This window comes from Eisenbergiella porci (assembly GCF_009696275.1).
Taxonomy (GTDB): Bacteria; Bacillota; Clostridia; order Lachnospirales; family Lachnospiraceae; genus Eisenbergiella; species Eisenbergiella porci.
Map to the genome: position 1 here is coordinate 56,646 of NZ_VUMI01000015.1, position 53,590 is coordinate 110,235.

General features: G+C 48.0%; 53 protein-coding genes, 1 tRNA gene, 1 other RNA gene and 1 pseudogene. 38 read left to right on the forward strand and 18 right to left on the reverse strand.

Going from position 1 to position 53,590, the window contains the following annotated elements; translation table 11 throughout:
• The first annotated feature begins 674 nt into the window (after nucleotides 1-674).
• The 3 genes from FYJ45_RS11060 to FYJ45_RS11070 all read left to right on the forward strand — a co-directional run bounded on the left by FYJ45_RS11060 (nucleotide 675) and on the right by FYJ45_RS11070 (nucleotide 2,674).
• A tRNA-Leu gene (locus tag FYJ45_RS11060) sits at nucleotides 675-758 on the forward strand.
• 199 nt (nucleotides 759-957) lie between these two features.
• Complete coding sequence (locus FYJ45_RS11065; protein WP_154464623.1) at nucleotides 958-1,830, forward strand: alpha/beta hydrolase; 873 nt, start codon at nucleotides 958-960, stop codon at nucleotides 1,828-1,830.
• 289 nt (nucleotides 1,831-2,119) lie between these two features.
• On the forward strand, nucleotides 2,120-2,674 hold the full coding sequence (locus tag FYJ45_RS11070; protein ID WP_154464624.1) for a GerMN domain-containing protein: 555 nt from the start codon (nucleotides 2,120-2,122) through the stop codon (nucleotides 2,672-2,674).
• A 49-nt stretch (nucleotides 2,675-2,723) separates the two neighbouring features.
• Here the strand turns inward: FYJ45_RS11070 and FYJ45_RS11075 are convergent, their stop codons facing one another.
• The 8 genes from FYJ45_RS11075 to FYJ45_RS11110 all read right to left on the reverse strand — a co-directional run bounded on the left by FYJ45_RS11075 (nucleotide 2,724) and on the right by FYJ45_RS11110 (nucleotide 11,498).
• Nucleotides 2,724-3,428 (reverse strand): DUF6320 domain-containing protein, encoded by a 705-nt coding sequence (locus FYJ45_RS11075; RefSeq protein ID WP_154464625.1) that lies wholly within the window; start codon nucleotides 3,426-3,428, stop codon nucleotides 2,724-2,726.
• Between the two features lie 126 nt (nucleotides 3,429-3,554).
• Nucleotides 3,555-4,895: an alcohol acetyltransferase gene (locus tag FYJ45_RS11080; protein WP_235930759.1), complete on the reverse strand. Its 1,341-nt coding sequence runs from the start codon at nucleotides 4,893-4,895 to the stop codon at nucleotides 3,555-3,557.
• 337 nt (nucleotides 4,896-5,232) lie between these two features.
• A complete protein-coding gene (locus FYJ45_RS11085; protein WP_330588637.1) occupies nucleotides 5,233-6,876 on the reverse strand; it encodes a recombinase family protein in 1,644 nt (547 codons plus the stop codon).
• Between the two features lie 80 nt (nucleotides 6,877-6,956).
• Nucleotides 6,957-7,259 (reverse strand): hypothetical protein, encoded by a 303-nt coding sequence (locus tag FYJ45_RS11090; RefSeq protein ID WP_154464627.1) that lies wholly within the window; start codon nucleotides 7,257-7,259, stop codon nucleotides 6,957-6,959.
• Nucleotides 7,260-7,276: 17 nt separating this feature from the next.
• Nucleotides 7,277-8,566 carry a plasmid recombination protein gene (locus FYJ45_RS11095; protein ID WP_154464628.1) on the reverse strand — a complete coding sequence of 430 codons (1,290 nt, stop codon included), beginning with the start codon at nucleotides 8,564-8,566 and terminating at the stop codon, nucleotides 7,277-7,279.
• A gap of 348 nt (nucleotides 8,567-8,914) precedes the next feature.
• Nucleotides 8,915-9,130 carry an LLM class flavin-dependent oxidoreductase gene (locus tag FYJ45_RS11100; RefSeq protein ID WP_117803036.1) on the reverse strand — a complete coding sequence of 72 codons (216 nt, stop codon included), beginning with the start codon at nucleotides 9,128-9,130 and terminating at the stop codon, nucleotides 8,915-8,917.
• Between the two features lie 399 nt (nucleotides 9,131-9,529).
• A complete protein-coding gene (locus FYJ45_RS11105; RefSeq protein ID WP_154464669.1) occupies nucleotides 9,530-10,876 on the reverse strand; it encodes a DNA primase family protein in 1,347 nt (448 codons plus the stop codon).
• Nucleotide 10,877: 1 nt separating this feature from the next.
• Entirely contained in the window at nucleotides 10,878-11,498 is a 621-nt protein-coding gene (locus tag FYJ45_RS11110) for a CHC2 zinc finger domain-containing protein (RefSeq protein ID WP_154464629.1), read from the reverse strand.
• 221 nt (nucleotides 11,499-11,719) lie between these two features.
• Here FYJ45_RS11110 and FYJ45_RS11115 point away from each other — a divergent pair, with 221 nt between their 5' ends.
• From FYJ45_RS11115 to FYJ45_RS11125, 3 genes are all read left to right on the forward strand, one after another.
• Complete coding sequence (locus FYJ45_RS11115; protein ID WP_154464630.1) at nucleotides 11,720-12,823, forward strand: DUF6076 domain-containing protein; 1,104 nt, start codon at nucleotides 11,720-11,722, stop codon at nucleotides 12,821-12,823.
• 23 nt (nucleotides 12,824-12,846) lie between these two features.
• Nucleotides 12,847-13,077 (forward strand): hypothetical protein, encoded by a 231-nt coding sequence (locus FYJ45_RS11120; RefSeq protein ID WP_154464631.1) that lies wholly within the window; start codon nucleotides 12,847-12,849, stop codon nucleotides 13,075-13,077.
• A gap of 84 nt (nucleotides 13,078-13,161) precedes the next feature.
• The gene (locus FYJ45_RS11125) at nucleotides 13,162-14,337 is read left to right on the forward strand and encodes a sigma-70 family RNA polymerase sigma factor (protein WP_154464632.1); all 1,176 of its coding nucleotides are present in this window, start codon (nucleotides 13,162-13,164) and stop codon (nucleotides 14,335-14,337) included.
• A 155-nt stretch (nucleotides 14,338-14,492) separates the two neighbouring features.
• On the opposite strand, the gene FYJ45_RS11130 is transcribed toward FYJ45_RS11125, so the two are convergent.
• Nucleotides 14,493-15,065, reverse strand: a complete 573-nt coding sequence (locus FYJ45_RS11130; protein ID WP_154464633.1) for a hypothetical protein — start codon at nucleotides 15,063-15,065, stop codon at nucleotides 14,493-14,495.
• A 601-nt stretch (nucleotides 15,066-15,666) separates the two neighbouring features.
• Here FYJ45_RS11130 and FYJ45_RS11135 point away from each other — a divergent pair.
• Together FYJ45_RS11135 and FYJ45_RS11140 are read left to right on the forward strand one after the other, a co-directional pair.
• Nucleotides 15,667-16,506 (forward strand): C39 family peptidase, encoded by an 840-nt coding sequence (locus FYJ45_RS11135; RefSeq protein WP_195841781.1) that lies wholly within the window; start codon nucleotides 15,667-15,669, stop codon nucleotides 16,504-16,506.
• Between the two features lie 127 nt (nucleotides 16,507-16,633).
• The gene (locus tag FYJ45_RS11140) at nucleotides 16,634-17,755 is read left to right on the forward strand and encodes a linear amide C-N hydrolase (protein WP_154464635.1); all 1,122 of its coding nucleotides are present in this window, start codon (nucleotides 16,634-16,636) and stop codon (nucleotides 17,753-17,755) included.
• A 143-nt stretch (nucleotides 17,756-17,898) separates the two neighbouring features.
• Here FYJ45_RS11140 and FYJ45_RS11145 read toward each other — a convergent pair whose 3' ends face one another.
• The 5 genes from FYJ45_RS11145 to FYJ45_RS11160 form a co-directional block, all read right to left on the reverse strand.
• A complete protein-coding gene (locus FYJ45_RS11145) occupies nucleotides 17,899-18,150 on the reverse strand; it encodes a DUF1273 domain-containing protein (RefSeq protein WP_235930760.1) in 252 nt (83 codons plus the stop codon).
• A gap of 286 nt (nucleotides 18,151-18,436) precedes the next feature.
• Nucleotides 18,437-19,627 (reverse strand): IS256 family transposase, encoded by a 1,191-nt coding sequence (locus tag FYJ45_RS11150; protein ID WP_154464636.1) that lies wholly within the window; start codon nucleotides 19,625-19,627, stop codon nucleotides 18,437-18,439.
• Between the two features lie 105 nt (nucleotides 19,628-19,732).
• Entirely contained in the window at nucleotides 19,733-20,416 is a 684-nt protein-coding gene (locus FYJ45_RS11155; protein ID WP_235930761.1) for a DDE-type integrase/transposase/recombinase, read from the reverse strand.
• The gene (locus tag FYJ45_RS30620; protein ID WP_235930762.1) at nucleotides 20,413-20,637 is read right to left on the reverse strand and encodes a helix-turn-helix domain-containing protein; all 225 of its coding nucleotides are present in this window, start codon (nucleotides 20,635-20,637) and stop codon (nucleotides 20,413-20,415) included. The genes FYJ45_RS11155 and FYJ45_RS30620 overlap by 4 nt, the downstream gene beginning before the upstream one ends.
• Before the next feature lie 295 nt (nucleotides 20,638-20,932).
• The gene (locus FYJ45_RS11160) at nucleotides 20,933-21,178 is read right to left on the reverse strand and encodes a DUF6061 family protein (RefSeq protein WP_154464637.1); all 246 of its coding nucleotides are present in this window, start codon (nucleotides 21,176-21,178) and stop codon (nucleotides 20,933-20,935) included.
• A 237-nt stretch (nucleotides 21,179-21,415) separates the two neighbouring features.
• Between FYJ45_RS11160 and FYJ45_RS11165 the strand changes: the two genes are divergently transcribed.
• From FYJ45_RS11165 to FYJ45_RS11215, 11 genes are all read left to right on the forward strand, one after another.
• Nucleotides 21,416-22,348 carry an alpha/beta hydrolase gene (locus FYJ45_RS11165; protein WP_154464638.1) on the forward strand — a complete coding sequence of 311 codons (933 nt, stop codon included), beginning with the start codon at nucleotides 21,416-21,418 and terminating at the stop codon, nucleotides 22,346-22,348.
• A 72-nt stretch (nucleotides 22,349-22,420) separates the two neighbouring features.
• Entirely contained in the window at nucleotides 22,421-22,927 is a 507-nt protein-coding gene (locus tag FYJ45_RS11170; protein ID WP_154464639.1) for a GNAT family N-acetyltransferase, read from the forward strand.
• 35 nt (nucleotides 22,928-22,962) lie between these two features.
• A complete protein-coding gene (locus FYJ45_RS11175) occupies nucleotides 22,963-24,372 on the forward strand; it encodes a radical SAM/SPASM domain-containing protein (protein ID WP_154464640.1) in 1,410 nt (469 codons plus the stop codon).
• Between the two features lie 2 nt (nucleotides 24,373-24,374).
• The gene (locus tag FYJ45_RS11180) at nucleotides 24,375-25,337 is read left to right on the forward strand and encodes a hypothetical protein (protein ID WP_154464641.1); all 963 of its coding nucleotides are present in this window, start codon (nucleotides 24,375-24,377) and stop codon (nucleotides 25,335-25,337) included.
• Between the two features lie 20 nt (nucleotides 25,338-25,357).
• Nucleotides 25,358-26,281, forward strand: coding sequence for a phosphotransferase family protein (locus FYJ45_RS11185; RefSeq protein WP_154464642.1), 924 nt, complete (start codon nucleotides 25,358-25,360; stop codon nucleotides 26,279-26,281).
• Nucleotides 26,282-26,357: 76 nt separating this feature from the next.
• Complete coding sequence (locus FYJ45_RS11190; RefSeq protein ID WP_154464643.1) at nucleotides 26,358-27,155, forward strand: alpha/beta fold hydrolase; 798 nt, start codon at nucleotides 26,358-26,360, stop codon at nucleotides 27,153-27,155.
• A 45-nt stretch (nucleotides 27,156-27,200) separates the two neighbouring features.
• Nucleotides 27,201-27,965 carry an alpha/beta fold hydrolase gene (locus FYJ45_RS11195; protein WP_207708417.1) on the forward strand — a complete coding sequence of 255 codons (765 nt, stop codon included), beginning with the start codon at nucleotides 27,201-27,203 and terminating at the stop codon, nucleotides 27,963-27,965.
• Complete coding sequence (locus tag FYJ45_RS11200) at nucleotides 27,934-28,464, forward strand: GNAT family N-acetyltransferase (RefSeq protein WP_235930763.1); 531 nt, start codon at nucleotides 27,934-27,936, stop codon at nucleotides 28,462-28,464. Before FYJ45_RS11195 ends, FYJ45_RS11200 begins: the two co-directional genes overlap by 32 nt.
• A 37-nt stretch (nucleotides 28,465-28,501) precedes the next feature.
• Nucleotides 28,502-29,377 carry an NAD-dependent epimerase/dehydratase family protein gene (locus FYJ45_RS11205; protein WP_154464644.1) on the forward strand — a complete coding sequence of 292 codons (876 nt, stop codon included), beginning with the start codon at nucleotides 28,502-28,504 and terminating at the stop codon, nucleotides 29,375-29,377.
• Nucleotides 29,378-29,648: 271 nt separating this feature from the next.
• Complete coding sequence (locus FYJ45_RS11210; protein WP_154464645.1) at nucleotides 29,649-30,368, forward strand: class I SAM-dependent methyltransferase; 720 nt, start codon at nucleotides 29,649-29,651, stop codon at nucleotides 30,366-30,368.
• Nucleotides 30,361-30,783, forward strand: a complete 423-nt coding sequence (locus FYJ45_RS11215; RefSeq protein WP_154464646.1) for a hypothetical protein — start codon at nucleotides 30,361-30,363, stop codon at nucleotides 30,781-30,783. Before FYJ45_RS11210 ends, FYJ45_RS11215 begins: the two co-directional genes overlap by 8 nt.
• An 83-nt stretch (nucleotides 30,784-30,866) precedes the next feature.
• Here the strand turns inward: FYJ45_RS11215 and FYJ45_RS11220 are convergent, their stop codons facing one another.
• Both FYJ45_RS11220 and FYJ45_RS11225 read right to left on the reverse strand, forming a co-directional pair.
• Entirely contained in the window at nucleotides 30,867-31,520 is a 654-nt protein-coding gene (locus FYJ45_RS11220; protein WP_154464647.1) for a hypothetical protein, read from the reverse strand.
• Nucleotides 31,521-31,593: 73 nt separating this feature from the next.
• Nucleotides 31,594-32,403: a LytTR family transcriptional regulator gene (locus FYJ45_RS11225; protein WP_154464648.1), complete on the reverse strand. Its 810-nt coding sequence runs from the start codon at nucleotides 32,401-32,403 to the stop codon at nucleotides 31,594-31,596.
• Between the two features lie 443 nt (nucleotides 32,404-32,846).
• On the opposite strand from FYJ45_RS11225, the gene FYJ45_RS11230 reads away from it, so the two are divergent.
• From FYJ45_RS11230 to FYJ45_RS11290, 13 genes and pseudogenes are all read left to right on the forward strand, one after another.
• The gene (locus tag FYJ45_RS11230) at nucleotides 32,847-33,068 is read left to right on the forward strand and encodes an NUDIX hydrolase (protein WP_207708418.1); all 222 of its coding nucleotides are present in this window, start codon (nucleotides 32,847-32,849) and stop codon (nucleotides 33,066-33,068) included.
• Nucleotides 33,065-34,126, forward strand: coding sequence for a helix-turn-helix transcriptional regulator (locus FYJ45_RS11235; protein ID WP_154464649.1), 1,062 nt, complete (start codon nucleotides 33,065-33,067; stop codon nucleotides 34,124-34,126). Before FYJ45_RS11230 ends, FYJ45_RS11235 begins: the two co-directional genes overlap by 4 nt.
• Nucleotides 34,127-34,450: 324 nt before the next feature.
• Nucleotides 34,451-35,656 (forward strand): MFS transporter, encoded by a 1,206-nt coding sequence (locus tag FYJ45_RS11240; RefSeq protein ID WP_154464650.1) that lies wholly within the window; start codon nucleotides 34,451-34,453, stop codon nucleotides 35,654-35,656.
• Nucleotides 35,657-35,896: 240 nt separating this feature from the next.
• Nucleotides 35,897-36,907: a deoxyguanosinetriphosphate triphosphohydrolase gene (locus tag FYJ45_RS11245; protein ID WP_154464651.1), complete on the forward strand. Its 1,011-nt coding sequence runs from the start codon at nucleotides 35,897-35,899 to the stop codon at nucleotides 36,905-36,907.
• Between the two features lie 58 nt (nucleotides 36,908-36,965).
• Complete coding sequence (gene dnaG / locus FYJ45_RS11250) at nucleotides 36,966-38,738, forward strand: DNA primase (protein WP_154464673.1); 1,773 nt, start codon at nucleotides 36,966-36,968, stop codon at nucleotides 38,736-38,738.
• Nucleotides 38,739-38,778: 40 nt separating this feature from the next.
• On the forward strand, nucleotides 38,779-39,972 hold the full coding sequence (rpoD, locus tag FYJ45_RS11255) for an RNA polymerase sigma factor RpoD (RefSeq protein ID WP_025491372.1): 1,194 nt from the start codon (nucleotides 38,779-38,781) through the stop codon (nucleotides 39,970-39,972).
• Between the two features lie 12 nt (nucleotides 39,973-39,984).
• Entirely contained in the window at nucleotides 39,985-40,800 is an 816-nt protein-coding gene (locus tag FYJ45_RS11260; protein ID WP_154464652.1) for a tRNA (adenine(22)-N(1))-methyltransferase, read from the forward strand.
• A gap of 61 nt (nucleotides 40,801-40,861) precedes the next feature.
• Nucleotides 40,862-41,644, forward strand: a complete 783-nt coding sequence (locus tag FYJ45_RS11265) for a Nif3-like dinuclear metal center hexameric protein (RefSeq protein WP_021639831.1) — start codon at nucleotides 40,862-40,864, stop codon at nucleotides 41,642-41,644.
• A gap of 9 nt (nucleotides 41,645-41,653) precedes the next feature.
• Complete coding sequence (locus FYJ45_RS11270) at nucleotides 41,654-43,348, forward strand: nucleoside kinase (protein WP_154464653.1); 1,695 nt, start codon at nucleotides 41,654-41,656, stop codon at nucleotides 43,346-43,348.
• A 57-nt stretch (nucleotides 43,349-43,405) separates the two neighbouring features.
• Nucleotides 43,406-44,290, forward strand: a complete 885-nt coding sequence (locus tag FYJ45_RS11275; RefSeq protein WP_154464654.1) for an SPL family radical SAM protein — start codon at nucleotides 43,406-43,408, stop codon at nucleotides 44,288-44,290.
• Nucleotides 44,291-44,488: 198 nt separating this feature from the next.
• Nucleotides 44,489-45,250 (forward strand): WGR domain-containing protein, encoded by a 762-nt coding sequence (locus FYJ45_RS11280; protein WP_154464655.1) that lies wholly within the window; start codon nucleotides 44,489-44,491, stop codon nucleotides 45,248-45,250.
• A gap of 334 nt (nucleotides 45,251-45,584) precedes the next feature.
• The gene (locus FYJ45_RS11285; RefSeq protein WP_154464656.1) at nucleotides 45,585-46,436 is read left to right on the forward strand and encodes a tyrosine-type recombinase/integrase; all 852 of its coding nucleotides are present in this window, start codon (nucleotides 45,585-45,587) and stop codon (nucleotides 46,434-46,436) included.
• Nucleotides 46,429-47,494: pseudogene (locus tag FYJ45_RS11290) on the forward strand (IS91 family transposase). The gene FYJ45_RS11285 and the pseudogene FYJ45_RS11290 overlap by 8 nt, the downstream one beginning before the upstream one ends.
• A 291-nt stretch (nucleotides 47,495-47,785) precedes the next feature.
• On the opposite strand, the gene FYJ45_RS11295 reads toward FYJ45_RS11290, so the two are convergent.
• Nucleotides 47,786-48,472 carry a Dph6-related ATP pyrophosphatase gene (locus FYJ45_RS11295; protein WP_154464657.1) on the reverse strand — a complete coding sequence of 229 codons (687 nt, stop codon included), beginning with the start codon at nucleotides 48,470-48,472 and terminating at the stop codon, nucleotides 47,786-47,788.
• 229 nt (nucleotides 48,473-48,701) lie between these two features.
• Between FYJ45_RS11295 and FYJ45_RS11300 the strand changes: the two genes are divergently transcribed.
• The 4 genes from FYJ45_RS11300 to FYJ45_RS11315 all read left to right on the forward strand — a co-directional run bounded on the left by FYJ45_RS11300 (nucleotide 48,702) and on the right by FYJ45_RS11315 (nucleotide 51,160).
• Entirely contained in the window at nucleotides 48,702-49,253 is a 552-nt protein-coding gene (locus FYJ45_RS11300) for a TetR/AcrR family transcriptional regulator (RefSeq protein WP_154464658.1), read from the forward strand.
• The gene (locus tag FYJ45_RS11305) at nucleotides 49,243-49,527 is read left to right on the forward strand and encodes a hypothetical protein (RefSeq protein WP_154464659.1); all 285 of its coding nucleotides are present in this window, start codon (nucleotides 49,243-49,245) and stop codon (nucleotides 49,525-49,527) included. Before FYJ45_RS11300 ends, FYJ45_RS11305 begins: the two co-directional genes overlap by 11 nt.
• Complete coding sequence (locus FYJ45_RS11310; RefSeq protein ID WP_195841784.1) at nucleotides 49,514-50,734, forward strand: condensation domain-containing protein; 1,221 nt, start codon at nucleotides 49,514-49,516, stop codon at nucleotides 50,732-50,734. Before FYJ45_RS11305 ends, FYJ45_RS11310 begins: the two co-directional genes overlap by 14 nt.
• A gap of 156 nt (nucleotides 50,735-50,890) precedes the next feature.
• Entirely contained in the window at nucleotides 50,891-51,160 is a 270-nt protein-coding gene (locus FYJ45_RS11315; protein ID WP_408609493.1) for a DUF7010 family protein, read from the forward strand.
• A gap of 225 nt (nucleotides 51,161-51,385) precedes the next feature.
• Here the strand turns inward: FYJ45_RS11315 and FYJ45_RS11320 are convergent, their stop codons facing one another.
• The gene (locus FYJ45_RS11320) at nucleotides 51,386-52,087 is read right to left on the reverse strand and encodes a gamma-glutamyl-gamma-aminobutyrate hydrolase family protein (RefSeq protein WP_154464662.1); all 702 of its coding nucleotides are present in this window, start codon (nucleotides 52,085-52,087) and stop codon (nucleotides 51,386-51,388) included.
• 187 nt (nucleotides 52,088-52,274) lie between these two features.
• Here FYJ45_RS11320 and rnpB point away from each other — a divergent pair.
• Together rnpB and FYJ45_RS11330 are read left to right on the forward strand one after the other, a co-directional pair.
• Nucleotides 52,275-52,663: RNase P RNA component class A (gene rnpB, locus FYJ45_RS11325), an RNA gene on the forward strand.
• A gap of 94 nt (nucleotides 52,664-52,757) precedes the next feature.
• The gene (locus FYJ45_RS11330) at nucleotides 52,758-53,219 is read left to right on the forward strand and encodes a GNAT family N-acetyltransferase (protein WP_154464663.1); all 462 of its coding nucleotides are present in this window, start codon (nucleotides 52,758-52,760) and stop codon (nucleotides 53,217-53,219) included.
• The last annotated feature ends 371 nt before the right edge of the window (nucleotides 53,220-53,590 follow it).

Genomic DNA, 53,590 nt, shown 5'->3' on the forward strand with positions numbered 1-53,590 from the left:
GTTGAAACCTCTTTTTCAACTATATGTGAAATCATTTTATCAATGTTGTATTTATTTGCTAAAGCTGCTTTATATTCCAATAAAAGATTATTCATGTAAATTCATAACTTAATTATGTGGTTGCCAAAGCAGCTATAGCACTGGCAAAAACGGTAGCAATACAAGCGGAAAAGTATGGGTTTATGAATAAAAAAGACATTTAGGGATTTTGGTGAAAAACTGTTCGGCCCAAGAAAACAATACAGGCATGAAATAATGTTTATGGAGGTTAAGCAAAGTGGACAACAAACCATACTATTATGCATACGAAAACAGATATCAGAAAGTATTTGAAGCAGGCGTTGAACATTGGGGGCATACTCTTATGAAATCCTTTTTGCTGCCCTGAAGCAACAGAAATGGATGTAAACGAACACTGTCCGTATTCAGCGAGTATTTTTGTAAGAAAGCCCTGACTGTAGCCGCGGGCATTTTAAAAAACACCATATTCGCAGTCACACAGCCAGTTTATACGGGCTGGGCAAGGAGGAGCAAAGTGCCGTTGATTATCAGAGTTCCTTTTGTAATATTTTCAGAATAAAAATACCGTAAAAAATTAAAATAATTTTTATGCAAAAAAATTATTTTAATGTATTGACATTTTATCTCAAATCATATAAAATACATTTTGTCGCGCAGGAATGGCGGAATTGGCAGACGCGCACGGTTCAGGTCCGTGTGGTAGTAATACCATGAGAGTTCAAGTCTCTTTTCCTGCACTGAATGATTGAACGGAAGGTTTGAAGAAGACTTTCCGTTTTTTCTTTGTCTAAAAACTCCTGCCAGATAAGTTGTACATCGGTGCGTCGGCATTATTATGGCTGCATTACAGCAATACTGTATCAACACTTCTGAAGCGGCAATACATGCTTTTATCGAGGATATATTAAATTGATTGAAATACCAAGAGGAAAAGCAATGGCGAATCAGCAGTATCAGAAATTGAAGATAGAATATGATGATCTGGAATGGCTTTATGTGCCTGACGAGGTATATGCGGATTACGACGGCTGCAAACGCTGTCTGCAGCTTTTTATACCCTATCGACAGAAGCTGGCGGCGGAAGAAACCTTTCCGCTGGTTTTATTCATACCCGGTTTCGCGTGGTACCGTCAGGAAGTATATAACAGCCTGCCTGCTTATTCCAGGCTGGCGGAAAGAGGCATAGTTACGGCTATACTCCAGTTTCGGGAGTCAACGATTGCCCCTTTTCCCGCCCAGGTGGAGGACGCGAAGGCGGCGCTCCGGTTTCTGGCGGCAAGGGCAGAGGGCTACAATATAGATACGGAACGAATTTTTATTGCAGGGAATTCTTCAGGCGGCCATATTGCCCTGATGACGGCTTTTACGGAAGCGCAGGGGATATTTGATACGCCCATGTACCAGGAGGTGCCCTGCCGGATAAAGGGTGTGATTGCGCAGTCAGCGCCTTCGGATATCATGAAATGCGCCAAAGAGCCTCTGCCGCCCGGATTCCCGGAAAGTTTCAGGCCTACCAGGGATCTGCTGGGAGTGAAGGAGGTCCTGGAAAGCCTGGAGCTGGCGGAAGCGGCTTCCTGCGGGAAATATATTTCCGAAGCTGCCAAACTGCCGCCGGTGCTGTTATTTCATGGAATTGATGACGTGCATGTTTCTGTGGAACACAGCCGGGAGCTGTTTGCGCTGCTTAAAGGAGCCGGGAAGGATGCGGCCTATTATGAAATTGAGGGCGGCGGCCATGGAGGAGCGGTCTTCTGGACAGATCGGATACTTGATATTATGGAGACATTTATAAAAGAGAGACGTTTATAATACAAAGGCGTTTATAAAAGAGATACATTTATAAAACAGCGTCATATATAAAAGCGCGGCGGCTGACAGGAAAAGTATTTGACAGCGGGAAGGGAATAAAGTACAATCGACTAAGGTTAGGGGCTGTTTCTTGCTTTTAATCGGCGGCAGGAAGGAAGCGTGGTTTTTATATACCGGCTGTACGAAAGAGCGGACTTTCGGGGAGGAAGACTGTAATCAGAGGAGCATAGGGCATCAGGGAAGGTTTCTGCGGAAACACGATAAGCCATATGCGCAGAAGGGAGCAGGCATGAAAAAGAGCAGCATTACGATATTAGGAGGAATACTCTGTATGGCTGCCGTTTTTGCGGCATGCGGAGGAACTGCGGAAACCGGAAACTACACTGCTTTGGAAATCACCTCTTCGGGCAGCGCGGAAACGGTGGAAGAGCTGGAGGCAGAATCGGTTACGGCAACCGGTGAGCCGGAGATAGTGACGATATATTATGGTTCAAGCGTGGGTAAGGAGCTGAGCACCGAGGAGGTGGAGGTTCTGCGGAAAACGCCGGAGACAATCATTGGCGAGCTGCGCAAGAAGAATATTGTGTCGGTTGATACCAAGGTAAATGATTTTACAATATCAGAGGATAAGGAAAAGCTTACGCTGGATCTTTCCGCAGGCTTCAGAGACTATCTGAAGACTATGGAGGAAGGAAGTGAAGCCGTTATTATGGCAGCGCTGACGAATTCCTTCCTGGCGGCATATGACGCGCAGGAAATGGTGGTCACGATCAACGGCCAGCGCCTGGAGACGAAGAACCGGGTTTATGAGGAAGGCCTCCGGTTTGTAGATATGCTGGATTAATAATTTCCATTAAAATGTAATATGGACAAAAAAGGCTGCATTTCTGAATTCAGAAATGCAGCCTTCTTCTTACTGCGCCGCGCAGCCGTTTTCTGGAAAGCATGGTTATCAGCGCCACAATAATGATTGCACAGGCGGTGAGGACGACGGCGGACCAGGTGAGCAGAAACGGCCTGGAAAGGAACCGGCGGATCAGCAGTTCAATGGAAATACATAGTACCGCGATTTCCGAGAACACATAGAGCGCCGATGCCAGGAAGGAAGAGGAAACCTTTCTGCACAGGGCGGCCAGCAGGATGGCCAGCACCGTGACCACCGCAGTGATGGGCAGGGCCAGCTGGTAGAACCAGCGGGAGCTGGGAGTGTTAAAGGTGATCAGGTATTCGTAAAGTCCGATGGAAAGCCCGTCAAACAGCAGGGAAACATAGATGGGAAGCTCGGTATAGATAAAAACAGGAATGGCCACTACCCAGAGGATAATGCATATCCCAATCACATACAAAGACCAGGCGCTGCTGTTGAACACCAGCAGGTTCAGAAGCCCGCAGGCGGCTCCGGCAGCAATGAGCACCAGAGAGTAGAGAATGGCCACATCCTTGTTTTTTACCGTTTCCACCTGACCGTTTTCCTTTGGAAAAGGGGGCACGGAGTGGGTATAGGTTATTTCATTCGGATTGATTACCGGCGTATTGCAGAGCGGACAGCGTTCCAGGGTATCGTCCAGTTTTACGCCGCAGTTTACACAATATGACATATTAAACTCCATTCCGCTGTAAGGATACAGCTTTTTTGTTGTGGAAAATGATATCTGCCGGAAGGACCTGCCGGAGGTGCCGGCTGTTTGCGGCTCCGGCTTTTCTTTTTATAAAGGGAGGAAAAATTATTCATCGTCAAAGGTACGGTTGCTTTCGATTTTTACATGGATGCCGTCCTCTACCAGCTTACGGAAAAAATGGCGTTCCACGTCGGCCTCCATGATACAGCTGGCAAAGTTGATAGTCAGCGTATCGTCAAAGCTGATGATGGCGCAGTTGGTGCGGGAGGAAAAGGGCTGGCCCATGTAAATGTCAAACCGGTCGATGTAAGGCTTCATGTCCTCGGGAACCTTCATGGCTCCCATATTGGTCAGGCCGGCCGAGGAATTTTTATCCTGCACCTTCCTGTAAAAGGTCCTGACCACAATGTCCTTCAGGAAGAGGGGCACCACGCGGATAAAAGGGTTGCGGGTGGTGGCGGCGTTTGTGGTGATGTCGCCGCGAAGGAATTTTTCGTTGATATAATAGCGCATGTAATTGTGCACCTGGGCAACGATTTCTTCAAAGGTGTAATTACCCAGCCTGGGATCAATGGAGGGGTAAACCATGGTGATAAAGTTACGCAGCGTCTTGGAAGGAAAAAAACGCCTCAGGTTCACCGGCATGGCGATTCTCACCGGATACAGCTTGAGATGAAAATCCATGTTCTGCTTGTTGAGCAGGGCGTACAGCAGCACGGAATTCAGATATTCGGTTATGGTGGCGTTGTACCTTGCGGCTACGGCGGCTACCTCCTTTACGGACATAATGCCGTCAATGATGTTGAAGGTATGGAACGGTTCCTTGGTTCCGCGCACCCGGTAAGTCTTCTCCGCGGGCCTGGGCGGACAGTAAAGAGCGTTTGCATAGCGCATGTAGGCGTCCTCCAGCTCTTCGGGATCGGGGGCTTCGTTTACATTCAGCACAAAATAGCCGTTGGATATTTCAGCGCCCAGGAGCCGCAGATATACGGCGGTAATTGTCTGCAGCACGCACATGCCTCCGGTACCGTCGCCGAGGCAGTGGTGACATTCCAGGGAAATCCTTTTCCCATAATAATAAACGCGCAGCAGATAACGGCCGCCTGATTTAAAGTGCATGGGCATACAGGGGTTGTGGATATCCGGCCTGACAAAAGGGCCGGGGCGGTTGTTCGGCTCCAGATAACGCCAGAAAAGTCCCTTGTGGATACATACCTTATAGGTGGGGAAGCGTTTCAGCGCGATATCCACCGCCTGCTGAAGCACTTCCGGCCGGATATCCTCCTTGAGGAGGACGGACAGCCTGTATACGGACGAAAAATCCCGTCTCTGCAGAGTGGGATATACGATGGCGGACAGATCCAGCCGGTACCAGTCCCTGGGGCTGCTGACGGCCGGTTTGACGCCATCCTTTTTTATATGGAAACGAGATGTCATCGGTTTCATTCCTTTCCCGGTTCTGATTGGCATAAAGTCAGTAAAGAATGTCTGTTGTAACTGTGAGGGATACTGAACAGCTACTGTTTGTTTTTATTTATAACGGAGAAGTGTTTCCCTTCCTACAGTCCGTGCGGTTGGACATGGGCGGCATAATGCGGATTTCCCATGCAGAAGACCCTGCCGAAACGCGGCCGCTTTCTAAATACTATTATAGAATCATTCCCGTCTTTATGCAAGAAATACACATTTTTTGCAGCGGCGGGGAATAAGAAAACCTGTGCCGTAAAGGCTTAATAGGGATAAGTAACTATTTAAGTTGCAGAAGAACGGTGTGACCGAAAGGTCACGCCGTTTTTCTGTTTTTCGTAGGTCTTTCATAGATAATGGGTTCAAATACAGTGGGAATCTCCACTTCATCAAGGAAGTTAAAGAAGATGCGGACACGCTGCTGACGCTTTCCACTGGACTTGTCCGGTGCGTAAACGAGAATCTTCTTGATGAACTCGTTTACAATCGTCGGTGTCAGTTCTCGGACATCCACATACTTTTCTGTCAGAGCAAGGAAAGCATCCAGATTGTCCTCCAGTTCCATCTGCTGGTCAACCCATTCTTCTGTTACTTCAATCTCAAGCTTCAGACGCTCCTGTTCTTCCTCGTAGCTCTGCGACATCTTCTGATACCGCTCCTGACTGAGATTTCCCAGAACAGCGTCCTCATAAATACGTGTAATCAGAACATCCAGGTCAGCAAGACGCTTCTTTGCTTTGGCAATTTTCCGCTGATCCTCCAGAATGCTTTTCTCCTGATCTGTACGACGGCATTGCAGCCATTCTTCCTGAAAACCATCTACATCACTGCGAATATAATCGCAGACAGCCCGGATGCGTTCCAGAACAAGATCACGGAGCGTTTCTTCCCGTATATAGTGTGCAGTACAGGTGCCACGATTGCTCTTGTAGCTGGAGCAAACATAGTGATCCTGCTTGCCCTCAAAACTCTTACAGGTTGCGAAGTGCAGCTTGTTTCCACAATCCGGGCAGAACAGCAGTCCAGAGAATAACCCCTGCCGATCTGCTTTTGTAGGTCGGCGTTTATTTTTTCGCAGTTCCTGTACTCGATCAAACTGAGCCTGCGTGATGATAGCTTCCTGCGTATTCGGGAAAATTGCCATATTTTCCGGATCATTCGCTATCCGCTTTTTCAGCTTGTAGGACTTGGAATAAGTCTTGAAGTTACAGGTACATCCGGTGTACTCGATTCTTTCCAGAATACCGACAACAGAATTTTCATTCCAGCGATACGGTTTATCCGGAAGTGGTTTGCCTTTCTGCTTGGCATACAGCGCCTTGGTTGTAAGCACCTGCTCCTGTTCCAGAATTCTTGCGATTTTGGTCGGTCCCTTGCCATCAATGGTCAAATCGAAAATCCTCCTGATAACAGGAGCTGCTTCTTCATCGATGAGCCAGTGATGCTTGTCCTCCGGATCGTTGCGGTATCCGTAGGGCGGGCTGCCCAGATGCTTTCCGCTGTTACCTTTCGCTCGCATGACAGAGCGCACTTTTTTACTGGTATCTTTGGCATAGAAGTCATTGAACAGATTACGGAAAGGTGTGAAATCATTGTCACCCTTGGCACTGTCCACACCATCATGAATGGCGATAAAACGAACATCATAGCTTGGGAAAACCAGCTCCGTGTACTGTCCGACTTGTAAATAGTCTCGACCGAAGCGGCTCATATCCTTGACGATGAAATTTTCGACCAATCCCTGCTCCACAAGGGAAAGTGCTTCCTGGATGCCGGGACGATTGAAGTTCGTCCCGGTATAACCATCATCCACGAAAATCCGGATGTTGATGAACCCGTGTTCCTTTGCGTATTTCGTTAAGATTGCTTTCTGATTTGCGATACTGTTGCTTTCTCCATCCAGCGCATCTTCATTAGAAAGACGGCAGTAGAGAACAGTTATTTTCTGCTGATCCAACATTGTTTCCTCCTTCGGTGGTTGGTCAGCTGACAGTACCGTAGTGCATGGTTTTATATTAACATAACTTTGTGTCTCTGTCATTAACAAGCCACCCCCTTATCAGAAAAAATGAGCCGTTTTACCTTATCGGCAAGCGGCTCACTTCCAATACATTCTGTTTCAACGATATACCATGTGTTGCCGATCTTCCGTTCAATGGTAGTGTGAAACGGAGACTGCGCTGCTTCCTGACGTTTACGGCATTCTTCCAGAAAATCCAGCGGCGGCTCAAATATCGGATCAAAGCAGGCTTCTATATCAATCACGGAACAGGCGTCAATGACATCCCACAGTGGCGCACCTTCGAGCATCACGTTATTAACTTTACTTACAATATCAATCATAGGCAGTAATTCCTTTCTTAGATTTCCATATTCTGACCACGCCTGCGGTCAGGCTGTCTGTGTTCCTGTTTTTCCTGTCCTCTGGCGAGGATGGCGTTAAGAAAAGCCCGAACCTTTTCGGATGCAATTTCCAGTGCATCCAGATAGGGTTGGGCTTTCTTTTTGAGTTCCTGATATTTTTCGTTCAGCGCATCGTACCGCTGCTTCCAGATGGAAACTGTCTTTTCAGCGGAAGCCAGTTTCTCCTTCAACCGCTTGTTGTCGGCATTGGTAATAATGCCATTAACCGCATAGCGTTTGAGCGTATCACACTGATCTGGTGTGAGCGAAATATTTCCGGTGATGGCATTTTTCTTGCCCATCGCATCAATATCCTGCACCGTCAACGCAATGGTCTTTGCCGCCTTGGTTTCCCTTTGTAGAGCTTCCAGTCTCTTTTTCTGCTTCTCCGTGGCAGATTTGGCATCCTCCAAACTCTGCTCGGCCTGTGCCACCTGTCCGGTTACAACTTCCAAACGCTGCTGTTCAGCCTGTACCTTAAACTGTGTCACGGTCAGATGTTCCTCTGTACTGCCACGCTCTCCACGCTCCACATCATCATATCCGGCAGCTCGCATGAAATGAAAAAAGTCATCCTGCAATACACTGTAGGACGACTTTAAAATCTTTTTCCCTTTTGCGTTCAGCATTGGATTTCCCTCAGCATCCAAAACGGGCTTGGACTCCCATTTCTTACTGCGGCTGACCTGTGTGATCGTTTCCTTTACCGTTCCCCGGAGGGATTCATCCTTGCATCGCTTCGACCACAGGATTTGTTTCTCCACCACCGGGATATAAACCACATGAAGGTGATAGTGGTACACATCCTCACCCAGAGCTTCCGACATTGCCCGGTTGCGCTCGTCGGCATGCATTACAGCGGAGAGGATATACTGCTCACCGCCCACGATCTCCACAGCGGCTTTATAGGCATCGGCATAAAACTGTTTTGCAAACTCATAGCCGCCGTGGTTATAAAAATATGCGGAGTTCACATCGAAGATCAGCTCACCGTATTTGACGGCATCCGGTTTCAGACCTCTTGTGGAGATTACAACGTCCTGTTCCATCTGCTCAAACATTTTTACATAATCGTCCGTGGGGGCTTTGAAGTGGACATTCAGCGCAGTGCGTTCCGGCACGATGTCCTGATTGCTGTAGCTGTCCTTTTCACGTTCATTGTGTTCCTGTACCTTCGCCACATCATCCGGTGTTTTCAAGTCTTGATTTCGGGCTACGGTACGATCTATTCCATCATTTCTTGCCATAGATTTTTTGTCCTTTCTTTGGGATTTGCAGACAGCGGAGGGCTGGGGAACGGCACTTTTTCAAAGTGTAATAACCCACTATTACACTTTCATCCATATTGGCTGCAAAGTGCCGTGGGCTCTCCGAGGGCTCCTCCGGAGGGGGTATGCGGTCACTGCGGTGACCTCTGCTGACCAAGGCAAAATGTCTGCGCCTTTTCCCATGGTCAACCCGTCTGCATGAAGCTGTTCTGCAGAACATTTCTTACAGACGGCGGCAGCGAAAACCGTATCTTTCACTGCCATCCATAGGCAGCACTGCGGTGCGCCTATGGGGACGGGAGATGCGAGGGGGCTGTTGCCGGGGCATTACTTCTCCCGTCTTTGCTGCCATACGATGTCGTATCCCAGCGCAGCGGCAAGCTCCAATACTTCCTTGTATCGGATACTTTCCCGCTGTAATTTTGCGGACAGGTTGGAAACGCTGTCGCTCCAACCGTATTCGTCTGAGAGCAGGTCAACTACTTCCTGCATGGTCATTCCGGCACGGATGATCTGTGCCTTTATTTCGTTGCGTACATTCATATTGAAAAATCCTCCATAATTCTGTTTGTGGTTCGGTGCAACCTCTGCACTCCAAAACGGAGCAGATACACCGAATAGCGAAAAATCTGCAATCTCTGAAATTCATTCAGAATTTCTTCCGTGATGTCCTGTCCATATATGACCATATCCCGCTTTTCTGTTTCGTGCGGTTTGGTCTGGAATAGTGAAAACACCCATTGTTCCGTGAACAGGGTACACGGTTCAGAGAAGCACGATTTCGTGAAATGGTTTCGTCCTGCGATCAAAAACTTTGCTGTTTCCATTACCATTGATTTTCAATGCCCGAAAACAGGTTAGTTCTGACCTCTGGTTGTTCCCATAAATAGAGAACAACGTGTAAAATGCTGCGTACATACGTACAGAGCATGACTGGCAAAATCAATCCCGCCAGTCCTCCGGTACGTACGTACACGGCGAAACATCGTAAAACCCGTTTATATGAGGTCTTGCCACAGCTTCCACGCCCATAAAGCCCCACACCCGCCGTCCGGCAGAGTTGGTGATGTTGTTGCAATGCTCGAGATTGAATCTCCCGGCATTGGCAATCATGGCGTCGCTGAAGCTACGGGCTTTCAGCGGAGCAAGGGAATTTTCCTCGCACCACATCCGGTAGATTTCATAGAAATCTTTGGAGCTGATGGACGCATCCGCTTTCAGTCGGATGTATCCCTCCGACTCCATGAAATCGAAAATGTTGTTATTGTCACGCTTGACCGCTTCCCGGTTTTCACGGATACGGTCACTCGCTGTAAACTTAAAGTTGTTGGCAACAAGCCGCTGCAAGCCCTCCAATGCCCACAGGAAGATGCCCTCGGCTTCGGCTTTCATCTTCTCCGCAAGGTCAGGATCGTCAGCTCTGTCCACCGGCTTTTCCTTAGTGGTCAGCACAAGCTGTCTGCGGTAAAAACCGTCGCTGCGGTCATACAGGGCTTGCAGATCGCCGTTGCTGAATGCAAGCAGCCGGGCAAACATCCATCCCTGGTAGCTCTGCTTGCCCTTGCGTTCCAAATCCATCTTGCCCTGTGCCGTCACGATGGATTTTACATAGTTGGTCTGGCGCAGGGCTTCCATCCGCATATCATCATCTACGCACAACAGGATGTGTTCCAGATCGGCACGAGCGAAACGGTTTTCAGAAATCTTACCAATACTGCCATCTTTCATATTCGTACCGAAGATAGCAGAAAGCACCGCACCGATTTGGGATTTACCCTCGCCGCCGTTGCCCTTAATGACCATCATGCGCTGACCTTTGTTGGAGGGAATCAGACAGTAACCGATGAACTCCTGCAAGGTGGGGATGTCCTCCGCATGGAGCAGCTCATCCAGAAAGGTCAGCCAGATCACAGGTGCGGGGGCATCGGGATTGTAGGCAACAGGAAGACGGCTCCGCACGATAGTCGGTCTGCCCTCGGTAAATGTGCCGTTCAGCAGCAGCGTACCGTTGGACACATGGATGCGATCCTGCTCCGGTGGAAAGTCAGGCACTTGCGCTTCCAGTTTCAGCACTTCAAGAATGTTGGTGATCTTCCGGGGGATGTTGTTCACGGCACAGAATTTCAGCTTGTCGTAAATCTCCCCACGCAGAGGAAGATCGTCCGTCACTCGACCATCGGGCGTGAAAAAAGCTCCGTTTGCAAAGATGATCCTGCGCTCATGCAGAAATTCCTCACAAAACAGAGCTTCGTTGATGTTCTGTCCATCAAACCAGACAGGCAGGTTCATATCAGGCGTTTTCCGGTTCTTCGCCACGGTGCGCCACCTCCTTTTTCTTTCGTGCGGTGTACTCCTTCAGAAAAGTGATTTTGCCGCTTTTCATCAGCTCGTCCACCACAGCAACCCGCTCTTCTAAATCACCGACTGTCAAAATATCTGCCAGATATTCGATATGGCAGAGCATCTGACAGGCTTCCACAAAACGGTCATCCAGTGCATCGTCCGGTGTTTTCGGTGCATACCGCACTTTCCAATCTTCCAGCAGATGCAGATAGTCGGTCAGCACCCGGAAGCACATCATTTCGTCCTCCCGGAACTGACGGATATAGGGATGTTTCGGCTTGACCATAGCTGCGGCAGTGGGCGGTTTCGGGTCAAGCCCAAAATCCGAAGACAGCTTTTGTGCTGCTTCATAACTGCTCAGATCGAAGAACCTTGCCACGAAGTCGATCACATCCCCCTTGGCTCCGCAGCCAAAGCAGAAGAAATATTCCTCGTTCAGCTTCAAGCTCGGATACCTGTCGTTGTGGAACGGGCAGCAAGCCATGCCGTTGCGGCTCACTTTCAGCCCGTAGTGTTTGGCGGCTTGTTTTACGCTGATTGCCGCCTTGATGGTTTCATAGATTGTCATAGAAAAACCTCCGTTCATAGTATTCAGAAAGCACGAAACACCCGCCGTGATTGGCAGGTGTTTCGCTCTTTCTACTATGGTTATGACAGATTTTTCAAAAAACAGGCTAATCGGAGGACAACCCCATTTCAAAAAACAGGACAACTTTCCGCGGGATGTAGATTTCTTCATATTTGCATGGTATAATGAAAGAAATGAAAAAACAGGACAGGAGGGCGAGTATGAATCAAGAACTGATGACATTGGATTTTTGGCAGGATACGGTCATATATGAGGGCAAAACATTTCCTGTCGGCACTCTTGCCTGTGATGCGCTGAATGTTTCGGCAGATACTCTTGCCCAGATGAACGAGCAATGCCAAAAAATCAATCTGCTGCTTGGTATGCTGAACGCAGGACAGGATGTTTCTGCGCTCTTTCCTATGGCAAGGGATGCTGCTCTGGCAATGCTGGGTATTCTCAGTAAAACACCGCCGTTCTCCTATATGAACATATCACAGCACCGGGAACGAATAGAAAAAGTCTTTACTGCCGACAATACGCTGAAATATGTGGAGTTTGCTATAAAAGCCGCAACCAACTCATTGCAGTTTGAAGAAGTTCCGAAATATGCGGATGCGATGATGCTCCAACGCTATACCGCTGTATTCGGGCATCTGGCATACTCCCTTGGAGAATACCAAACCGCAATGCTTGATTTTGCAGCAAAATCAGACGGCAACGAAGCAGACCGTACCGCAGAGGGCTTTGCAAAAATGTTCGGAAGCTATTTCCCTCCGGAGTTTTCTATCACAGAGGGCAATGCCTGGATGTCTGTTGCGAACAACTCTGTTCAGTATGTGGCAACCATCCGTCCCGGCGAGGATATGGCAAAGCTGGTCAAACGGATGCACTATGTATCCTTTGTGGGGATGTTCCGGTCTGATCTCTTTGAGGGTTTATGTGTCGGTCATGCCCCGAAGAAATGCAAAATCTGCGGCAAATGGTTCCTCACCACCAACGCAAGGCACACCAAATACTGCGGTGGCTATGCGCCGGGAGATAAGCTGCACCGCACTTGCCGACAGATCGGCAACCTGAAAGGCAGAGAACAGCGGGAACTTGCGGACGATCATCCGCTGAAACAGATTTATGAGAAACGGCTGAACACCATAAACCGCTACGTGAAGCGTGGCACGCTGGACGCTAATCTTGCGGAGGTTATGAAGAAACTGGCGAAGGATAAAATGCAGAAGGCGATCAGCAATGTCGCTTACGCCAAGGGCGATTATGAGAAAGAAATGGAACAGGCGGCCTTGAATAAAGAAGCTATGAGAAAACTTTGAATTTGACAAAGGAGTGTGATTGTATGAAAAAGCTGAACAATATCTTAAATATCATTATTGGTTCTTTTGTTGGTGTATTCATTGGGCATGGGTTTTATGTTCTTTGGGACTTCAAAACTCGCCCTGAACTGTATGCTATGCAATCAGCACCTTGGTACACAAGCATTTTGGTTTATGGAGCATTTACCCTTGTTATGTTGCTGATATGCTTTGTAATAAAAGCAATCATCAAACACAAGCAGAAAAAGAAGTAAGCCCATTCCAATTTGTAGGGAACAGAAAATTTCAGCTTTCTGAATGTTCGCAAATATTATATTAAATCGGGAGGGAGGTGCGCTATGCTGAATGATTTTACATGGAATATGACCGGATACATACCAAAACACGCTGTAAATCCGCACGGTGACGGCATCATTCCCTATGTGGCAGAGCGCATCTTCCAACTGGAACCGGAACCGCCAGCGGTAGGCAGCCTGAATGAATACATCCTGTCTGCCTTGCAGGAAAAGAATTTGCTATATTTTTCGTTCTTCCTGCACCACTACGAGCCGCAGCTTAACAAGCGCATCAAAACCTTTCTCGGTGTGGATGGCGGCGATCTGTACGACACAGACCGTTTTCTGGATATAAAACTCTCCTGTCGGGAGCAAATGCTCCAAAAGCTGATGGACTATGATCCTGCCAAGGGTGCGGAGTATGCTACATACATTTTTCAGTTCATCCGGGACACTATGCTCCGTTTCCGCATGGGCGAAGAAAAATGGTCGGTATCCTCTCTGACCAATTATAAAATGGTGCGGTCAATGGCATGGCTGTACCTTAACACCAAGGATGCTGTAAGCGAGTTTTCCAAGAAGTATAACTGTGACCTTGCTCTTGCGGAAGAATATCTGAAAGTTGTCCGTGGCATCCGCAATCAGCAGCCTTTCTATGTGACAGACGAGGACGGTGAGGAAACAGGCGAGGATGTTGCCCTTGATGATACTTGGAACTATACCGACATCCTCTGGAACGGCATACAGGCAGAAAAGGTGCAACGGGCTTTCGAGAAGCTGAACTACCGGGAACAGACCTTGCTTGAAAAGCGGCTGGCGGTCTGCATGGCCTGTGGACGTGTTGGTTCATGGAAGAACCGCCCCACCTTTGAAGAACTGGCAGTTATGTTTGAGGGCAGCACAGCCAGCGGTGCGGAGCGAGCCTACCGGAAAGCGGTGGACAAGCTGACGGAGCGTCTGGTTGCCGAAGGTGCGCTCCATGCTGTCCGGCTGAAACAGAAATCCAAAACTAAGCGCAAAAAGAAAATCGCCACCGCAATCTACGAATATCAAGCAGACTGCGACGGCGAATGGGGCGAGATTTCGTTGGATTTTGAGAACGGCACAGCGGAGATCGCCCGGCTTGCCGATTGGGATACCATGAAAACAAACCGCTTTGCAAACAAGGCGATAACGTATCTTCTAAGCTGCGAGAATGAGAAGCCGCCAAAGGAAACGATGGTTGCCTTTAATCTGTAAGTTCCAACGAAGAGCATCTTCTCCTACCGGAAACCCACAACTGAGGAAGTACCCGCTGAATAGCCATATTTCCAATACTATAGGTAAACAAGCGCAAAGTACAAGAATTAAGTGTTAATCGTTCTAACTTCCACCCTTTGCGCTTATTTATTCGGTTAATTGGACAGATGTGAATAGTCAGTTATCGGGAGGAAATCGTTGATTGGAGTCAGGCTATCCAAGAAAGAATATAACTCATCAAAGGAGGAGCACTCCTCTGTACTCATAAGTTCCCCTGACCACACCAACTTATTGTTCACCATCGAATATAATGAGACGTTCTCAATTCGCATGTTCCCCATACCGCCATCATGGATTGCAATTCCGTTTCCTTCATACTCATACAAACACTCATCATAAGACCAATAACACACATCGCTTGAAATAACATCCGTTCCGTTAAAAGAGTAAATATAATACTTCGACCTATCCTCCTTCACTATAAGTTCAGGAATTCCGTTTTTGTCTACATCATAGAGCGTATATTCAGTATCAATATAAATTGTGTTGGAACCCCAAGAAAACGGGGTAAATTCAGGATGTTGTAGCAATATTGCCTTATATCGTTCAATGTAAGAATTGCTATTGGTAGCATTTACTTGGGCATACATATGTATTAAACACAAGCATAACCCTGTCAGCATCGCTGAGTTTCTGCAGTGCACCGGTTTGTTCAATAATGTCCGCATTATCAATCATCCTGATTCCACTCCTTCTTAATACCTTTTTCTTTTGATGAGGTAAGTATAATATGCAGAGAGTTTAAAAATGTCTCTCTGCATGCAACAAAAGAAATTATTCATTAAAGTTTTTGAGTTCTTTTTCTCATCTTCAAAATTCACCATGATCATCGACTGTATTTCCTTTTGCCAAACGCCCCATTCTTCCTTTTACCAAATTATAGTTTTTCTGGTTCAGACAGCTGAACACAACCTCCAAGTCATATGAAGGGTGAGCACTGATCCATGCGTTTACCACAGTGACAGCAGTTTCTGTAAGATTGAGTTCAGGAAGCATAAACTCAGGGAGCATAAACTCATTTCCCTAATCAATTTCATAAATGCCCCTTGTTTCATTGGGGAAATGGAATTGATTGGAGCGTAAAACACATCAAATGAATTTACAGCAATTACAGAATGTACTTGCTATGCGATTGCAGTCATATTTCACCGCAATTGTGGTAAATATGAAGAGAAAAGACCTATGATTTTTTCTGTACCACTTGACACAGCAAAGCAAAAGCAGGATAATATAAATAAGTGTTTGCTTTGTAATCGGAGGAATTTCAAAATGAAAGCAATCAAGAAGATTATCCCTGTGCTTTTAATTCTTTTATTTGTTGTGTCTTTGTTTATGATAATTACAGCAAACAAAGAACCGAAATCTGAAGGTATTGCCAATCAGATGAAGGAGTATTACTTGAACGATACTGAACCGGAAGGAAATACATTTTATGATTATAATGTTTCATCAACGTCGTTGCCTGAAACGGATGAAAAAGGAATATGTAAACTTATAAAATTACCGTTATATAGACAAAGTCATAATTTTACCTGTGGAGTGGCTTGCGTTGCATCTGTTTTACGCTATGCGGGATACGATTTTGACACCAGAGAAGATCGATTACTTTGGGAGCTTGAAGCAACTCCGGAAAATGGGACTAACTATATGAATATAGCAGAATATTTAGAATCCGTTCGTACAGAAGGTTTTCCGAATACACCGGTGATTGCAACAGAGGTTGTGTGTGTAGATTATGCTTCAAATGAATACGATTCGGATCATACGGATAGCTTGCTAATACAATTAAGGACAGCTCTTGATGATGATTCTCCTGTTATTTGTGCGATTCAGGCATGGAAAGATGACGGTGATTATAAGACTGAAACAGAAGACGATGGTCATTATGTTGTGTTAATCGGATATAAGAAGGATGCGAAAAAAGATACATATATCTATTATTTTATGGATCCATCGACTTCCGGTAGTTACACATATCTTACAGAAGAAGAATTTATCTTGCGTTGGCACGATAGTTTAGAGGGAAAATCAAAGCGTATTGGAATTAAGGTTTCGTATTTAAATTCAAAACAGGAAGTACCCATTAATATTGCATATCATATAGATTAACGAATAAAAGGATAGCACAAATAAAAACGCTCAAAGAAACCCTTGAACTCTTTATTCTGTAATAGAACCCGAAAGCAAGGTCGGGTTCTATTACAGAATAATACCGAACCAAAAAGGAGAATAAGACATGAATAAAGTAAAGAAGCGTAGTTTGATCGTTTCGCTGGCGATTCTGGCGGTCGTTGTATTCGCCTTGCTTGCGTTTTTAGGACTGTATTTCACCAGGATCCAGACCATCGGCAGCATTGAGCGGCTTACGGATTACGCGGATGGATACAATCTCTATCGCATGGATGTCAAATACGATTACAATCTTGACAATATTATCGATTACGGCATTCAGGACGATCAGACGATGATCGATGCGATTCTGAAAGAGGCGTTGCCGCTGCTGCCTGTAAAGATCAAAGCGCCCAATTTCGGCTGTACGGTGTTTTGTCTGACCGATACGGACGGCGACGTTCATATGGGACGTAATTACGATTTTAGTAAAGATACATCTGCTATGTTGGTTTACTGTGCTCCAAAGGACGGATATAAGTCTATTGCCTTTGCCGCTCTTGACAATGTTTCAGCAAATGTGCCTGATGAGAATATCAAAAAAGAGCTAGCAAGTCTAACAGCTCCATTTATCTGCCTTGATGGTATGAATGAGAAGGGCGTGTCTATCGCTGTGTTGACACTTGATAGTGAGCCTGTACGTCAAAGCACAGGCAAGCCTGTCATTTCAACTACTCTTGCGATACGACTTGTTCTTGACAGGGCAGCGACCACAGAGGAAGCAGTGGAGCTTTTGCGCAGCTATGATATGTTCGCATCATCCGGTAGAGATTATCATTTCTACATAACCGATGCATCAGGCGATGGCAGAGTAATAGAGTATGACATTAACGGCGAACCAAGAGAGCTGATAGATACTCCATCAGAGGTGGTTACTAATTTCTTTATTCGTCATAAGGATGAGGTGCTTCCAAATCAGAAAAACGGTATCTACGGTCACGGCAGGGAACGCTATGACGCTGTGCTGGAGGTGCTGGAAACGGAAAAAGGCAATTACACCGACGATACCGTGTGGAACGCAATGAAAGCGGCGGCACAAGACCCAAACCCCGATAACATCACAAGCAACACACAATGGTCTATTTCCTATAACAATACTGACCTTTCTGCTGATATTGCCATCCGCCGCCATTGGAGTGATGTAACACATTGCGAGCTGGAAACCAAGGTGACGACGCCGTTAAAATGAGTGGTACAGGGCAGTAAAATGAAGGGAAAGGCAAAAGCCCCTCGCTTCCAAGGTGCCGGTACATTCGTTGTTAATCCAACCAAGCTTGATAATGCGTATGATGAATTCGTTAAGCTTGGTTTGGATGTAACCTATTCCCAAGGCTATAAAAAATGCAAAGACATTATGAAGTCGTGAAAACGATTGCAGGAAATCTCAACATTTAACACCAAAGAAGATAAAGCAAAAGGGGTATTTAGTTGTTCATAGCTGAGTTCCAGTGTAATGCCAGGATAACTTTTTTTCAAGTCAAGAACGATTTCTGCGGCATACATATCAATGCCGATTGCCATGCCGGAAATAAAATGGGTGACATTTTCCTTCTCAATGAGATAATTGTCTTTGATGACCAGCACATCATAGATAATAGCCGTAATATTTCCTACTTGTTAGGCCAGCTAAAGAAAGACCCCAACTTCCCCGCATGGTGGGAAGCCCACAAAGCCGAGTGGGAGCAGTAAAACAGAATAGAACCGCAATCCCCACGGGAAATCACTCCCGTGGGGCTTTTTCTACCTGTTTCCGCCGAACCATCTATGGATATGACGGACTGCCAATATCAACGCAAAGAGAGGACGAAGCTGCTCCGGTAATGTCAAGAGTTATGCGCAAAATAGTTTGCAGAGTCTGGAGAGAATGAAGTCAACCAGCAACAGAGGCGTCCTCCATAGCAGCCTCCAAATGCTTCATGTTCATATACCTCTTGTTGCCCCATTGAGTACCGGCCACATGGCGAAGGCGGGCGCAGACCAGCATGAGGGCTGAGTTGCCATCGGGGAAAGCGCCCACTACGCGAGTCCGACGACGGATTTCCCGGTTGAGCCGCTCGATCACATTGTTGGTGCGGATCCGTGTCCAGTGTTCAGAAGGGAAATCACAGTAGGTTAGCGTTTCTTCAACGCCATCTTCCACCTTCTTGGCGGCCTCCGTTAACTTCATAGCGCGCAGTTCCGCCACCACAGCCTTTGCTTTCTCTCTGGATGCCTTTTTGCTCTCCTGCGCATGAATGGCCTTCAGCATTTTGGCCACCAGCTTCACCTTGGAGCGAGGGGTAACAGAGAATACATTGCGGTAGAAATGGACGGTACAGCGCTGGTATTTGGCCTCTGGAAACACTTCTCCTACAGCTTCCAGCATTCCCAGACACTTATCGCCCACGATGAGTTGCACCCCGTCCAGACCACGGCCGCGAAGCCATTGGAAGAAGCTTACCCAACTGACCTTGTCCTCTTTCATACCCTCGGCAGCGCCCAGAACCTCACGGTATCCATCCTCATTCACCGCGATCGCCACCAGAATGGCTACATTTTCATATTCACCGCCCCAGTTGCGGCGCAGGTAAAAGCCGTCCACATAGACGTACGGATAGCGGCCGCCCTGCAGCGGGCGGTTCCGCCATTCCTCGATGTGGACGTAGGCCTTCTTGTTCAGCTCACTGATGGTGGAGGGGGATACCTTGCTGCCCCACAGGGCCTCTGTGATGTCCTCCACCCGGCGCACAGAGACGCCGGCCAGGTACATCTCTATGAGCGCCTCCTCGACGCTGCTCTCACGACGGCGGTACCGCTCAATGATGGCTGTCTCAAACGAGATTCCCTTGAGGCGCGGCACCTTGAGCGTGACATCTCCCGAAGTGGTGGTGAGGTTCCGGCTGTAGTGGCCGCTGCGGTAACCCTGTCGCTGCTCGCTGCGCTCGTACCGGGCTGCTTGAGTCAGTTTCTCCGCCTCGGCTTCCAGCAACTCATTCAGGGTTTCTTCCACGCTCCCCCTCACTAATTCTTTGATCTGCCCCTTGATTACTTCCTCATTCAGCTGTACAATCTTCTCAGACATGGTTTGCTTTCTCCTTTCAGAATGGTGTGTCGTGACTTCATTCTACCAGAGATCTGCAAACCGTGTCTCTTTTTTCCCTTTTTAATTTGCGCAATTTATTGTACCTTATCGCTGCTCCCGTTCTTCCTGAAATACTTCCGCCGGGATCTTCCTGGTGGTTCCGTGGATTTTGGCGTTGCCCGTCCGTTCCAGCCACTCCACACAGCTTCGATTCAGAATCTCATCGTCCACATAAAGACGGTTATTGAGGAAATTGCCTTTTATGAATTTGACGGTATTTTCAATCTTACCCTTGCTTTCGGGGTCTGCTCCCCGGCAGAGGTAGATCTCCACCTTGCAGTTCTGGCGGAACTTCTCAAATTCGTAGGTGTAGACGATATCGCCGCTGTTCTCGCTGACACAGACGATGCTGTCCTGGTCAAATACCATCTCCCGGGGCATCCCGCCCCAGTAACGGAAACAGTTATGGCAGGCAGCCACCAAATCTGCCGCCGTAAAGGGCCTGCTCTGGCACTGAGCGTATTTGTATCTGGAATGGGAAAGCAGGAAGGCGGCTACATGCACCGTCGTCCAGCCTCCTTCCACATTCTTGAGCGTGGTCTGACCGAAGTCTACCTGCATCTGCTGCCCCATGGGAAGCTCCGCCACGGTCTCATAGCTTCGTGGATTCGGATGCCGGGGAAGGCGGTATTCCTCCCGGAGTTCTTTCACATACCGGGACACCGTTCTCTCAGCGTGAGCTTCTTCGTAATGCTCTTTCAGCCAGTCACAGACCTGGGCTGCTGTCAAAGAAGGATACTCCCGGAGCCAGGTAACGATCTATCCCGGCGGGAATCCAGATTGCGGATGCGAACGATCTTCCGGGCGTTATGCTCATACTCGTCCACATCCATATCCCAATATCGTTTCACGGTCTTACGGTTGATACCCAAAGCTTTTGCTGCGGCGCGCTGGGAAAAGCCAGCCTCCCGCATTTGATGAACCTTGCTGTACACTTGATACCCCTTCATTTCGTCACGGTCTTTCTCTGGAATACAGCCATTGTACCAGAAAAATGACCTGAATTTAAGTGGTATACTTTGTGGCGCAGGTGGCCCCTTTTGTGGCGAAAGTGGCCCAGTTTCCGTGGCGAAGGGTGGTATACTTCTCTTGGCCGAAATTGGTATACTTTATCTTACCATTTACAGGGTGGGAATATTGAAGCAATCTACAACAGCGACAAACTGCAAATTAAAATAACCTATGCAAAATAAAATAAGCCCTGCTGTCAGTCACTTAATCGACCAACAGCAGGGCTTAAATCGTTTAATCAAGACACTTGTATTCTGTAACCGTCTTTAGATAGGTTTCGGGATCGCCGTTCAAAATGAGATTTGCATATTCCAACGGTGCATTGTAGATTAGATAGTCCAACTCTGACCGCTGGTACATATCGTCGGCAACCTCGTTCTCCACTGCGTTAGTGTCAATCGCAATCATGCTGCCATCGGTGAATTTCAATTCTACGCAGCAGTTGTCCATATTGTAAGCACAAGATATTAAGTTTTTCATGGTATGTCCTCCATAATTCGTGATATAAAGCGAAAATCCCGTCTGACTTCCTGTTAGAAATCAGACGGGATTTGTCCGTATGCACCCCGGAAACCGTCAGCTAACAGTTGATAAGTGATTAGTTCCTTATCACTGTTAAGCCAACCCTTTACGTGATTTCCTTTCTATGATAGGATGAAGACAGGCAACCAGGACAAAAGCAAACCGTGCTGTGGATACGGCGGAATGAGAGGAAATATGGCACTTTTTGATAAATCCATAAATGCACTGAAAAAGAGCAAAGAGCAGGAGCAGAACCAGAGCCTGATGAAGCTGATTAAAAGGGTGCACAGCGTGGTAGAAAATACGGATATTGAGAAACACCGCCAGTCCCAGGATTATTTCGGCGCGCTGCTGGGCAACAGCAAGGAAATGGACATCACCTCCGTGGATGTGGAGGGGATGCACGGCGAATGGGTGCGGGTCAATCGGGTGCACATGAAAAAGTACGTAATCCTGTATTGTCACGGCGGCGGTTATTCCACGGGAAGCTGTGTTTATGCAAGGACGCTGACCACGAAGCTGGCGTGCTCCACCTCCATGGATGTTTTCTGCTTTGACTACCGCCTTGCCCCGGAATATCCTTATCCGGCTGCGATGGAGGATGCCATGAAAGCATGGAATTACCTGATGGTTCTGGGCTACGGCGCCAGGGACGTAATCGTCATCGGGGATTCCGCGGGAGGAAATATGGCGCTTTCCCTGGTGGTTAAGCTAAAGGAGGAGGAGCGTCTTCTGCCAAGAGGGCTTGTGCTGCTGTCCCCCTGGACGGATCTGACCGCGTCAGGAAAAACCCATGAGACGAGAGCGGAGGTGGATCCGGTTCTGGATGAGGAATACCTGAGGCAGATGACCGAGAACTACGCTGCCGGGCAGGACTATGAAAATCCGCTGATTTCACCGCTTTTTGCGGATGTGACGGATTTTCCGCCAACCTATATCCAGGTGGGTGACAATGAGGTGCTCCTGAGCGATGCCACCATGCTGCACAAGAAAATGATTAAAGCCAACGTACCGGCCCGGCTGGATGTTTATAAGGGCATGTGGCATGTATTTCAGATGTCCCCCTTTAAAACGGCATATGAGGCCATGGACAAGTGTGCAGAGTTTATATTTGATATCTGCCGCTGAGGCGCGGCGGGAACCGGAAGCCGGCAGCTGTGAAACAGGCAGCTGCCAGTTGAAATGATTGGAGAAAAAATTATGGAATACACGATACGGCCGGCAGAGCCGCGGGATGCCGGGGATATCAGCGCGTTAAGGCGGATGCCCGGCGTTTTTGAGACAATTCTGGGAAATCCCGGGGAAAGCAGGAAAAAGACGGAGGACATGCTCGCGGGGCTGGGACCGAACGATTTTATGTTTGTTGCGGCAGCCTGCGATGATGCGGGCGGGGAAAGGGTGATTGGATCCATCAGCCTGAAGGTAAACGCCAACCCAAGAACCCGTCACGCGGCAGGAATCGGCCTGATGGTCCATCGGGATTTCCAGAATCAGGGGATTGGCCGGGCGATGCTGGAAAAGGTTCTGGATCTGGCGGATAACTGGCTGATGTTGGTAAGGCTGGAGCTGACGGTCTTTGCGGATAACGAGAGAGCAGTGCATCTGTATGAGTCCCTGGGCTGTGAACGTGAGGGCATCCGCCGGAAGGCGGCTGTCAGGAACGGGGTTTATATGGACGAAATCGCCATGGCGCGTATCCGGGAATAGGAGTGCCGGGGGAGCCGGGAAGGAAATGGAATATCATGGGAATTTTGCATAAAACAGCCCAATACAGGGCCTATAAGGAGGGTGTGGTGCATACCACACTGAATCCGAAGGGACCGGGAGCGGTGCGGATACATCTGATTCCGCCCAAATGGCGTCCTTTTTCGGATGCGCCCTATGTGATGATATTAAACGGCTATTATATCCTTCCGCTGGGCTATTCCTGGGCGATTCTCCTCAGGAATTTTATCCGTGAGGTAAACGTTTATGACGGGCGGCCGATTAATGAGGCGCAGATGAAGCAGGTTATGGATAAGGCAGTGTCCCGGACGAAAAGGGTTTATTATGTAAAAACGCAGGAGCTGCAGGAGGATCTTCAGGAGATGCTGGACCTGCTTTACGGTGTGGCGCGGGGAGGGGAGCCGTCAGGCAATATCGGGCCTCTTTCCCTCCGGGAATATGCGGCGAATATGACGGCGCCGCATCGGATGGATCTTATGGTAAGCTCCATGCTCGACAGGAAAGGAAAATGGAACTGCAGCCTGAAATGCCGGCACTGCTATGCGGCGGGACAGCCAGCGGCAGGCACAGAGGAGCTGTCCGCCCAGGAATGGTTTGAAATCATCGACCGGTGCCGCAGAGCCGGAATCTGCCAGCTTACTTTTACCGGAGGGGAGCCGACCATGCGGGAGGATCTGCCGGAGTTGGTGGAGCATGCGCGCTGGTTCGTCACCCGCCTGAATACCAATGGGGCCAGGCTTACGGGGGAGCTGTGCAGAAAGCTCTATGACGCCAGCCTGGACAGCGTGCAGATCACCCTTTATTCTGAAAATGCGGAAATACATAACCATTTGACCGGGGCGGATCTGCCCGATACGGAAGGAAGCTTTAAGAAAACGGTTCTGGGACTGCGCAATGCTCTGGAGGCCGGGCTGAATGTGAGCGTCAATACGCCCCTGTGCAGGGAAAACAGGGAGTATATCAGGACGCTGGCTTTTTTGTATCAAAACGGCGTCCGGTATGTGACCTGTTCAGGACTCATCGAAACGGGCAAGGCTATGGCGGAATCCTCCCTGTCCTCCCAGCTGACCGTGGAGGAGATGAATGCGCTTCTGCGGGAGGCCATGGCTTTTTGTTCCCAGCATGGGATGGAGCTGAGCTTTACCTCGCCCGGCCGGGCTGATCCTGCGGTGCTTAAGGAGCTTGGGCTGGCGGTGCCCATGTGCGGCGCCTGTCTTTCCAATATGGCGGTGGCTCCGGACGGCAGCGTCGTTCCCTGCCAGAGCTGGCTGAGCGGCAGCGCGCCTTTGGGGAATATGCTGACGGACAGCTGGAAGCGTATCTGGAATCATCCTGCCTGCCGCGCCATACGCGGAATGGAGGAAGAAGACTCTTTATCCTGCCCTCTGAGAATTTCGAAAACGGAGCCGGAAAAGGAGGCTGATTAAGGATGGACGGGAAAACTCCGGAAACAGGGAAAAAGAAGAAAAGCCTGTTGATTTTCAGCTGTATATGTGCGGTGGGAATCTGCGTGCTGATTGCCTATATCGTAAATATTCTCACGCCTCTGGACAGAATCCTGGATTACCGCGTCCAGGTAAAGGCACAGGAGGGCGGCGCTCTGGAAATTACCTATCAGTACCGGTGGAAGGTCCTTAATGACAGCAAGGAGGGGCCTCTTACCTGGGTCAGCCTGGGAATTCCCAATTCCAGATGTGAGCTGCTGGGCTATACCGGTGCGATCAGCGGGCTGAAAAATGGATTTTACGGGGACGGGCTGATTAAGTTTGAACTGGACAGGGCCTATAAAAAGGGCGAGGTGGCGGAGTTTGGCTTCACCATACGCCAGGAGGATATGCTTTGCAGAAATAAAAAGGCCGGCGGCCTGCCCTTTTATGATTTTATGCCAGGATGGTTTAATGAGATTGCGGTGGAACATTATCTTTTTGTCTGGGAGGATGGGACCTATGTGATGGAAACCAATGCGGACAGAAAGGAAGGCGGCTTCTACGTCTGGGAGGGCGAGTTAAAAGAAGGGGAACGCCGGCATATGAAGGTTTATTGCGACAAGGAGACATTCCGGGATGCCAATATGGTGGAATGGGCGCCTGTGTCGGACAGCCCCGGGGAAAAGAAAACCCTGGATCCCGCCGCAATTATTTTCATTCTCCTGTGTACAGGCTACATAGGCTATCAGGCGGCCTGGGGAAAGGACTGGTATGCCAACGGCCGGGGATTCTGGGGCCGGGGAAGGCGTTCCGGCGGACATGGAGGACATGGCGGATGCGCCTGTGCCTGTGCGGGGTGTGCCTGTGCCTGCGCCTGTGCAGGAGGCGGAAGAGCGGGCTGCAGCAAAAAGGATTTTTATTATACGGCGGAAGAACCTTCTCTGACCGAAGGGGGAGCGCATTGAAGCCTTCCACCTGAGGCGACGTGAAAGGAAAGAGAGATGGAATGAGGGCGGAGGAAAGTATGGGGGCGGAGGAAATTTTGCGAAAGCACGGGCTTTCGGCTGACGGTTTGCAGCAGTCAAAGTCCGGGTTTACCAATGCGCTTTTTCTCACAGAAGACGCAGTGGTCAAAATATTTACGGAGCCGGGAGGCGCAGGCTTTCAAAAGGAATCCTGGTTCTATGGGAACATTGCCCCCTCCTATGCGCCGAAGCTGCTGGGGGCCGGGGAGGATTACCTGGTTCTGGAACGGATAAAGGGAGAGGGGCTGTTTCGCGCATGGAGGCATATGACGGATGCAAAGAGGGAGGATACGGTCCGCTGCATTGCGGAAATCAACAGGGAACTGAACCGGACTGCGCTTCCGGAAGGGATGCCCTTGTTTGACCCCTGCAGAAACTGGGGGAAAAAGCTTCTTGGGAGGATGGAGACCGCATTGGGGAAGCTCCGCTTAAATCAGGGCATTCCGGAGGAACTGGGAAGGCGGGCTGCGGAATTTATCAGGGCGAATGCAGGACTTTTGCAGGAGGAAGCATTGTTCCTTGTAAATCCGGATCTTCATTTTGACAATCTGATTGTTGCAGAAGACGGAAAGCTTTTTATGATAGATTTTGAAATGCTGGAGGCGGCGCCTGTGGATTATGCGGTGCATGTGTGGAAACGGATGGAAATCCATCCTTTTAACTATGCCAATGAGGAGGACGAGCCTCTGACGCTGCCGGAGGATTACCGTTTTCTGATGACCTTGGTAAGGAAATATGCGCCCGAGCTGTTCGCTTATCCCAAGAGCGATGTTCGGATTGCCATGTATTCCCTGGTATATGAGCTGGAACTGTTGTGTGATTTTCCAAAGGCCGTCAATCCGGTGGAGCGAATTGGAAAATACCTGGAAGGTGTATGCGGATAGGGCGGCAGGGCGCGGGCTGGTTTGGCTGCGGAAAAAAGAAGCCGGGGCCGTGCGGAAAAATGGGAGGATACGGGGATTGGAAAAGAAGGAGCTGAAAACAGAGAGAGGGAGCGTGTTTTACTGGATTGAAAAAAATGCGGCGCCCGGGGCAAAATGCATCGTATGCACCCATGGGCTGACCGCCAATCATTCCATGTTTGAAAAGCAGGTGGAATATTTTCGGAGCGCCTGTACCCTGATTACCTGGGATGTCCCGCTGCATGGCATTTCCAGGCCATACCGGGATTTTTCCTATGGGCATTGCGCGCAGGATCTGAATGAGATACTGGAGCGTGAGGAAATAGGGAAAGCGGTTCTGGTGGGCATGTCTATGGGCGGCTATCCCAGCCAGGAATTTGCCTGCAGATATCCTGAAAAAACGGAGGGTTTTATCGCGTTGGACACCACGCCCTTCGGCACCGGTTATTATTCAAAATCGGATATCTGGTGGCTGAAGCAGGCGGCGCCGATGGCAAAATGGTTCCCTGAGGGCCTGCTCAGAAGCAGCATGGCAAAATCCGTCTCCAGGACGGCCTATTCCCGGAATAAAATGCTGGAAATGCTGCGGCCCCTGACAAAGGCGCAGATAATAGAGCAGATGGATATCGCCTACGGAAAATTTCTGGATGAAAATAAAGACATGAGGTTTTCCTGTCCGGTGCTCATTCTGGCAGGGGAATATGACACCACGGGTAAGGTGAAGGCCTATTGCAGAGCCTGGGCGGAAAAGACAGGCTATCCGCTGCATATGATTGTGGATGCGGCGCATTTTTCCAATGGGGACAACGCAGGACAGGTGAACGCGGAGATAGAAGGGTTTATAAAACAGCTATAGGCAGCAGGACGAGACAAAGGCGTGAAGTAAGGAAGAAACGGGGGAATGGAAATGCCATATATTGATTTGGGAGAATTGCAGTTATTTTATGAAGAGATAGGATATGGGGAGCCGGTGCTGTTTCTGCACAGCGGCTACAGCAGGGGGATTCTGGCCTTCAGCGGACAGCTCCAGCCTTTTTATGCGGCGGGATACCGCTGCTTTTATCCGGATTTCAGGGGGCATGGCAGGACCATGTGCGAAAGTCTGGAATGGGATTCTGCGGTGATAGCGGAGGATATGATACGGTTTCTTGACCGTTGCGGAATTGAGCGGATACATCTTATCGGGTACAGCACGGGCGGCGGTGTCGCCTACTATATGGCGGCCCGGCATCCGGAGCGGATAAAAACAGTAACAGCTATTGGAAACGGCGGCATAGTTGACGATGCGGGAGCGGAGGATTTTGAGCCGGAGGCGCTGGAGGAAAGGGGACAGACCGATTTCATTGAAAAGGTGAAATGCCTGCACGCCCAGGCCCATAGGGGCAACTGGCAGGAGTACTGCAGGCAGGAGGTGAAGGACTGGCGTCTGCATCCTTCGCCGACGGACGAAGAGTGGGAGCGTATTACCATGCCTATGTTACTTATTGCCGGAGAAAACGATGGTTTTGCCACAAAACGGAATCTGGAGGCAATCCGGACACACTGTCCCCAGGCTGAGATAATGATCGTGGAGGGCTGCGGGCACAGGCCGCATATGCCTATGGAAAAAGCGATAGAGGTTAATAACAGGATATTTGATTTCCTGGGCAGGGCGAAGGAAGGGTGAACAGTTCGGCCGACTGGACTGTTATTGGAAGAGGGACGGGATAATAATTAAGGCAATTACGGAAGCGGATGAAAAAGAAAAGATTACAGAAAATATCCTATGCAGTCTGCCAGAATGGTTCGGCATCAGGGAAAGCAGGGATGAATATATCAGGCTTAGCCGGAAACTGCCCTACTGGGCGGCGATTGAGGACGGCAAGCCGGTTGGCTTTATTGCACTGAAGGAAACAGGGCCTTATACGGCTGAAATTTGTGTGATGGGGATTCTTAGGGAATATCACAGAAAAGGAATCGGACATCAGCTTTTTGCCGAATTCCATAAATACGCGAAGGAAAAGGGCTATCGGTTTATCCAGGTAAAAACGGTAGAGGCAGGTTACTTTGAGGTATATGACAGAACCCGGATGTTTTATGAAAGCCTGGGCTTCTGCAAGCTGGAATGCTTCCCGCTTTACTGGGATAAGTGGAATCCCTGCCTTGTGATGGTCCGCACTGTTTAGCTGGGTAGGGAAACTGGCGGGAAGGAGAAGGAAACCAATGAAAATGCTGGTTCTTGGAGGAACGCGTTTTTTCGGCGTCCATCTGGTGAATGCTTTGCTGGAGGACGGACATGAGGTAACAATTGCAACAAGGGGGCGGACGGCGGATCCCTTCGGCAGCAGGGTGGAACGTATTATTGTGGAGCGGACTAATGGGAACGCTATGAAAGAGGCGTTCCGGGATGTTTGGTTTGATGTGGTTTATGATGATTTGGCATATTGCTCTATGGATGTAAAAACAGCGTTGGACGCCATTCGGTGCGGAAGGTACGTCATGGTGTCTTCTGCTTCGGTATATGAGCTTTGCCCGGATATACAGGAAACGGCTTTCCGGCCGGAACAGAAGGCGCTGCTTTGGTGCAACAGAACGGATGTTACCTATGATGAGGGGAAAAGAAGCGCGGAGTGCGCATTGGTGCATAATTATCCCCGGCAGAATGCGGTTATGGTTCGTTTCCCCTTCGTCATAGGGAAGGATGATTACACGGAACGGCTGTATTTTTATGTGCGGCATACCGTAAAAGGGATTCCCATGTATGTAGATAATCCAGACAGCCGGATGAGCTTTATAGGCTCGGAGGATGCCGGGCGTTTCTTGGCGTCCCTTGCGGATAAGGCTGTAACCGGGCCGGTGAATGCCTGCTGCGGGGGAACGGTTTCCGTAAAGGAAATTTTAGAATATGTGGGAAGAAAGGCTGGCGCGGTGCCCCGGCTTGAGGATGGCGGGGAGGTGGCTCCCTATAATGGAGCGGACAGCTACAGCCTGAATACGGAAAAAGCCAGGGAGGCAGGCTGTTCCTGCAGGGAGCTTGGCAGCTGGCTTTATGGATTGTTGGATTGGTATATGGAGCGGGCGGAGAAGGAAGCGTTATAAAATGTGAAAATAAGTACAGGTGGATTTCCGCCGGTTTTTTTATGAACAGAGGATGAGGTATCTTTTTTGCGGGGCGGCAGGTATGATGGAAAAGGAAAGCTGTTCCGGATTATCCTTCATACGAAAAAGACTGGTTGGGGTTGTCATCCTTTTGTCATAGGTTGCATTGCTGAAGCGGTGTGAGGAGGGGGAGAGAGGATTTCCTCCTCCTTTTTGATGTAAATATCGGATGGACGGACAGCGGATAAAAGGTTTGGGAGGTTTTTTATTTATGGAAAAGAAGATTGTAATCAGAGAAAATACGGCAGAGTATATGCAGCAGCTTCGGAGCTGGACGGAAGAGGTGATGGACACCGGGCTGGAGGAAATGGCTGCTTTTTTCAGGGCGCGTCTGGACGGATATGAGGAGCATATGTCTTTGTGGAGCAGGGCATATAAATATATGGGGACATTGGTTCCAGAGCATGTGGAGAAGCTTTTGGATTTGGGCTGCGGTACAGGGCTTGAACTGGATGAAATCCTGCAGAAGCGTCCGAAACTGGAGGTGACGGGGATAGATCTGTCGGAGGATATGCTGGGCAGGCTGTCCGCCAAGCATCCGCAGGTACATACGATCAGAGCGGATTACTTCAGGTATGATTTTGGTAAGGAAGCTTATGATATGGCTGTTTCCTTTGAATCCCTTCATCATTTTAAACCGGAGAAGAAGCTGGAGCTGTACCGGAAAATATATGGCACGCTGAAAAATGGAGGGATTTTCATAGAGGCTGACTATATTGCATGCTGTGAGGACGAGGAAAAACTTCTGATGGAGTTGTGTGATTCGAAGCGGGAAAAAGAGGGAATCGGAGAGGATGTGTTCGTGCATTTTGATACGCCGCTTACGGCAGAGCATGAAATGGAATTGTTGGAAAATGCAGGTTTTTCCCGGGTTGAGATGATTCAATGCATTGATGGGGCGGTGTTTATCAGGACAAGGCGAAGTGCGTAGAAACGCTGATGCATCCTCAAGAGCAGGAAATCAGTGTAAAGGAATTACAGGAACTGGAGGGGATTGTAAAACCATCCTGACCCAGGTGAAAATGCTCATTTTAATTGCACCCTTTATTGAAAGGAAGCTGATGGATGAGCTGGTAGAGGAAAATCTGGGAAAATTCACATCAATACAGGAGCTCGTTTCCATAGTACCCTTTATCAGCAGGAAAACGGCAAGCCAGGCAGCACAGCTTTTTGCAGATCAAAATCTCACCCTGGAAGATATAGTGAGCATAGCCCCCTTTGTGAACAGGGACATTGTGGATAAAATGGCAATAGCCTGCCAACATAACATAAAAAACATGCAGGATATCATTCCCTTTGCCCCGTTTGTCAGCCGGGATATGCTGCAGCAGATTTTAAACAGATAACTATCCGGCCGGAAATAGAATAAATGATATTCGTTTCCGGCCTGCTGATTTGAAGCTTCCTTCAATCATTCCTGCATTTGCATTCATTTCATTTCCTTCAGAAGCCGGTAATATTTTTCATACTGCGAAAAAGCCTCCCTAAGCTCGCTGCTGTTTGCGCCGATTCGTTCTGTCCGCTCCCTCACCTTTTCCATGGAAGCCTTCAGACTGTACATGCCGCCGCCGGGAGTATCCGTATATTTCCGGTCGGCAATATAATCAATGTCATCCTTAAGCGACTGACAGGAAATAGCGTTTTCCTCCCTGTATTTTAAACAGATACTGCGGTAGGCAGCAAAAAGATCCAGATAAATAATGGGCGTATTGTCATAATCCCTGCGGATACATTTTTTCCCGGGATCAATATAATGATAACAGGCCTCACGGGCTTCATCCGTCTGGCGGAGGTTTGATTCAAAGCGGCGGCGGTGGGCAAGCTCATAGCGGTATGCATAGTCTGTAATCGCACTGTCTACGAAATAGTTTACCATTTCCTCAAAGCTGCCGGCTATGACGCTACGTCTTTCCTGCCCCCGTTCATTTACCACCTGCATGAAGACACAGCCGGAGCTTTCATAAGTGACTGTAGGATCTCCATACTCCACCGTCTGAAAATCAATCTGTTCTTTTTCGGCAAAAGGTATTTTCCTGAGGATTTCCCTTGCCTTGCTCGCAATTTCTTCTATTTTTTCATCCATTCCAGGAAGCCTCTTTCATAACCTTAAAGATAATTGGACTGACAGCGCCCAGGCCTTCGCCGCAGGGGAAGCCTTAAACCGCATGCTGCAGATAATGCTTCAGATCCATGTAGCGTTCTTTGCCGATGGGCAGCTCCTGGCCGTCCCTCAAAACTGCCTTATACCGGTGAATGCTGTCAATGTAAAGGCTGTTGACCAGATAGCTTTTATGAATGCGCCGGAAAGAATATGGAAGGCTTTTTTCATAGTCGGCCAGAAGGCCCCACACTTGAAAGGTTTCCGTTTTGGTATGTACAATGGACCACTGGGCGGCGGCTTTCAGGTAAAGAATGTCCGAGGGAAACAGATACCGGTAATTCTTATTCGTATCCCGGAAAGCAATTTTGTTTACATCTGAAGTAATAGAGTCCATGCGCTTCAGATAATCAAAATAATCCATGTCCGCGGTAAGCGGTTCCGGCATCGTGACAATGCGGTTTAAAGGAATGTCCTGGGCATGGGATCCGTGGACATGGGCGAGCTTCAGTTCCCCGTTGATCATGCGCCATACATAGGTGCCCCGTACATGGGCATGAAGTGCAGTGCCGTCCTCCATGACCGAGGTGATCCTGTAACGGCCGCATACAACCCATACATTGCGGTCATGAAAAAGCAGGTGGTATTCTTCATCCGATATCAACACAGGCGGTTCTTCATATTCTTTTTCCATAGTTCTCCGGAAATTCTCCAGCCCTTCACACCATTGAAAATCATTGGAACCAATCCACATGAAATTATCCGCCATAGGCGCAGCGGTAACTTCCGGGTTCCTGTGATAAAAGCTGCGGACATTTTCCAGCGTCAGCTGAATTATTTCCGCTTCCGTAATGCCGGCTCTTCTCATATGCCCCTCCCTATACATTAATATTCCATATCTCCCCATCCATAACAGTATAACAGTTGAATGAAAAAACAACAAGCACTATTAGTAAAAACAGTGAAAACGCATTCCCGCATCCGTTATGATTTATATCGAACTTGGACTTCAGCCGTCGCAGCATGTATTCCGGTCGTCGCTGTTCACTGCCGCCGGTGGCGCCATGCATTCGCCAGCTCCATAGACGAAGCCGCCTGCCCGTGATACAATACTGATGCCTTTCTGCCTGACTCCCAGGCAGCCTTTTTGCCAGAGAAACCAGCAGCAGGGCATTAACTGCGAAATACAATAGTTGAGAAATATAATTCCATTACAGGAAAACCAGTGCTATAATTACTAAAGCACGCAGGCAGCGTCGGACGCTGAAAAACGGCGCTGCCTGCATTTTATTTCCGGTGGGACGGCTTCGGATGACGGGAACCTATTGGTTCGGTAAGAAAGACATGCTCATGATAGGCTTCATCGCAGAAGCGAAAAAGCGGGAGCTGGTTCTGTCCGGGGAAGTGGACGAGGCCGTGTGGGTGCCTGTTTCCCAGGCCCTAAAAATGGTGCATCCGGCCGGAAGCGTATCCCATACGCTGGTGGAATATTATCTGAACGAACAAAAAGGACAGAAAGGATTGACCGGATGAAAATAGACCGGCTTATGGCCATTCTCACCACCCTGCTGCAGCAGGATAAAGTAACAGCGCCAATGCTTTCTGAAAAGCTGGAGGTTTCCAGGAGGACCATCAGCAGGGATCTGGAGGCGCTGTGCCAGGCGGGGATCCCAATCGTTACGGAACAGGGCTTCGGCGGCGGGATTTCCCTTGCGCCGGGCTTTAAAATGGATAATTCCTTTTTAACCGCAAAGGAGAGAGAAGCGCTGCTGGCAGGAATACGCGGCATGGACAGCGTGATGAAAAACCCCATGGAGGAGCGCCTGAAGGAGAAATTCCACATCGTTCAGGGAAATATGCCTGCTGCGGCAGAAGCGGTAACCATCAATCTGGCCTCCCATTACAGGGACAGTCTTTCGGAAAAAATTGCGGTCCTGAAGGCTGCAATCCAGGAGCGCAGGCTGGTGGAATTTACCTATTATTACAGAAAAGGGACGGGCCGCCGTCTGGTGGAGCCTTACCGGGTGGCTTTTCAGTGGTCTTCCTGGTATCTGCTGGGTTACTGCAGGCAGAGGGAGGATTTCCGCATGTTCAAGCTGAACCGTCTGTGGGAGCTTGCGGGAAAAGAGGAAGCCTTTGCGCCGCGGGAAGTGCCGGAGGAAAAGCTGGACAGCGAATACTGGTTTTCCGATGAAATCATGCTGCGGGCCAGATTTTCAGGGAAGGTGAAGTTCCGTCTTATTGAGGAATACGGACCATCCAGCTTTACGGAGCAGGAGGACGGCACACTTTTGGTGGAAAATCTGGGCTTTACCAACTATCCTGTTTTGCTGGAATGGGTGCTCAGTTTCGGCAGCAGCGTGGAGGTGCTTGCGCCGGAGCGGCTGCGTGAGGATATCAAAAGAGAGGCCGCCCGGATTCTTCAGAACTATTGTAACGTTGAGGATAACCGGGCTGTTACGGAATATTCCGGAAAGCCGGAAGGAACAGGGACGGAGAAAACAAAGCCGGAAGAAACAGAGCCGGAAAAAACAGAGCCGGAAGAAACAAGTTTGACATCCGGGAACGTATGTGATAAGTTAGAACCATAATTATTCAGGAAGGAGACAGACATGTTCAGTTTGGGATATGTGCCGGTTTACAGCAGCAGCGGTCAGACGAAAGCAGGATTATTTTTGCTTTACGGGGATACTGCGCCCTTTTTCAGGGAAACGGACATACACAGAGACTGTGGCAGGGCCTGTCTGTAGTTAAGGGACTGTTACGTCTGGCGGTTCCGTTTAGGCAGTAACTCCGATATGAACCGGGAATCATGTGGAAGCATGCTCCTGGTTTTTTTGCGCCTGTTTTTAAGTAAAAAGAGCAGTCCGGATTCGGATTGGACCGATGGCTGCCATAAAAAAGGAGTTACGAAAATGAACAGTAATAAATCAGGGAAGAAGCATACAGAACGCAGGAATATTTACAGAAATATCCCTTTGGATTATATTTTTACCTTTCTTAAGAATCTTGACATGTCCACCTCGGTCTGGGTGCTGTATCTGGCCTTTAAGGGGATGAACCTGTGGCAGATAGGCATACTGGAGGGAGTGTACCATATCACAAGTATGATTTGTGAAATTCCCTCCGGCGCGGCGGCGGATTTGCTGGGGCGCAGGAGGACTGTGGTCTGGGGACGGCTGTGCACCGCCATTTCCTGTATCCTGATGCTGCTTTCAGGTAAATTCTGGGGCTTTGCCCTGTCCTTTGTCATTCAGGCGCTGGGAAATAACCTGAATTCCGGTTCGGAGGAAGCGCTGGTTTATGACAGCATGAAGCAGTGCGGGCGGGAGCCGGAGTACCTGAAGGTGAACGGCAGAATCAATCTGCTCATTGAAATCTCACAGTCCATTGCCACGGTGGCGGGCGGTATCCTGGCAGAAAGATCCTATGTCTGGTGCTATGGCGCATCTGTTATAATCGCCCTGCTGGCCTTGCTGCCGGCTGTGCTGATGAAGGAGCCGGAAATAACGCAGGAAATAAGAAAAAGCGGCGGCATGATAAAGCAGCATTTTGTCACAAGCTTCCGCATTCTGGCGGAAAACAGGGAAATACGCAGGATAATGCTGTATTTTGAGATGGTTTTTGCTTTTTATACCGTACTGTTTTTCTACAGCCAGCAGTATTTTTATGATATGGGACTAAATAAGGTGGAAATCAGCGTGATCATGCTGTTGGGCGGCCTGGCCTCCTGCCTTGGCGCGCTGGCCAGTGAAAAGGTATACGGGAAAGCCGGGGAAAGGACACAGTATGCGGCTGCGCTGGTGATTGCGGCGGGACTTGCCGGGTTCTTCCTGCACCGGCTGCCCGTGTCCGTGGTTTTGTTTGTGGCAGCCTGCTTTTCCAACGCCCTGCTGTATCCGATACAGTCCATTTCCCTGAACCGGCTGATTCCATCAGGCCAGAGGGCAACGCTGATTTCTGTGGGCAGTATGCTGTTTTCCGTTATTATGATACTGCTGTTTCCGGCAGCAGGCGCGGCGGCGGAGCGGATTGGGCTGTCTGGCACCTTCCTTTTGCTGGGAGCGCTGCAGCTGGTGATGACGGTATTGTTTTACCGGGATTCACACAGGCATAAATAAGAGGATAAAAGGAGAGTGTCCGGTCTGATTTCGCGTTCCCGCAGAATAAAAAGAGAGCCAGGCCAGCGCTTCTCTTCCTTTTTTGCCATCAAAAAATATTTTTTTGAAAAAAATAAAAGGATTCCGGGAATCGGCGCAGAATATAAAGATAGTGAGCATATTTTTGATTGACGTACTGTGTCGGAAACAGGCATTATAATGCCATATATTCGTGGCTGCCGTATGGCGGAAAGGTGACGGATGACAACAATTCGGGAGAATCTGGAGAAGTGGGAGGAGGTTTATTTAAGCCCCTATGCTTCTCTGAGCAAGAATTCCCTGGGAAGGCTGAGGGATGAGGAGCCCTGTGATATCAGGCCCGTGTTCCAGCGGGACCGTGACAGGATCCTGCACTGTAAAGCCTTCCGAAGACTGAAGGATAAGACCCAGGTCTTTCTCGCTCCGCAAGGAGATCATTACAGGACGAGGCTGACCCATACCCTGGAGGTGTCCCAGAATGCAAGGACGATTGCCAAGGCGCTGAGGCTGAACGAGGATCTGGTGGAAGCTATTGCACTGGGCCATGATTTGGGGCATACGCCCTTCGGCCATGCGGGAGAGCGTGCGCTGAACAAAGTCTGTCCCTATGGCTTTGAGCACAGCGAACAGAGCGTGCGCTGCGTGGATATCCTGGAGAAGGACGGCCAGGGGCTGAACCTCACCTTTGAGGTCAGGGACGGCATCCGTAATCATCAGACCAAAGGCAATCCGGCTACGCTGGAAGGAAAAATCGTCAGATTGTCTGATAAAATCGCCTATATCCACCATGACTGCGACGACGCCATACGGGCGGGTATCCTGAGGGAGGAGGATATTCCGAAGCAGGTGCAGGAGGTGGCGGGCAGGACCACGGGCGAGCGGCTGGATCATTTTATCCATGATATTGTGACCAACAGCTTCGGAAAGAACGACATATGCATGTCCCCTCCGGTGGAGGACGCTATGAAAAAACTGCGTTCATTTATGTTTGAGAGGGTTTACACGAACCAGCAGGCCAAAAGCGAGGAAGGCAAGGCCGAGCTGCTGGTGGAAACGCTCTACGATTATTATCTCCATCATATTGATAAAATATCCGGCGAACTGCTTGTTTTGATGGAGAGGGGAGAAGCAAAGGAAAGGATTTGCTGTGACTATATAGGGGCAATGACGGACCGTTTCGCCATTGCACAGTATGAGGAAATCTATATTCCCAAGTGCTGGACGGTGAAGTAATCAACGGATTCCGGTTCTGATGGAACCGGGAGCCTTACAGATTGAGGTGAGAGAAGGCATGTATTATCCGGATGAACTGATAGAAGAAGTCAGGATGAAAAATGATATTGTGGATGTGATTTCAGGCTATGTGCGCCTTCAGAAAAAGGGCGCCAATTATTTCGGCCTGTGCCCATTCCACAATGAGAAGTCGCCTTCCTTTTCCGTTTCGCCCGGCAAGCAGATGTATTATTGCTTCGGCTGCGGCGCGGGCGGGAATGTATATACCTTTATCCAGGAATATGAGAATTACACGTTTCCGGAGGCGGTGAAAATGCTGGCGGACCGCGCCGGTGTGAATCTGCCGGAAATCGAATATTCCGAAGAGGCGAAGAAGGCGGAAAGCAAGCGGAGCAGGCTGCTGGAAATCAATAAAGAGGCGGCCAAATATTTCTATTTCCAGCTTCGCGCCAGACAGGGTGAAACAGGGTACAGGTATCTGAGGGACAGGCAGCTCTCGGATGAGACGATAAAGAAGTTCGGGCTGGGCTTTGCCAATAAGACCAGCAATGACCTGGTACAGTATCTGCGCAGCAAGGGGTATTCCCCGGAGCTGATACACGAAGCGGGGCTGTGCAACGTGGATGAAAAACACGGCATGTACGACAAGTTCTGGAACCGGGTGATTTTTCCCATTGAGGATATCAACCACCGGGTTATCGGCTTCGGCGGCAGGGTGATGGGGGATGGAACACCGAAGTACTTAAACTCGCCCGAAACGCCGATCTTTGACAAAAGCAGGAATCTTTACGGCCTGAATTTTGCAAGGACCTCGCGTAAGGGGAATATCATTCTCTGCGAGGGCTATATGGACGTTATTTCCATGCATCAGGCGGGCTTTGATCAGGCGGTGGCGTCTCTTGGCACCGCGTTTACACTGGGACAGGCCAGTCTGCTGAAGCGGTATACGAAGGAGGTTCTGCTTTCCTACGACAGCGACGGCGCGGGCGTGAAGGCGGCGCTGCGGGCCATCGGCATACTGAAGGAGGCGGGGCTTACCGGGAAGATCATCAGTCTGGAGCCGTACAAGGATCCGGATGAATTTATGAAAAATCTGGGGAAGGAAGCGTTCCAGGAACGTATCGACCACGCGGAAAACAGCTTTCTTTTTGGAATCAGGATGCTGGAGAAGGAGTACAACCTTTCTGATCCGGAGGACAAGACCAGGTTCCACAGGGAAATCGCCAGAAAGCTGTGTGATTTTTCCGAAGAGGTGGAGCGGGAGAATTATATCGAAGCGGTGGCGGAGAAATACCATATCGGCTTCGAAAACCTGAGGAAGCTGGTGGGCAGCATTGCAGCCCAGACAGGGCTTGCCAAACCCGTGGAACGGCCCAAATCGGGAATCCATAAAAAAACCACCCCGGAGGAAAACAGCAAAAAGACCCAGAGGCTTCTGCTTACCTGGCTGGTGGAGGAACCGCAGTTATATAAAAAAATCGAGCGGTTTATCGGACCTGAGGACTTTACGGAGGAGCTTTATGTACGGGTGGCCGAAAGGCTGTTCGCAGGGCTTGAAAAGGGCGAACTGAATGCGGCATCTATCATAAGCCTGTTCCCCGATGAGGAGGAGCAGAGAGAGGTGGCGTCACTTTTTAACACAAGGCTGATGGAACCGGAGACAATACAGGAAAAAGAAAAAGCATTTCACGATATCCTGGTTTCTGTAAAAAGAATCAGCTATGAATATAATACGAGCCGTCTGGGAACTGATGTGGAGGCATTAAACCGCGTCATTGAAGGAAAAAAGGCATTGGAAGAACTTAGCAAAACGCATATTTCCCTGAATTAAGGATAACAATATTAACATGCGCAGGAAGGATGGACTAAGAATGGGCAAAAAGACACAGGAAAAAGCTGATGAGACGAAAAAAACAACAAATCAGAACGAAGCGGAAATGACCCCGGAAGAAAGAGCGGCCGCGGAAGCGAAGTTTCTGGAAAGAGTAAGAGGACTTATCGGCGTTGCCAGAAAGAAAAAAAATATTCTGGAATACCAGGAGATCAGCGATTACTTTGCGGATCTGCAGCTGAATGAGGATCAGTTTGACAAGCTGCTGGAGCTGCTGGAGCAGAGCAACGTGGATGTACTGCGTATCACCGAGGATGATGACGATATTCCCGATGAGGAAATTATCCTGTCCGAAGAGGAAGAAGTGGATATGGAGAGTATCGACCTCTCCGTTCCCGATGGCATCAGCATTGAAGATCCGGTGCGTATGTACCTGAAGGAAATCGGCAAGGTGCCCCTGCTTTCCGCGGAGGAGGAAATCGACCTGGCCCAGAGGATGGAAGTGGGGGATGAGGAAGCCAAAAAGCGTCTGGCGGAAGCAAACCTGCGTCTGGTGGTCAGCATTGCCAAGAGATATGTGGGAAGGGGCATGCTGTTCCTGGATCTGATCCAGGAAGGAAATCTGGGTCTGATTAAGGCTGTGGAAAAATTCGATTATACCAAGGGTTATAAATTCTCCACCTATGCTACATGGTGGATCCGCCAGGCGATCACAAGAGCCATTGCGGATCAGGCGAGAACCATCCGTATCCCGGTCCATATGGTAGAGACGATCAACAAGCTGATCCGCGTGAGCAGACAGCTGCTGCAGGAACTGGGGCGTGAACCTACTCCGGAGGAAATCGCTGAAGAAATGAGCATGCCGGTGGAGAGAGTGCGTGAAATCCTCAAGATTTCCCAGGAGCCTGTATCCCTGGAAACCCCTATCGGTGAGGAGGAAGACAGCCACCTGGGCGATTTCATCCAGGATGACAATGTGCCGGTACCGGCGGATGCGGCGGCATTCTCCCTGCTGAAGGAACAGCTGAATGAGGTCCTGGGCACCCTGACGGAAAGAGAGCAGAAGGTGCTGCGCCTGCGTTTCGGCCTGGACGACGGCCGTGCAAGGACGCTGGAAGAGGTAGGCAAGGAGTTCAACGTAACCCGTGAGCGTATCCGCCAGATTGAAGCCAAGGCGCTGCGCAAGCTCCGCCATCCCAGCCGCAGCCGCAAGCTGAAGGATTATCTGGATTAAGGAAAAAAGAATATGGAATTGTCAAAAAGACTTCATATGGTCGCATCCATGGTGGAAAAAGGAAGTATCCCGGCGGATGTGGGATGTGACCATGGGTATGTGGCGGTATACCTGATCCGGGAGGGCGTCTGCCCCCGCGTGTTTGCCATGGATGTAAACGTTGGCCCTCTGGAAAGGGCCAGGGAGCACGTGGAGGAATTCGGGCTTGCTGCATACATAGACGTGAGGCTTTCCGACGGAATTTCCGGCCTTCCCTGCCGCGGGGGAAGGCCGGAAGCGGATACGCTTCTGGCTGCGGGAATGGGCGGCCGCCTTATGGTGAAGATCATGGAGGAGGGCCGCGAGAAGCTTGCACAGATGCGCTGGGCCATTCTCCAGCCCCAGTCGGAGGACTGGCTGGTAAGGGAGGCTTTGAAAAAGAACGGATATTTTATTACGGAAGAGAATATGATATGGGAAGAGGGCAAATTCTATACCGTTATAAAGGCTGTTAACCTGCAGAACCCGCCGGAAGGTTTTTGCCGGGAAACGTTGGAGGCGCAGGAAAAACGCTTTCTGGAGGAATGTAAGTCCCAGGGGCTGCTTTCATCGGATGAATGGGAAAGGGCGGCGGATATTTTCGGCTCCCGCCTGATTCTGGAGAAAAATCCTGTGCTGCTGGAATATTTAAAGGAGAGCCTCAGGAAGAACCGGCAGATAAGCGCCGGGATAGGCAGCGCATCTGCCGGGGAGGCAGGGGCGCCGGAAAAAGAAAAAACGGCGGGACGCCTTGCACAGCTTGCGAAGGAGCGGCAACTGCTGGAGCAGCTGATTGGCATAATGAAATGAACCGTCCCGGCCAGGTAAGCCGTATCGGGGGATGCGGCGGTAAACATAAGGAGAAGGGCGCATGAAATGCAGTGAGGTAATGGCGAAGCTGGAAGAGCTTTCCCCGCGTTCCTTTGCGGAAAGCTGGGATAATGTGGGGCTGCTTGTGGGGAGCAGGGACAAAGAAGTGGAATCGGTTATGATTGCGCTGGACGCCACGGACGCGGTCATTGATCAGGCGGTGCTGGCGGGAGCGGATATGCTTCTGACCCATCACCCCATGATTTTTTCTGCGATGAAGCGGATTACGGCGGAGGATTTTACGGGAAAGCGGATTATCAAGCTGATTGCAAATGATATATCATACTATGCCTGCCATACCAACTTTGATGTGATGGGAATGGCGGACGAAGCGGCAGACCGCCTGGCGCTGGCGGACAGGACGGTGCTGGAAACCACCTTTGAGGATGAGCTGTCCAAGGAGGGAATCGGCCGGGTGGGCATTTTCCCGGAGGAGATGACGCTGCGCGAGTGCGCGGCCTATGTGAAGGAAATATTTGATCTGGAAACTGTCCGGGTATTCGGAGAGGCGGAACAGAAAATAAGGAAGGCGGCTGTGGTGCCTGGCTCCGGGAAGGATTATATCTCCCAGGCAGTGCGCGCGGGCGCTGATGTTTTTATCAGCGGGGATATCGGTCATCATGATGGTATAGATGCGCTGGAACAGGGAATCACTATCATAGATGCGGGACATTACGGGCTGGAACAGATTTTTGTCCCCTATATGAAGGAATTTTTAAGCAGGGAGCTGCCGCAGCTGCATTTGCTGACAGCCAGGCAGCAGGAACCCTTCTGGTATGAATAGGAGCGATTTATGGTAAAAGTAACGGTAAACGGGATATGCAGGGAATATGAAAACGGCGTGACCTATGAAAAACTGGCACAGGAGCATCAGGCAGAATACGATCACAGGATTATTCTTGCCATAGCCAACGGAAAAATCAAAGAGCTTCACAAAACGGTGGATCGTGATGCTGCCGTTACCTTTCAGACGCTGGCGGGCAGAGTGGGACACGATACCTACATCCGCAGCGCGATCATGCTTCTTATCAAGGCCATCAGCGATATCGCCGGCTCCCCCAGGGCGGGCAAGGTTTCCGTGGAATTTTCCATCGGCAGGGGCTATTACTGCATTCCCAGGGGAGAACTGGCTGAAAAGGTAATCTGCGCCGACGGGGAAGAGGACGGCCAGATAGAGGCCGGCTTCGTGGAGCAGGTCAGGAAAAGAATGTGGGAACTGGTGGAACGCAGGCTTCCCATCAGTAAAAAAGCTTATCCCACGGACGAGGCAATCGAGATTTTCAATGCCCAGGGAATGGAGGATAAGGTCAGGCTGTTCCGTTACAGGCGCGGCTCCTATATCAATGTCTATTGTCTGGACGGATATTATGACTATAATTACGGCTATATGGTGCCGGATACCGGATATTTGCAGTATTTTGACCTGATACCCTATAAAGCGGGCCTGATGCTGATGCTTCCCGACAGAAGCGAGCCGGAAACCCTGGTTCCCTTTGAACCCAGGGAAAAGCTGTTCCATACGCTCCTCCGCTCCAACGATTGGGGAGAAAAAATGGAGATAGAAACCGTGGCGGATCTCAATGACAAGATCTGCGAGGGCGATCTGGCGGAAATGATCCTGGTGCAGGAAGCAAGGCAGGAGCGCAGGATTGCGGAAATTGCAGGAGATATCGTCAGGCGCGGAAATGTAAAATTCGTCATGATTGCAGGGCCGTCCTCCTCAGGGAAGACCACCTTTTCCCATCGCCTGGCCATCCAGCTGAAAACCCATGGTCTGGTGCCCCATCCCATTGCGGTTGACGATTATTTTGTAGACCGGGATAAGACGCCGCTGGACGAAGAGGGCAACTATAATTTTGAATGCCTGGAAGCCATTGATGTGGAAAAATTCAATCAGGACATGGCGGATTTGCTGGCGGGAAAACGGGTGGAAATGCCCCGTTTTAACTTTAAAACAGGCCTTCGTGAATACAAAGGGGATTATCTGCAGCTCGGGCCTGAGGACATTCTGGTGATTGAGGGAATCCACGGCCTGAACGACAGGCTTTCCCATTCGCTTCCTCTGAAAAGCAAATATAAAATATATATCAGCGCCCTCACCAGCCTGAATGTGGACGATCATAACCGGATAGCGACAACGGACGGCCGCCTGATCCGCCGTATGGTGCGTGACGCCAGGACAAGAGGCGCTTCCGCCACCCACACCCTGCGGATGTGGTCCTCCGTGCGCAGAGGGGAGGAGGAAAATATTTTCCCATTCCAGGAAAGCGCTGACGCGATGTTCAACTCTGCCCTGATTTACGAACTGGCGGTGCTGAAGCAGTTTGCGGAGCCTTTGCTTTACAGCGTGAGGAAGGATCAGCCGGAATATTTTGAAGCAAAGCGCCTGCTTAAATTCCTGGAATATTTCCTGGGCGTGAGCAGTGAAAACCTTCCCAATAATTCCATTGTACGTGAATTCGTCGGAGGCAGCTGCTTCCGGGTGTAGACAAGCCGTGAGGGCTGCCTGCCCGGGGAAGAAACAGGCGGCCGGAATGGAGCGGTTATGTTTGAAGTGAATGTAAAATCAATTCTCTCAGCCGGAAACGGCATGAATCTGTTCAGGGGCTGCTCCCACGGCTGTATTTACTGCGATGCCAGGAGCACCTGTTACCAGATTCATCCCGACCGGCCTTTTGAGGATATCGAGATCAAAAAGAATGCGCCACAGCTTTTAGAGCTTGCCCTGCGCAGAAAAAGGGAACGCTGTATGATTGGGACAGGCGGTATGAGCGATCCTTATATCCCTCTGGAAAAAGAGCTGGGACTGACCCGCCGCTGTCTGGAGCTGATAGACGAATACGGCTTCGGCCTTGCCATCCAGACAAAATCCGATCTCATACTGCGTGATCTGGATTTGCTCAAAAGCATTCACCGAAAAACAAAATGCGTGGTCCAGATAACGCTTACCACCCATGACGAGGCGCTTTGCCGGAAGCTGGAGCCTCATGTGTGCACCACAAAACGGAGGGCGGAGGTCCTTGATATCCTGCGGGAGGAAGGCATCCCCACCGTCTGCTGGATGACGCCCATCCTTCCCTTTATCAATGACACGGAGGAAAATATCTGCGGCATACTGGATTACTGCATCCATGCAAAAACCTATGGAATACTGACCTTCGGGATCGGCGTGACCCTCAGAGACGGCGACAGGCAGTATTTTTACCGCAAGCTGGACGAGCATTTTCCGGGCATGAAGCAAAAATACATACAAACCTACGGGAATGCCTATGAGATACCCTCCCCCAGCCAGGCCTCTCTTATGCGGCTGGTCAGGAAAACCTGTGCTCAGCACGGGATTGAAAACAATACGAATCGGATTTTTGCTTATATGAACCGCTTTGAGGATAAGCTGGCGGGAGAGCAGCTGTCGTTGTTTGACTTTACCTGACAGTGTGGTCGTGACATTATACGCGGATGCGGATCCGGTGTCTGCACTGTGGGGAACATCTTCTTTGGACAGCTTGTAACTTCGACAGGTTTCTTTTTTATACTCTGCTTTTAGCTGAAGGCTATCATAGACGGAGAAAGCGTACTCAACAAATCCCCATTGGTTTATGGGAAAACGAATAGATTTGGAGGGCAGGATATGCAGAAGGCGTTACGATATACAGATGAAAAATCGGACAAGTTTTGGCGCATAGAAACAGCGGGCTGTGAACTGGTAACCAACTGGGGAAAAACCGGCACAACAGGACGTTATGAGATAAAAAATTTTGATACAGAGGATGAATGTGAAAAACAGGCGTCTAAGCTTGTGCGGTCTAAAGAGAAAAAGGGATATACAGACATGCATGACTTTGACACAATGCATCACCTTTACTTTGATACAGATGAATATGGTTTGCATCCCCTGACCAGCCATCCCGTTTTCCGTACCTGTTTTTCTGAAGAACTGTATTATGACTGCGGCGATGAAGAAGCTCCTTTTGGTAGTGATGAAGGGAATGACACATTGCATTTTTTAGAGGAATCTGTACGGAAACGGCCCAAAATGTGTGTTGCTGATTTCCCTGAATTATTAATCGTAAAAGAGTGGAACTTAACCTATTTGCCGCCTGAACCGGAGCAGACGGATGACGAACTGAAAATACAGGCAGCACAAACTTATCATGGACTGAAAGGTGATCAGACACTTTTGCAGACAGACCAGGTTATCCTTGCGACTGTATTCGGTCAGATTAAAATTATGGGAAAATTGGACGAGACATTACAGGTATTGGCGTTCCGGTCGCTTATGCGCATGGAAAGAATGTACCGTCTCTTATGGAATTGGGATAAAGAGGAACCACCATATAATATTTCCATCATGAGACGGGATTTAGAACGATTTATAAATCGTGATTGTTGATTATACATACACAGTTTGCCGCCGTGTGATTCGCTATGTTGGCAAAAGGCATACTTGGTAAATTGGAATTGAACAAAATCGCTGCGCGATGGCCTGCCAAGGCTATGGCATAGCGATTTTCTCTTTTCTATAACAAAAGCAGTGGAAAGCAAGTCCTAAAAGTAGTATTGTTAAGTCACCACAACGAAACAATCAAACAGGATCGACCTTCCCACTGCCTATGAAAAGAATACCATCCTTCCGCTTGATTGGCAAGCGGTTTTATGACCCAAATGCACCTCCGTGTAAAGCAGTGTTGTGTGATAACTACTGATTTTACATGGAGGATTTTATTATGTACGAAAAATATTTAGAACAGCTTGAGGAAGCCGGAAAAATCCGTAACCTCAAAGAACGTTCCATTAACTGCTATAAAAACTATGTCTCTTACTTTCTGAAATATCAGGGTAAGAGTCCGGAAGAACTTACCTGTCAGGATGTCAGAACTTTTTTACTTGCAAAAAAAGATGAAGGACTGAAAGCCACAACTCTGAACCTTTATAATTCTGCCATCCGTTTTTTCTACCGGAATGTCCTGCACATACTTTGGGATGATATCACGGTTCCACGTATGATTCTGGAGCATAAGCTTCCAACAGTACTGACCGCCCCTGAAATCGACCGTTTGTTAGAAGTTGTCTATGACATCAAATATAAAGCTATGTTTGCAACGATGTATTCTTCCGGGATGCGTGTTTCTGAAGTCATTCATCTGCATTATGATGATATTTCACGTTCAAATATGCAGATTCATGTCCGGGATACAAAGAACCGGATGGATCGTTATACAATCCTTTCCAAGAGGTGTCTGAATCTCCTTACACAATACTGGTTTGAAAAAGGACGTCCCCGTGGAATCCTGTTTCCTAATAAGTTCACTGGCAATTATCTGACAGTCAGTACACTGGAACAGGTGATGCGCCGTGCCGTATCCGTTGCTGAACTTCCGAAGGAAGCAACTCCACACTGCCTACGTCATAGCTTTGCAACTCACCTGATGGAGCAGGGAGTAGAACGGCAGAATATTCAGGCACTGCTGGGACACCGTGACCCAAAATCTACGGAAGTTTATCTTCATGTCAGCAACAAATCCCTGATGGGAATCCAAAGTCCGTTTGACAGGAAAGAAGGTGCTGTTCATGAATAAACCAACTGTGCAGGATATCTTTCTACGTTTTTATTCGGCATACCTTGAAAAGTATTCCCCTTCTCCTGAACAGGCAAAAGTTTCCCGGAACATCATGAACTGTAAAACAGGCGCTTACGGTGCGAATGTCAGCGTATGTGAGGACTGTGGTGCCATTCAGATTCACTATAATTCCTGTCGCAACCGCTGTTGTCCCATGTGTCAGGCTATTCCAAAGGAAATGTGGATGGATGCACGCAGAGAAGATGTGCTTGATGCCCCTTACTTTCACTTGGTATTTACAGTGCCGGACATTCTAAGTCCAATCATTTACAGTAATCAGAAACTGTTATATGATACCCTGTATCATGCTGCTTCTGCTACAATCAGTGAATTGACTGCTGACCCAAAGCATCTTGGTGCAGATGTTGGATATATCTGCATCCTGCATACATGGGGGTCTGAAATGAACTTTCATCCTCATATCCATACAATACTGCTCGGCGGTGGTCTGACATCCAAAAACGAATGGAAAGACAACGGTACGGAGTTTTTTCTTCCCATATGGGCTATCTCCAAAGTCTTCCGTGGAAAATATATGGAGGAGTTGAAAAATCTTTGGAATACGAATCAGCTTGAGTTTCATGGAACTGCTGAAAAATACCGTAACCATTATGCGTTCAAAGAACTGCTTGATTCCTGTTATGATGCGGAATGGATTCCTTATTGTAAGAAAACTTTTCACGGCGCACAGTCTGTGATTGATTACCTTGGAAAGTATACCCATAGGATTGCTATCAGCAATCACCGCTGTTGAATTCATACGACGTTTTTTGATGCATGTGCCACCAAAACGTTTTGTCAGGATTCGGCATTACGGACTTCTTTGTTCCCGTTGCAAACGAAAGAAGCTTATTTTATGCAGGAATCTTCTTGGATGCCAAAAGTATCTCTCAAAACTCCGGAATAAGGAGATTCCTGAAATAATAAACCAGCTTTATGGGATAAATGTCTGTGTATGCAAATCCTGTGGCGGTCATCTTGGAAAACCACAGCTTCGAATACCACAAAGATGTTAAAAGGTTATTCTCTCATACTTTTTCTGAAGCCTCAAAACTTGAGGTTTTGTTGTTGTACCTATTTATCTGAAAACACTTGATTTCTGTAGCTTCAGCACAGGAAATCCTGTATAATCATGGGTAAGAACAAAAGATTGAAAGTCCATAGGTAGTGGCTACCCGGACGCTTACTTTGTTCAATTAGGTCAAATCGAAAATGGTGTAAACGAAGGGGCAGTTCACTGGAATGCCAAAACTGCTTTTTCGTTTACCCCATCATCGATTCTAACCTAAAGAATTGGGCGAAGGAGATTATCTAAGCTCAAGGTACCAATACCTGTTCAGCATTGTATTTGTCTCATTTGGATAATCTCTGTAGTATCTGCTTACTATTTCAAATTCAACCGGTTTCCTGAATATTGGTCCATCAAAGACAAAAGAATGATACTCACCATTTTCACCACAAATGTCTACATAGTCGGGCAAATCATTCAGGAAGGATTCATCAATTACTCTACCAACAAAAGATTCGTCAAGCATAGAGCCATCTACACAAGTTACTATGCTTTTGAAGCCCAATGATATAAATTCCTGCAATAATTCTCTCGGTTTACTATTCCACAATGGAAACTCGGCTTGAATACCCTGTCGCCTACAGTTATCAATTCTTTGATTTCTCAAGTTTTCCAGGTATAAATCACCAAAAAGTGCGATGTTGAGCTGTTTCTCTTTGAATTTTTCTATGTGCATTTCCATCGACTTTTTATATTCGTCTGATGGAGCAGTTAAATCAAACTCCAAAATCGTTAATGGTATCCCGATAGAGTCTGCTTGCTGTTTGAGCAGTTCTATACCAATCTCGTGCATAGCGATTTTAGAGCCATCTTTTTTTATTGTGGTGAACAGTGCTTGCACATCATATATTCCCGATTGCAAGGCTTTATAAAGAGCTAACGCGGAATCTTTCCCGCTGCTCCAGTTAAAATATGCTTTCTTCATTATTCCCTCACAAATATTGATTTAGCGATTTGGATTATATTGTATCACTCATATTATAAACTTTTCTACCATTTTCCAATATTTGCCCATATTGTTTTATATCACTATAGGAAATTCGGGCGCCATTTTGGCACCAAAGCGTCAACTATCAGCCAGATAAATTGACAAGAATCTTTATGCAGTGTATAATAACATTGATATATAACTTAGTTATTTTATGGAGAATATTATGCCGCCAAAAGTTAAGATACCCAGAGAAGCTATTATTGAAAAAGCATTTGAGTTGACAAAAGAATATGGCTTTGAAAAAGTAACCGCACGTTTGCTTGCCAGTGAATTAAAATGCTCTACTCAACCAGTGTTTCATGCTTTTCGCAACATGGAAGAACTGAAGGAAGAAGTTTACAAAAGAACGCAAAAACTATTTGAAGAAACCATGCTCCAACAGCCTTTAGATACCGAAACCCCCTATTTTTTAAGCATGGGACTAAAGTATGTGGAACTGGCTCAAAATGAAAAAAATCTGTTCCATCTACTATGTATGTCAGATAGCGGAACAAGACTTGAAAGCCTTTACGATTTGGCTAAGCACGTTCCTGTTCCGATTGAACCGGAAGTGTTTGTGAAAACATGGATATTTACGCATGGTATAGCAACGATTGTTTCTACGAACACAACGAACATTGCGCCCGAAGAAATAAGGCAGTTACTTATAGAAGCATGTGCCAGTTTCAAATTATACCACAATGAAAACAAGAGAGGTTCGGCAATTGAAACATAAGAATATGGACTATGATAACCGCTATAAATATAAACTGAATATGCTTGAACCGGGGCTTACCATGATGAAACTCATCGGCGTATTATTTGTAACTGGTATTTTATTTTGGGTGGCAGGGTGGCATTGGCTTTCTTCAATTACTTTGTTTTTGGCAGGAGCCGTATTTGCTGTTTTGTTAATCTTGTTAGCCATTGAAGCACATCAGGATAAGGTGTTGAATGATATTGCTATGTGGGAAAACAATGACTTGGAGAAAAAATATGAAATCGGTTAAAAATTATGTGTATACAGAACGTGCGCATTTTATGTGTCCTAATATGCACTTTGGGATTATGGCAAAATTAGAAAGCAATTATGATGAAGGGCGGCTAAAACAAAGCATAGACACTCTTCAAAAAGCGCACCCGTTTCTGCAAAGTTTAATTGTAGAGGAAGCGGACACTGGCAGATTTTATTATCAAATACAAGATTATTTGAATATTCCTGTAATGGTAAAAGAAGAAGCTGCTTTGTGGCAAGAGGATTATGAGGAAATATCTGTCCGTGGGTGGAATGTCATGAATGAATGTCTGCTAAAAGTAGTGGTTTATCCAAAGGAAAATGAATTTCAAATACTTTTTATCGCCCACCATCTTTTGTGTGACGGCAGAGGGCTTCTACAACTGGCAGAAGAATTTGCAGAGCATTATGCTAACGGAGTAATACCGCAATTTGCCCCGGAACGCTTAATTCAATGCTTAAACGATCTTCCCTCAAACAGCGATTTACCTCTTATCAGTAAATTGATAATAGGCGACGCAAATAGAAGATGGAAAAAAGAGGGGCAACAGGTTATGTATGAGGAATATAGCGCATTTGAAAGAGCCTATATTCAAAAACACAAAATGAAACGGGAAACTTTCACCGTTTGCAATCAGGAGTTAGAAAAAATACTGACTTTATGTAAACAGCATAATGTTACTGTAAATGACTGGCTGATTGCAAAGATGATGTTGGAAGAGAATACAAACAAGGTGGTTATTGCGGCCGATATTCGTAAACAGACAAAATGTTACAGGCAAGGGGCAATGGGAAATTATTCTACTGCTTTTAGCATTTTTGTGAAAAAGAACGAGGGAAATGTGATTTCCCTTGCAAAACGCGTAGCGTCACTTGTCACAAATATATGTCAGCACCCACAGAAAGAAATGCTTGTGCTTGCCTGTTATATACATATGCAGCCGGAGCTGATTGACGCTGTTGCAATATCTACATTAGGAGAGTTTGGAAGTAAAGCAGGAGCATTTGTAGGAAGAAATATGTTTGGATATGGTTCCCAAAATGGTTATAGCATAACCAATTTAGGAAAAATCAAAAGCAATATAATTGAAGAAGCTATTTTTATACCGCCTGCTTCGCCTGCCAATAAAACAACTTGGGGAGTTCTAACGGTGAATAGCCGTATGAAAGTATGCGTGTCAAATTTAATTGTGCAGAGTTGATTAATAAAGTGACAAATTGTCTGCAGTTGTGAATATTCAGGAGGTAAAAATGATGTCTTTAAAGGAAATGACAGAAGCGTTTGAGTATATGCGCAATGACAATCCATTAAATAAAGTAAGCTTCCTTTTTACATTGAATGAAATACTTTATATTTAATTGTCTGCTTGGTATATTCAGCAGTACCAGAGAAAATGCTTATGGTTTTAGCAATGATTTTCGGCGGTCACTTACTGCCTTTTGGTTGGCTCTATAAATCCAAAAGTTATATGTACTCTTCGATAATTGTAACAATCAGTGTTTTAATTATAGGATGTACATGCTCTCCTGATATTATTGCATTATTTATGTTGCTTTATGAAATAGTATTTACAGGATGTTTTTTTATTGAAAACAAAAAACTTATGCAAGAAACGCAAAGTAAATAAACGTCAACTTTTTTATCAAATCCCAGTTTTGCTGGTATGATAAACTGGGATTGTTAATGAAAAAAATGCTTCACAATTTTTTTACCATATATTTTCCAAATTGTTTGTGTGGTAATATTTTTACTTTGTGCCATATATGGATTTTTTATGAAATGGCTGTCATATGGGAGCTGCTATATATATGAAACTGCCGTCCCTTTTATCCAGCCCCTTTTATATGGAAGATCAGTTTTTACAGGCGTTGACAAAGGCCTGTAATATTTTTACGCTTGTTTCGTTGTCGCCCCAATGTTCCGGGTGCCATTGGACGCCCCAGAAAAACCGTTTATCAGGAACATAAACAGCTTCTATGATTCCGTCTTCCGCGGTCGCCATGCTCTTAAGAGAAGGCGCCAGATCCTTGATGGCCTGATGATGCCTGCTGTTCACACCCACACTTTTCTGTCCCAGCAGTCCGAAAAGAGGCGCTTTCATTTCAAGGCTTATGCTGTGGGCGGCCCGGTCATAGGGCTTTTTCATATCATGGTCTATTCCAGTGCCGTTCTGGGTGCCTAAATCCTGATACAGGCTTCCTCCCAGCGCGGCATTCATGATCTGAAGTCCCCTGCAGATCCCAAGCACCGGCATATCCTTTTCAAGCGCCCGCTGTATCAGGGCCAGCTCCATTTCATCCCGCTCCGGGCAGAGCCTTCCGCAGAAATCCTCTGTCTTTTCACCATAGACCGCAGGGTTCACATCATGGCCGCCGGTCAGGACGAGCCCGTCTATCCGGCATAAAATATTTTCCAGCACATCCCGGTCCGCAGTTAAAGGCAGCATTACCGGGATTCCTCCGGCATGTTCAATTTCTTCCATATAGCCAGGAAGTATCCAGTAGCTTTTTTTATCATCATCATATAAAGGAGTCAGTCCGATAAAAGGTTTCATAAATCCTCCTGTGTTTTTTAGTTTTAGATTTGCGGTATTTGTTCATTTATCATCCTAAGCCCTGCTTTTTGGACTGTCAACTTTCTTTTTTGGCAGAATGGTTATATTTGCCCTGCGGAATGACTTTTCTTCATTGATTTAGCACTTGCCAAGGTGGAAGAAAAAAGGTATAGTATTGAAAGGAAAATAAGTAAGATGAATAATCGCGGCTGTCCGTATTCCTTTTGGGATGCGGCAGGTGAGGAAAGTCCGGGCTTCGCAGGGCAGGATGCCGGATAACGTCCGGTGGAGGCGACTCCAAGGCCAGTGCAACAGAAATATACCGCCCCGCCTTTGGCGGAAAGGAGCAATCCTTTGGGGTGCAGACCCCGGTAAGGGTGGAAAGGCAGTGTAAGAGACTACCGCCCGTCTGGTAACAGGCGGGGCACATGTAAACCCCATCCGAAGCAAGACCAAACAGAGAGCGACAGGCTTGCCCGGCCTGCTTTCAGGTAGGTCGCTTGAGACTGCTGGTAACAGCAGTACTAGATAGATGATTATTCTCGACATAACCCGGCTTACAGTTTTGCTTATTTTCCTATCAGAAGAACAGGCAGGTGATATATACGTACACCACGCTCTGTTCTTTTTTGTATGGATGGGCTGAGTTTAAAAGGAGGAAGTAAAATATATGAAGAAACAATATCATGCAGAATTTGCCGATGAAGCCTGTGTTTCAGATTGGCTGGGACTTGTTAATATGGTAGCTGACGACTTTCCGGGGCTTGTAATTGCTGATTATACGGTAACACTTCTTAAGAATATCGCCCGGCAGACAGCTCTTTGCGTAAAGGACAACGGAAATATTGTTGGTATTTTATTATTTTCACCCAACCAGCACTGCCTTTCCTGTATGGCGGTCCATCCCCAATACCGCCGTCAGGGCGTTGCATCCGCATTGATTTCGGAAATGCTCCGGCTTATGCCGGATGTTGATATCAGTGTTACGACATACCGCGAAGGGGATGAAAAAGGAATTGCGCCAAGAGCATTATATCAGCGGTTCAATTTTGTGCCGGAGGAACTGTGTATGGAATTTGATTATCCGGTACAGCGGTTTGTGCTGCACAGGTCCCGGAAAAATTTGAACTGAGGTGGCCTTGGTAAGTTTGATAATCTTTTTTCTGTTGGCCGGGGGAGCAGAAAGATTAAATAATTATTTGTGTGTATTCCTACATGTGTTAAATGGGGTTATAAATTTGGGGAGGTGCGAATTATAAGTGCACATTATTTCGCCGGGAGATTCGCACTTGAAAATTGGCAGTATGGAGATTTATGCAAATAAAAAGTAATATAATAATGACAATTTTTTAGAAGAGTTGTATAATGAGTGTGTTATCAGCTCTGAAAGGCGAAAATTTCTCGCACAAAAATTACTGATAAGCACTGAAGATTTAGCCGATGCATGATAAAATAAAAAAAAGTTTTTCGCAAAGGAGAAAATTTATCGTGACAAGGGCTGAA

What these genes read in the sequence shown, in the direction of transcription:
- FYJ45_RS11065 (WP_154464623.1), top strand. Translation starts at nt 958, where the DNA reads ATGGCGAATCAGCAGTATCAGAAATTGAAGATAGAATATGATGATCTG.
- FYJ45_RS11070 (WP_154464624.1), top strand. Translation starts at nt 2,120, where the DNA reads ATGAAAAAGAGCAGCATTACGATATTAGGAGGAATACTCTGTATGGCT.
- FYJ45_RS11075 (WP_154464625.1), bottom strand. Translation starts at nt 3,428, where the DNA reads ATGTCATATTGTGTAAACTGCGGCGTAAAACTGGACGATACCCTGGAA.
- FYJ45_RS11080 (WP_235930759.1), bottom strand. Translation starts at nt 4,895, where the DNA reads ATGAAACCGATGACATCTCGTTTCCATATAAAAAAGGATGGCGTCAAA.
- FYJ45_RS11085 (WP_330588637.1), bottom strand. Translation starts at nt 6,876, where the DNA reads ATGTTGGATCAGCAGAAAATAACTGTTCTCTACTGCCGTCTTTCTAAT.
- FYJ45_RS11090 (WP_154464627.1), bottom strand. Translation starts at nt 7,259, where the DNA reads ATGATTGATATTGTAAGTAAAGTTAATAACGTGATGCTCGAAGGTGCG.
- FYJ45_RS11095 (WP_154464628.1), bottom strand. Translation starts at nt 8,566, where the DNA reads ATGGCAAGAAATGATGGAATAGATCGTACCGTAGCCCGAAATCAAGAC.
- FYJ45_RS11100 (WP_117803036.1), bottom strand. Translation starts at nt 9,130, where the DNA reads ATGAATGTACGCAACGAAATAAAGGCACAGATCATCCGTGCCGGAATG.
- FYJ45_RS11105 (WP_154464669.1), bottom strand. Translation starts at nt 10,876, where the DNA reads ATGAACCTGCCTGTCTGGTTTGATGGACAGAACATCAACGAAGCTCTG.
- FYJ45_RS11110 (WP_154464629.1), bottom strand. Translation starts at nt 11,498, where the DNA reads ATGACAATCTATGAAACCATCAAGGCGGCAATCAGCGTAAAACAAGCC.
- FYJ45_RS11115 (WP_154464630.1), top strand. Translation starts at nt 11,720, where the DNA reads ATGAATCAAGAACTGATGACATTGGATTTTTGGCAGGATACGGTCATA.
- FYJ45_RS11120 (WP_154464631.1), top strand. Translation starts at nt 12,847, where the DNA reads ATGAAAAAGCTGAACAATATCTTAAATATCATTATTGGTTCTTTTGTT.
- FYJ45_RS11125 (WP_154464632.1), top strand. Translation starts at nt 13,162, where the DNA reads ATGCTGAATGATTTTACATGGAATATGACCGGATACATACCAAAACAC.
- FYJ45_RS11130 (WP_154464633.1), bottom strand. Translation starts at nt 15,065, where the DNA reads ATGCGGACATTATTGAACAAACCGGTGCACTGCAGAAACTCAGCGATG.
- FYJ45_RS11135 (WP_195841781.1), top strand. Translation starts at nt 15,667, where the DNA reads ATGAAAGCAATCAAGAAGATTATCCCTGTGCTTTTAATTCTTTTATTT.
- FYJ45_RS11140 (WP_154464635.1), top strand. Translation starts at nt 16,634, where the DNA reads ATGAATAAAGTAAAGAAGCGTAGTTTGATCGTTTCGCTGGCGATTCTG.
- FYJ45_RS11150 (WP_154464636.1), bottom strand. Translation starts at nt 19,627, where the DNA reads ATGTCTGAGAAGATTGTACAGCTGAATGAGGAAGTAATCAAGGGGCAG.
- FYJ45_RS30620 (WP_235930762.1), bottom strand. Translation starts at nt 20,637, where the DNA reads ATGAAGGGGTATCAAGTGTACAGCAAGGTTCATCAAATGCGGGAGGCT.
- FYJ45_RS11160 (WP_154464637.1), bottom strand. Translation starts at nt 21,178, where the DNA reads ATGAAAAACTTAATATCTTGTGCTTACAATATGGACAACTGCTGCGTA.
- FYJ45_RS11165 (WP_154464638.1), top strand. Translation starts at nt 21,416, where the DNA reads ATGGCACTTTTTGATAAATCCATAAATGCACTGAAAAAGAGCAAAGAG.
- FYJ45_RS11170 (WP_154464639.1), top strand. Translation starts at nt 22,421, where the DNA reads ATGGAATACACGATACGGCCGGCAGAGCCGCGGGATGCCGGGGATATC.
- FYJ45_RS11175 (WP_154464640.1), top strand. Translation starts at nt 22,963, where the DNA reads ATGGGAATTTTGCATAAAACAGCCCAATACAGGGCCTATAAGGAGGGT.
- FYJ45_RS11180 (WP_154464641.1), top strand. Translation starts at nt 24,375, where the DNA reads ATGGACGGGAAAACTCCGGAAACAGGGAAAAAGAAGAAAAGCCTGTTG.
- FYJ45_RS11195 (WP_207708417.1), top strand. Translation starts at nt 27,201, where the DNA reads ATGGAAATGCCATATATTGATTTGGGAGAATTGCAGTTATTTTATGAA.
- FYJ45_RS11205 (WP_154464644.1), top strand. Translation starts at nt 28,502, where the DNA reads ATGAAAATGCTGGTTCTTGGAGGAACGCGTTTTTTCGGCGTCCATCTG.
- FYJ45_RS11210 (WP_154464645.1), top strand. Translation starts at nt 29,649, where the DNA reads ATGGAAAAGAAGATTGTAATCAGAGAAAATACGGCAGAGTATATGCAG.
- FYJ45_RS11220 (WP_154464647.1), bottom strand. Translation starts at nt 31,520, where the DNA reads ATGGATGAAAAAATAGAAGAAATTGCGAGCAAGGCAAGGGAAATCCTC.
- FYJ45_RS11225 (WP_154464648.1), bottom strand. Translation starts at nt 32,403, where the DNA reads ATGAGAAGAGCCGGCATTACGGAAGCGGAAATAATTCAGCTGACGCTG.
- FYJ45_RS11230 (WP_207708418.1), top strand. Translation starts at nt 32,847, where the DNA reads ATGACGGGAACCTATTGGTTCGGTAAGAAAGACATGCTCATGATAGGC.
- FYJ45_RS11235 (WP_154464649.1), top strand. Translation starts at nt 33,065, where the DNA reads ATGAAAATAGACCGGCTTATGGCCATTCTCACCACCCTGCTGCAGCAG.
- FYJ45_RS11240 (WP_154464650.1), top strand. Translation starts at nt 34,451, where the DNA reads ATGAACAGTAATAAATCAGGGAAGAAGCATACAGAACGCAGGAATATT.
- FYJ45_RS11245 (WP_154464651.1), top strand. Translation starts at nt 35,897, where the DNA reads ATGACAACAATTCGGGAGAATCTGGAGAAGTGGGAGGAGGTTTATTTA.
- dnaG (WP_154464673.1), top strand. Translation starts at nt 36,966, where the DNA reads ATGTATTATCCGGATGAACTGATAGAAGAAGTCAGGATGAAAAATGAT.
- rpoD (WP_025491372.1), top strand. Translation starts at nt 38,779, where the DNA reads ATGGGCAAAAAGACACAGGAAAAAGCTGATGAGACGAAAAAAACAACA.
- FYJ45_RS11260 (WP_154464652.1), top strand. Translation starts at nt 39,985, where the DNA reads ATGGAATTGTCAAAAAGACTTCATATGGTCGCATCCATGGTGGAAAAA.
- FYJ45_RS11265 (WP_021639831.1), top strand. Translation starts at nt 40,862, where the DNA reads ATGAAATGCAGTGAGGTAATGGCGAAGCTGGAAGAGCTTTCCCCGCGT.
- FYJ45_RS11270 (WP_154464653.1), top strand. Translation starts at nt 41,654, where the DNA reads ATGGTAAAAGTAACGGTAAACGGGATATGCAGGGAATATGAAAACGGC.
- FYJ45_RS11275 (WP_154464654.1), top strand. Translation starts at nt 43,406, where the DNA reads ATGTTTGAAGTGAATGTAAAATCAATTCTCTCAGCCGGAAACGGCATG.
- FYJ45_RS11280 (WP_154464655.1), top strand. Translation starts at nt 44,489, where the DNA reads ATGCAGAAGGCGTTACGATATACAGATGAAAAATCGGACAAGTTTTGG.
- FYJ45_RS11285 (WP_154464656.1), top strand. Translation starts at nt 45,585, where the DNA reads ATGTACGAAAAATATTTAGAACAGCTTGAGGAAGCCGGAAAAATCCGT.
- FYJ45_RS11295 (WP_154464657.1), bottom strand. Translation starts at nt 48,472, where the DNA reads ATGAAGAAAGCATATTTTAACTGGAGCAGCGGGAAAGATTCCGCGTTA.
- FYJ45_RS11300 (WP_154464658.1), top strand. Translation starts at nt 48,702, where the DNA reads ATGCCGCCAAAAGTTAAGATACCCAGAGAAGCTATTATTGAAAAAGCA.
- FYJ45_RS11310 (WP_195841784.1), top strand. Translation starts at nt 49,514, where the DNA reads ATGAAATCGGTTAAAAATTATGTGTATACAGAACGTGCGCATTTTATG.
- FYJ45_RS11320 (WP_154464662.1), bottom strand. Translation starts at nt 52,087, where the DNA reads ATGAAACCTTTTATCGGACTGACTCCTTTATATGATGATGATAAAAAA.
- FYJ45_RS11330 (WP_154464663.1), top strand. Translation starts at nt 52,758, where the DNA reads ATGAAGAAACAATATCATGCAGAATTTGCCGATGAAGCCTGTGTTTCA.